Source organism: Streptosporangium nondiastaticum (assembly GCF_003011965.1).
Taxonomy (GTDB): Bacteria; Actinomycetota; Actinomycetes; order Streptomycetales; family Streptomycetaceae; genus Streptomyces; species Streptomyces nondiastaticus.
Genome location: NZ_PXWG01000037.1, coordinates 1 through 54,721 on the forward strand (window position 1 = coordinate 1; position 54,721 = coordinate 54,721).

The following is a 54,721-nucleotide window of genomic DNA, read 5'->3' on the forward strand; positions in this document are numbered from 1 at the left end:
CGCCGCACGGCCCGGCAGCACCCCACGGCGCCCCCGCACACCCGGACGCCTCCGGATCCCCCGCCGCACCGGCCCCGTACGGCACGGCCGGAGCCCACGGCGCTGCACCCGCCACCGGCACCCCCGCGCCGCAGGACGCCCGGACCCCGTACGGCACTGCCTCGCCCCACGGCCCCTGGACCCCATACGCCACCGCCGCGCCCGCCACCGGGCCGGCAACGGCGCCCGGCCATCCCGCCGGTCACGCCGGTCACGCCCCGAGCGCCGACGGCGGCCACCTGCCGCTCCCCGGCGCGGCCGACGCGCTCCCCGGGGCCGCGGGGATGCGCAGGGGCGTGCCGCCCGGCAACCTCCGTGCCCGGCTCACCTCCTTCGTCGGGCGCGAGGACGACATCGCGTCCATCGGCGCCGACCTGCGCGCGCAGCGCCTGGTCACCCTCCTCGGCCCGGGCGGGGCGGGGAAGACGCGGCTGTCGCAGGAGGCCGCCGAGGCCGCCGCCGCGGTCGGGGGCGGCTGGCCGGACGGGGTGTGGTTCGCCGAGCTCGCGCCCGTCGACGACCCCGCCACCGTGCCCGAGGCCGTGCTGACCGCGCTCGGCGGCCGAGAGACCGTGGTGCGGACGACCGCCGACGGGCTGCGGGCCGCGGGCGACGCCACCGCGGCCGACCCGCTGGCGCGGCTCGCCGAGCACTGCGCGGCGCGCCGCATGCTGCTCGTCCTCGACAACTGCGAGCACCTGATCGACGCCGCCGCCCGCGTCGCCGAGACGCTCCTCGCCCACTGCCCGGGCGTCACGGTCCTCGCCACCAGCCGCGAGCCGCTGGGCGTGCCCGGCGAGGCGGTGCGCCCCGTGGAGCCGCTGCCCGACACCGTGGCCCTGCGGCTGCTCGCCGACCGCGGCGCCGCGGCCCGCCCGGGCTTCCGCGTCGAGGACGACCCGGAGGCCTGCGCCGAGATCTGCCGCCGGCTGGACGGGCTCCCGCTGGCGATCGAGCTCGCGGCCGCCCGGCTGCGGATGCTCAGCCCGCGCACCCTCGCCGACCGCCTGGACGACCGCTTCCGGCTGCTGACGTCCGGCAGCCGCACCGTGCTGCCGCGTCAGCAGACCCTCCGCGCGGTCGTCGACTGGTCCTGGGACCTGCTGGACGGCCCCGAACGGGCCGTCCTGCGCCGCCTGTCCGTCTTCTCCGGCGGCTGCGACCTGGCCGCCGCGGAGGAGGTCTGCTCGGACGGCCCGGACACCGCCCCGGGGCCGGACGCCGCCCCGGCCCGCGACGTCGCCGCGCTCCTCGGCTCGCTCGTCGACAAGTCGCTGGTGGTGGCCGCGCCCGCGGCCGGCGGCGAGATGCGCTACCGGCTGCTGGAGACCGTCGGGGAGTACGCCGCCGAGCGCCTGGACGAGGCGGGCGAGCGCGCCGCCACCGAACACCGCCACCTCGTGTCGTACCGCGAACTGGCCCGCACCGCCGACCCTTTCCTGCGCGGCCCCGCCCAGGGCAAGTGGCTGGAGCGCCTGGAGCTGGAGCACGACAACCTGCGCACCGCCCTGCGTCGCGCCGTCGCCGCGCAGGACGAGCAGGAGGCGCTGTGCCTGGTCCTGTCCCTGGGCTGGTTCTGGCAGCTCAGGGAGCACCGCGCGGACGCCTCGCACTGGGCGGAGCTGGTGGGCGCGATGGGCCCCGACCCGTTCGCCGAGCCGGGCGAGCCGGTCCCCCCGCTGTACGTGACGTGCACCGAGCAGCCGCCGCCGATGACGCCCGAGGTGCTGGCGGAGGCGCGGCGCGGGGTCCACCTGACGCGGCTGATCAGCATCACGGACATGGCCGAGGTCCACGCGCCCGAGACGCAGCGCAGGCTGCGCGCCATCGCCGCGGCCTACGCCGACGGGCAGCCGCAGACCTGCCGCGGGCCGGGCTTCATCGTCTTCTTCGCCATCCTCATGACGGGCGAATTCGACGCGCTCTACCGGACCATGAACGGGATGGTCGCGCGCTGCCGCGAGCTGGGGTACGAGTGGGAGCTGGCCCACGCGCTGCAGCTGCGCTCCAAGATATTCAACGACCATCCCGGCGGGCTGGACCAGGCCACCGTGGATGCGGAGGAGAGCATACGGATCTTCCGGCGGCTCGGGGACTCCTGGGGCGTGGCGGAGGGCCTGACGGGCCTGGGCGAGGTGCACGAGCGGCGCGGGCAGTACGGCCTGGCGGCGGAGGACTACCGGGAGGCCGTCGAGCAGGTCCGTGAGCTCGGCTCGACCGGGCAGCTGCCGGCGCTGCGCGCCCGGATCGCCGGGGCGCTGGTCGAGGCGGGGACGGTCGGCGACGAGGAGGGCGAGCAGATGCTCCGCGACGCCATCGCGGAGGCGGAGCAGGGCAACACGGACGCCGCGATCTTCGGCCGGCTGCAGCTCGGCGTGCGGGTCGCCCGCACCGGGCGCACGGCCGAGGCCCGGGAGATCTTCGAGGAGCTGATGCGCGACTTCGGCATCCGCTCGGTGGTGATGTTCGAGAGCCTGATGTGCGGTCAGATGGCGTGGCTGGACACCCTGGAGGGCCGCCCCGCGGACGCCCTGCCCAAGCTGCGCAAGGCCCTGTCGATGGCCGGCGACCCGCTGTCGACGCTGGCGGTGCCGCAGCTGCCGATGACGCACCTGCTCTTCGCCGCCTTCGCCCGCGCCGGGCTGGCCGCCGAGGAGCACGCGGAGCCGGCGGCCCGCGAGGAGCACGCGCTGCGCGCGGTCCGGCTGCTGGGCGCCGGCGAGGCCCTGCGCCCCTCCGACTTCCCGATAACGTCGGTGGAGCGCGACGTGTACGAGCGCACGGAGGCGTGGGTGCGGGGTGTGCTCGACGACGACGCGTACGAGCGGGCCTACGCCGAGGGCGGCGGCCTCTCCTTGAAGGAGGCCGCCGCCCTCGCATGACGCGCACGACGCGAACACCGCAGGACCGGCTCAGGTCTTCTTGCGGAACTTCGAGACGGCCAGGGGCGCGGTCACGAGGGTGATGGCGACGGCCCAGGCCAGCGTCATCCACACCGAGTGGGCGACGGGCCCGCCGCGCATCAGGTTCCGTGCGGCGTCGGCGAGGTTGGACAGCGGGTTGTACTTGGTGAAGCCCTCCAGCCAGCCGGGCATCTTCGCGGTCGGCGCGAAGATCGAGCTGCCGAACTGCAGGGGCATCAGGACGAGCATGGCAATGCCCTGGACGGCCTGCGGCGTCTTCAGGGACAGGCCCAGCAGGATGAAGACCCACATCAGCGAGGCGCCGAACGCCACGGACAGGGCGACCGCGGCCAGCAGGTGCAGCGGGGTGGTCGTGATGGACAGGCCGAGGGCGAAGCCCATGCCGAGCAGGATGGCGGTGGCGACGAGCATCCGGCCGATCTCGACCACGATCTTCGCGATGAGGACGGAGGACCGGGCTATCGGCATGGTGCGGAAGCGGTCCATCACCCCCTTCTTGAAGTCGTCGTTGACGCCGGTGCCGACGGCCATGGCGATGTTCATGCCCTGCATGGCCATCAGGCCGGGCACCAGGTAGTTGAGGTAGTCCTGCTCGTTGCCCTTGCCGGCCATCGAGCCGCCGAAGACGTACGTGAAGAGCAGGATGAAGATGATCGGCATGATCACGGCGTCGAACATCGACTCCGGATCGGCCTTGATCTGCAGCAGGTTGCGGCGCGCGAGGGCGCCGATGTGCCGCAGGTTGGCCCGCAGGCCGATGCGTCCCTCGCGGGCGGGCGCCGCAGCGGGCGCGCTGAGCGTAGCCGCGCTCATGCGGCGACCTCCTGGAGTGCGTCGGTGTCGGCGGCGTCCTGCTGCGGAGCGGACGCCTTCTGGCCGGTGACGGCGAGGAAGACCTCGTCGAGGCTCGGCAGGTGGGTGGAGATGTCGGAGATCGCGAAGCCGCGCGAGCCCAGCAGGGCGACGACGGCCGTCAGCTGCTCGTCGCTGATGATCGGGACGTTGACGACGCCCTCGGCCTCGTCGGCGACGGCGCCGCCGATCCCGTCGAGCTGGGCCTGCGCCAGCGCGCCGGCCATGCGGTGCAGCTCGGTGCGGTCCGCCGGGCGGATCTGCAGGGTGCGGCCGCCGACCTTCGCCTTCAGCTCGTCCACCCCGCCGCCGGCGATGACCTGGCCGCGGTCGATGACCGTCAGCTCGTGGGCGAGCTGTTCGGCCTCCTCCATGTACTGCGTGGTCAGGAGGACGGTGGCGCCCTCGGCGACCATCCGCTGGACCTCCTCCCACACCTCGTTGCGGGTGCGGGGGTCGAGGCCGGTGGTGGGCTCGTCCAGATAGAGCACCGCCGGCCGGCCGATCATGGAGGCGGCCAGGTCCAGCCGGCGGCGCATGCCGCCGGAGTACTGCCCGGCGGGCCGCTTGGCGGCCTCGGTCAGCGAGAAGCGCTCCAGCATCTCCTCGCCGCGGCGGCGGGCGTCCTTGCGGGACAGGTCCAGCAGCCGGCCGATCATGTACAGGTTCTCGAAGCCGGACAGCTTCTCGTCCACCGAGGCGTACTGGCCGGTCAGGCCGATCACCCGGCGCAGCTGCCGGGGCTGGGCCAGCACGTCGTACCCCGCGACGCGGGCGGTGCCCGCGTCCGGCCGGAGCAGCGTGGACAGGCAGCGCACGAGCGTGGTCTTGCCGGCGCCGTTGGGGCCGAGGACGCCGAGGACGGTGCCCTCGCGTACGTCCAGGTCGACTCCGTTGAGCGCCTTCGTGGCGCCGAAGTGCTTGACGAGGCCACGGACCTCGACGGCGTTCCCGCCGCTGCCCGCCCCCCGAGTGGTGTCGTTTCGCGTCATGCCCACCACAGTGCCAGCGCCCACTGACAAGCCGCCTACAGCTCACCGACAGCGGGCTGTCGGTGAGCTGTAGGCGGCGGGCGGCGGGGCCGCGAGAGCCTTCCGCCGCACGGCGAGGGCGACGTGACGGCCCCGCCCCGCGAAGGGGACGGGGCCCCACGTCTAGTGGAACGCGTGCTCCGGGGCCGGGTACGCGCCGTCCACGACGTCCTCCGCGAAGGCGCGGGCCGCACCGCCGAGGACCTCGCGCAGCTGGGCGTACTGCTTCACGAAGCGCGGCACGCGGCCCGGGGTCATGCCGGCCATGTCCGTCCACACCAGCACCTGCGCGTCGCACTCCGAGCCCGCGCCGATGCCGACGGTCGGGATGTGCAGCGTGCGCGTGACCTCGGCGGCCAGTTCGGCCGGGACGAGCTCCAGGACGACGGAGAAGGCGCCCGCGTCCTGCACGGCCTTGGCGTCGCGCAGCAGCTGCGCCGCGGCCTCCTCGCCGCGGCCCTGCACGGGGTAGCCGCCGAAGGCGTTGACGGACTGGGGGGTGAGGCCGATGTGGGCCATCACGGGGATGCCGGCGTCGACCAGCAGCTTGATCGCCTCGGCGGACCGCTCGCCGCCCTCCAGCTTGACCGCCTGCGCACCGGTCTCCTTGATCAGCCGGGTGGCGCTGCGCAGCGCCTGGACCGGCCCTTCCTGGTAGGAGCCGAAGGGCAGGTCGGCGACGATGAGGGCGCGCTTGGTGCCGCGTACGACCGCGGCGGAGAGGACGGCTATCTCGTCCATGGTGACGGGCACCGTGGACTCGTAGCCGAGGTGGCAGTTGCCCATGGAGTCGCCGACGAGGAGGACGGGGATGCCGGCCTCGTCGAAGACGGAGGCGGTCATCGCGTCGTAGGCGGTGAGCATGGGCCACTTCTCGCCGCGCGCCTTGGCGGCGGCGATGTCGCGGACGGTGATGCGCCGGGAGCTCGTGCCCCCGTACAGCGCCTTGGGATCGCGGCTGCTGTCGGAGGCGTTCTGGGCAGGCGTCGTCGTCATGGCGGTGTGCTCCTGTGATGTGTCGTCTCGAGGCGCCCTGACGGCGTCCCCGGATCATCTCCATGCTGACACGCCGCCTGCGGGCGGGAAAGGGCGGGGAAGGACAACGCGGGGCCGGGCAGGGGCCGAGGAGGGAGCCGCGGAGCCGAGGCGGGTCGCACACGCGTTCGCCGGACCCTAGTACCGCACCCGGGTAAAGGTTTTCCAATACGAGACGGGCCCGTATCGAAAAAAGATCTAGGCTGGTCGGCATGGCAACCGATCCCTCAGGCGCCCCGGGCGCCGCCCCGTCCCGGAGAGTCCCCGAGGCGGTGCACCGCAGACGCTGGGCGATCCTCGCCGTCCTGCTGCTCAGCCTGCTCATCGTGGTGCTGGACAACTCGATCCTGAATGTGGCGATGAAGACGATCGCCACTCCCGCCCCCACGGGCCTCGGTGCCACCCAGAGCGAGCTCGAGTGGGCCATAAACTCCTACACCCTCGTCTTCGCCGGGATCCTGTTCACGGCGGGCGTGCTGGGCGACCGGCTCGGCCGCAAGAAGGTCCTGCTCTTCGGCATGGCCGTCTTCGGCATCGGGTCCGTGCTCTCGGCGCTCTCCGGCTCGCCCCACGAGCTGATCGCCTTCCGCGCGGTCATGGGCTTCGGCGGCGCGTTCGTCATGCCCGCCACGCTCGCGATCATCGTGAACGTCTTCGAGCGCGAGGAGCAGCCCAAGGCCATCGGCATCTGGGCGGGCGCCGTCGGCCTGGCCGTCGCGATAGGCCCGATCACGGGCGGGATCCTGCTCGACCACTTCTGGTGGGGCTCGGTCTTCCTCGTGAACGTGCCCATCGTGATCACCGCCGTGATCGCGATGTCCCTGCTCGTCCCCGACTCCAGGGACCCGAAGCCGGGCCGCCTGGACCCGCTCGGCGTGGTGCTCTCCGTCGCGGGCCTGGTCCTGCTGGTCTACGGCATCATCAAGGGCGGCCAGCTCGCCGACTTCACCGATCCCGAGGTCTACGGCACGGCGTGCGGAGGCCTGCTGATCCTGGCGCTCTTCGTCCTGCACGAGCGGCGCTCCGGGCACCCCGCGCTCGACGTGCGCTGGTTCCGCAAGCCGGCGTTCTCCGCCGCGGTCTCCTCCATCGCGCTGGTCTTCTTCGCCCTCATGGGCGTCACGTTCTTCACCGTCTTCTACACGCAGAGCGTGCGGGGCTTCACGCCGCTGCAGAGCGGGCTGCTGATGCTGCCGCTGGCGGCGGCCCACATGTTCTTCGCCGTGCGCGTCCGCCGCGTGGTCGCGAAGTTCGGCGTGCGCGCCGTCTGCACGAGCGGCATGGTGATGGTCGCCGCGACCATGGCCGGTTTCCTGCTGCTCGACCGGGACACCCCGGTGTGGGTGCTGGAGGTGCTGCTGTTCTTCCAGGGCGCCTCGATGGCGCACATCATGCCGCCCGCCACCGTCTCGATCATGCAGTCGCTGCCGCGCGACAAGGCCGGCTCGGGCTCGGCCGTGAACAACACCTTCCGGCAGCTCGGCGGGGCGCTCGGCATCGCCGTGCTCGGCTCCGTGCTGTCCACGACGTACCGCGACGGGATCTCCGCCCGGCTCGACGCCCTGCCCGGCCTGACGGACGAGGCCCGGCACGCGGCGGGCGAGTCCATCGAGGCCACGCTGAACGCCGCGGCCCGGCTCGGCCCGCAGGGCAAGGAGCTCATCGGCCCGGCCAACGACGCGTTCGTCCACGCCATGCACGTCACCGTCCTCTGCGCCAGCTCGTCGGCGCTGCTCGGCGCGGTCGTGGTCGCGCTGTTCCTGCCCAAGCGGGGGGCGGTGCGCCCGGCGGCGGGGGCGGCCCGGCCGGACGGGCAGAAGGAGCAGGCGGGAGCGGGAGCATGACGGAGACCGCCGCGGCCACCGCGGTAACGGCCCCGGGGCCGGCGGACGGGCCCGGGGCGGTCGAACGGCGCGGGCGGCCCCGCAACGCCGCCGTCGGCACCGCCGTCATCGAGACCGTCCTGCGCCTCCTCGAAGAGGGCGTCCCCCTCGGCGAGCTGTCGATGGAGCGCATCGCGCGCGAGGCCGGCGTCGGCAAGGCCACGGTCTACCGCCGCTGGGCCGGCAAGGAGGCGCTGATGCTCGACGTCATGCGCTCCCTGGAGCACGACGCCCCCGAGCTCGCCGGGGAGTCCGTGCGCGACGACCTCGTGACGCTGCTGGAGACGCTGCGCCGGCGCGGGCTGGCCAAGCGCTCCTCCGCCGTCCTGCGCACGGTCCTCGCCCAGATCAAGGCCCACCCCGAGCTCTGGCGGGAGTACCACGAGAAGGTCGTCAGGGTCCGCCGCGAGGCGGTCCACGCCGTCCTGCGGCGCGGCGCGGCCACCGGCGAGCTCCGCGCCGACCTGGACGTCGAGCTGATGGGCGACCTCATTGTCAGCCCCATGCTGTCGCGGGCCATGTTCCACGACCGGGCGGAGCTGCCGGAGGATCTTCCCGGGAGGATCGTCGACGCGGCACTGGAGGGGATCCGCCCGCGCTGAGCGCCCGTCGCGTCATGCCGTGCCCGCCGCCCCGCCCTCCGCCGCGCCCGCACCTGCGAATATGCCCGTTCTGTCACAGCACGCCCTGTGGATCTCCGGGCCGGAACCCCGTTCCGCCGGCGCGTCGTCCTCCCTTGTGACACCCCCTCCAGGGGTGCCCGGCAAGAAGCGGAAGCGGCGCATGCCACGCCCATCGGGTGATCACCTAAGGTCTGGTGGGCGGGGCCGCAGCGGATGAAGAGTTGAGGACGACGGATGGCGCAGGCGTACATGCAGGAGACGGGCCGAGACGGGACCGGTCCGGAGCGGACCGGATCCGGGGCCCGGCGCCTCATGGACCAGTGGCGGGACCGCAACGTCTGGCGGCGCGGCATCGTCCTCGCCGTCCTCGCCGCCCTGCTGGGGCTGCTGATGCTCCTGCACACGCAGCTCCCCAACAAGATCGGCAACCTCGGCAGCCTGACCGAGACCTTCCTGCCCTGGCTCGGCCTGGCGATCCCGGTCCTGTTCGTCCTCGCGCTCGTGCGCCGCTCGGCGACCGCGCTCGTCGCGCTGCTGCTCCCGGTCGTCACGTGGGTGAACCTCTTCGGCGGCCTCCTGAGCGACAAGACCGGCAAGGGCGGCAACTTCACGGTCGCCACGCACAACGTGAACGCCGAGAACCCCGACCCCGCCTCGACCGCCCGGGCCGTCGCCGCCTCCGGCGCCGACGTGGTGGCCCTGGAGGAGCTCACCAACACCTCGCGCTACGAGAAGGCGCTGGCGGGCACGTACAAGTACCACTCCGTGCAGGGCACGGTCGGCATATGGAGCAAGTACCCGCTGGAGCTGGTGCAGCCCGTCGACATCCGGCTCGGCTGGGTGCGGGCCCTGCGCGCCACCGTCCGCACGCCCCAGGGGCCCGTGGCCGTGTACGTCGCACACCTGCCGTCGGTGCGCGTGAAGTTCAACGCCGGCTTCACCGCCGGGCAGCGCGACCGCAGCGCCGAGGCGCTCGGCCGGGCCATCGCCCAGGAGCCGGAGAAGCGCGTCGTCCTCCTCGGTGACCTCAACGGCACCATGAACGACCGCTCCCTCGCCCCCGTCACCTCGCAGCTGCGGTCCGCGCAGGGCGCCGCGGGCGACGGCTTCGGCTTCAGCTGGCCGGCGAGCTTCCCGATGGCCCGGATCGACCAGATCATGGTGCGCGGGATGGACCCCGTCTCGGCGTGGACGCTGCCGGCGACGAAGAGCGACCACCTTCCGGTGGCCGCCCGGGTCAAGATCTGAGCCTGCCTCAAGAAGGTTCCCGGAAGGTTCCCGGCCGGGGAGCGGCTACCTCGTGAGCCACTCCCTGGCCAGCAGCATGACCTCCTGGCGGCTGCGGCCCCCGTGGTCGGCGGCCATGAAGCGGGTGCCGATCCGGGAGGAGAAGGTGAGCAGGGCGCGGACCTCGACCTCGTCCTCGTCGGCGCAGAACGAGCGGTACAGCGAGCGCAGGTAGTCCATGCGCCGGTTGTCCACGCGCCGGAGCCGCTCGGCGACGGCCTCGTCGCGCCGGGCCCACTCGCGGACCGCGAGCTCGGCCGTCACGCTGGTCACGGCCCCGTCGGAGGCGGCGGCGACGATCGCGAACAGCCGCGCCAGCCTGGCCCTGGCGTCTCCCCCGCCGTCCTCGGCCTGCTCGATCACCGCCTCCGTGACCTCGCGCTCCCACGTGTCGAGCATCTCCGCGAGCAGCGCGTCCCGGTTGCGGAAGTAGCCGTAGAAGCCGCCTTTGCTGACGCCGAGGGCCTGGGCGAGCAGCTCGATCCGGACGGCTTCGGGCCCGCCCGCCGCGAGCGCCCGCAGCCCCTCTTCGATCCACTTCTCGCGGGGCGTGCGAATGGCGCCCATGACTGTGTCTCCCCTCACGCGAACCCTGTCTATACGCCACCGTATAGACAGGTCTACCGTTGTTCTATACGGCATCGTATAGATGGGGGCTGCACCATGAGGCTGCCGAACACCGCACACACCACCCGCCCCTGGCGGATCCACGAGATCGCCTACGACTTCCGCGTGGAGGACGTCTGGGCGCTCCCGACACCGGGCGGTCCGGACGACCTCGCACACCTGGTGAAGCAGGTCGCCGGCGCGACGGGACACTACGTCGACTCCCCCGTGGGGCGCGCGCTCTTCGCGCTCCGCTGGAAGCTCGGAGCGCTGTTCGGCTGGGACGAGCCCGGCACCGGCGTGGGCGAGCGGCAGGCGGGACTGCGCGACCGGCTGCCCGCCGACCTCCGCGAAGGCCCGCGAGGACCCGACTTCCGCAAGTTCACCTCCGTCTACCAGACGCACGACGAGTGGGCGGCCGAGATGTCCAACGGGACCTGCCGGGGGGTGATGCACCTCGGATGGGTCCCGGACGGGTCCGGGGGCTACCACGCCCGGATGGCGGTCCTGGTGAAACCGAACGGCCTGTTCGGCGCCGCGTACATGGCGGGCATCAAGCTCTTCCGGTACACGGGGGTGTACCCGGCGCTGCTCCGGCAGATCGGACGCGAGTGGGAGGCGAGCGCCCACGAGAGGGCCGCGGACCGCGCCCGATGAAGCCGCGCGGGCGGGGCCGCGGAAGCAGGCCGGGGGCGGGGCCGAAGGGCGGGGCCGAAGGGGCTGACGGGGCGATCCCGTAGGCTGGAGAGCTTGCCCCGCACCCCCGTTCGAAAGGCCTCCTCATGCCCCTGGCGCTGCTGGCGCTCGCCGTCTCGGCCTTCGGCATAGGGACGACCGAGTTCGTGATGATGGGCCTCCTGCCCAACGTCGCCGACGACCTGGGGACCTCCGTCCCCACCGCCGGCTACCTCGTCTCCGCCTACGCCCTGGGCGTCGTCTTCGGCGCCCCGCTGCTCACCGCGCTCGGCTCGCGCATCCCCCGCAAGCGGATGCTGATCCTGCTCATGGGCGTCTTCACGCTCGGCAACCTGGCCTCGGCGCTCGCCCCCACCTTCGGGACGCTCGTCGCGGGCCGGGTCCTGGCCGGGCTGCCGCACGGCGCGTTCTTCGGCGTGGGGTCCGTCGTCGCCGCCCGCCTCGCGGGCGAGGGGCGGCAGGCGCGGGCCGTCGCCATGATGTTCCTCGGCCTCACCGTCGCCAACATCGTCGGCGTCCCGGCGGCGACGCTGCTGGGCCAGCACCTGGGGTGGCGCGCGACCTTCCTCGTCGTGACCGGCATCGGCCTCGCCGCCATGGCCGCCCTGGCCCGGCTCATCCCCGACCTGCCGCACGAGCAGGGCGCGGGCCTGGGCCGCGAGCTGCGCGCGCTCGGCGGCCGCCAGGTGCTGCTCGGCCTGCTGACCACCGTCTTCGGCTTCGCCGGCGTCTTCGCCGTCTACAGCTACCTGTCGGCGATGGCCGTCGAGGTCACGGGCTTCTCCGAGACCTCCGTGACGTTCGTGCTGGCCCTGTTCGGCACAGGCATGACCCTGGGCGTCCTCGCCGCAGGCCCCCTCACCGACCGCGCCCTGCGCCCCACCCTCTACGGGGCGCTGGCCGGGCTCGCGGCGGTCCTGGTCCTCTTCGACTTCACGGTGCACGTGAAGTGGGCCGCACTGGCGACCGTGGTCCTGATCGGCGCCGCCGGCTCCATGACCAGCACCCCCCTCCAGATGCTGATCATGAACAAGGCCAAGTCCGCCCCCACCCTCGCCGCCGCCTCCAACCACTCCGCGTTCAACCTCGCCAACGCGGGCGGCGCGTGGCTCGGCGGCATCGCCATCTCCGCCGGCTGGGGCTGGACCTCCCCCACCCTCGTCGGCGCGGCCCTCGCCGCGTCCGGCCTGCTGTGCGCGGTGGTGTCCGGCGCGCTGGACCGCGACGGCGCGGAGCCGTCGAAGATCGTCGCCGGCGCCGAGCCGAACCGGGCCCCGGCCCCGGACCGGGTGGGGTAGGCACCCCGGACCGCACTCTGCCGTCGGCGAATCTGCCGGGGGCAGAGAAAGCTGTCACGGCGGCGCGGGCGGCCGGAGAGTGGTGGGACCGGAGCTCATCCGCTCCGGCCGCCCGCCAAGGAGGCCCGATGTCCCCACTCGCTCTCGAACCCCGCGCCGCCGACGGCGACCCCACCCCCACCCGCTTCGACGACCACCTCGCCTCGCTGCTCCTCTCGCAGCGCATCGTCGTCCTCGGCACGGAGGTCAACGAGGTCTCCGCCAACCGCGTCTGCGCGCAGCTGCTCCTCCTCTCCGCCGAGGACCCCCGCACCGACATCGCCCTCTACATCAACAGCCCGGGCGGCTCCGTCACCGCCGGGCTCGCGATCTACGACACGATGCGGCTCATCCCCAACGACGTCTCCACCCTCGCCATGGGATTCGCCGCCAGCATGGGCCAGTTCCTCCTCACCGTCGGCACGGCCGGCAAGCGCTACGCCCTCCCCAACGCGCGGATCATGATGCACCAGCCGTCCGCCGGCATCGGCGGCACCGCCGCCGACATCGCCATCCAGGCCGAGAACCTCGAATTCACGAAGAAGACCGTCGAGCGCCTCCTCTCCGAGCACACCGGCCAGACCCACGAGACCATCTCCCGCGACAGCGACCGCGACCGGTGGTTCACCGCCCAGCAGGCCCTGGAGTACGGCATGGTCGACCGCGTCGTCACGTCCCTCGACGACGTCCGCCCGGCCGGCACGAAGCGACGCATCGGACTCTGAGGACCTGAGGACCTGACACCATGAGCCAGTACACGATTCCCACCGTGGTCGAGCGCACCCCCAACGGAGAGCGCGCCTACGACGTCTTCAGCCGGCTGCTTTCCGAGCGCATCATCTTCCTCGGCACGGAAATCGACGACGGCGTCGCCAACGTCGTCATCGCCCAGCTCCTCCACCTCGAATCGTCCAGCCCGGACACCGAGATCGCCCTCTACATCAACTCGCCGGGCGGATCCTTCACTTCCCTCATGGCGATCTACGACACGATGACGTTCGTCCGCGCCCCCATCTCCACCTTCTGCGTCGGCCAAGCCGCCTCCACCGCGGCCGTGCTCCTCGCCGGAGGCGACCCCGGGCGGCGCTTCGTCCTCGAACACGCCCGGATCCTGCTCGGGCAGCCGGCGAGCCGCGGTCAGCAGGGCACCGTCTCCGACCTCGCGCTCCAGGCCAAGGAGATGCTCCGGATCCGCTCGGAAGTGGAAGAGGTCCTCTCCCGGCACACCGGCCGCGACGTCGCGTCCCTCCGCGCGGACACGGACCGCGACAAGATCTTCACCGCGCACGAGGCCGTCGCGTACGGGCTCGCCGACCAGGTCCTGACCCGGCGGATGCTGTCGGCCGCCGCCTGATGAAGAAGGCGGCCGCGCCACGGGGGTGTGCGGCCGCCTTTCCTTTGCCTTGTCAGGCCGCCAGGCGCACTTCGCCCTGCCGGGCGGGCTGCGCGTGCGCGGGCCGTACGGGGCCGTACGTACGGCTCGCCAGCCGGATGAGCTCCTGGTGCACGAGAACGAGGAGCTCGGCCAGGCTCAGGCCGAGCGCCTGCGCGGCGGCCGCGAGCACCTCGGACGACGCCTCCTTGCGCCCGCGCTCCACCTCGGAGAGGTACGGCATGGAGATCCGCCCGGCCTCGGCCACGTCCTTGAGCGTCCGCTTCTGCGCCAGCCGCTCGCGACGGAGCACGTCTCCGACGACGTCCCGCCAGAGGGGCTCCCTGGAGAGGGGCTCCCCGGCGGGGCGCTGGCGCAGGGGGATCACGTGGGCGGTGGCCGCGGCCGCATCAGCAGCGGCCGGCTTTGGCGCTTGGGTGGTCACCACTTCAGCCTAGAACGACGGCAAGGGTCGGGGGGTGTTGAGCGGTTCTGCCGCCCGCGAAATCGGGGTGGGTTGAGGTCAAGACAGGCTGGCAGCAGGGGGAGGGTGGGGGGCTTGCGGTTGTCGGGTGTCCGGCGCCCGGTGGGTTGTCGGCCGCCGTACTCGTGCCGTCACGGATGGCACGTGCGTGAGGAGACCTTGCGCATGCGCTGTGGCTGAGGGGGAGCGGGCTGCTGCCGCGATGTGGTTTCTCCCGTCGTGGGCGTTCCACTAGGCGCGCCGTAGTTCGTGGTTGCGCGGCCGGGTGGCAGGCGGAGTGCGGCTGGGGTCAGTGAGGTGCGGACGGCCGCGTGGGGCTGGCGAGGTGGGCGGCCGACGCTCTCAGCCCACTTGTATGCCGCTCACGGCCGCAGGGCCGGGTGACTTCCGGCCCGGGAAGGCCACCGAGGCCCGTGAGGCGCGAACTGCCCGGTGAGGCTGTGAGGCGCCCAGACTGCTCCCCGGCGCACTCCTACGCCGCGCAGCCCCGCCCCACCGGTGAACTTCCGCGCCGAGAGGGCATCAACCCCCACCATCCGCATCCGGCCGCGCAGCCACGACGGTGGCGCGCCTAGCGAAGCGCCCACGACCGGCCCAGCCACATCGCGGCAGCAGCCCGCTCCCCATCAGCCCAGGCTGATGGGGAGGTCTCCTCACGCGCGTGCATCCGTGACGGCGCGAGTACGGCGGCCAGCCGCCCACCGGGCGACGGACACCCGACGGAGCCGCACCCCCCACCCCTCCCCCCTGCTGCCAGCCTGTTCTGACCTGCAGTCAACCCACGGATGTAAAGGCAACGAAGTAGGCCCAGGCGTCGGCCGGAACGGCCAGTCGGGGGCCCTGCGGGCGCTTCGAGTCCCTTATGTGGACGATGTGTGGGAGGGCGGCCACTTCGACGCAGTCTCCTGCCGCCCCGCCGCTGTAGCTGGACTTACTCCAGCAGAGAGCGACTTCGACGCACTCGCCCGCCGCACCACCGCTGTAACTCGACTTGAGCCATATGACTTCGGCGCTCATAGTTCCTCTGCCAACTCCTTGATGAATCGTGCGGTTTCCTCGGGGCTCAGAGCATGGCGAGCGATCATTGTGTGCCGCTGGATGAGGGCAGCCACCTTCTCCGGGTTCGAGTGCATCGAACTGGTCGTCTGGCCCTCCTCGTAGGCGAAATGCTCGTGCTCAGGCGTCTCGACCATTACGAACGGCCCGTCGAGCCCCGGATGCGACGCGTTGAAGGTCACTGCCTGGATGACGATGTTTCGCCGCTCGCCCATCTCCAGCAAGTGCACGAGCTGCCTCTTGTGAGCCTGGGGGGAGCCGAGCGTATTGCGCAGCGCAGGCTCCCCGATGAGGAAGGTGAACGCTTTGCTCTGGGTGGCGAGGATCGTTTGTCGATCCAGCCGGGCCTTAACTCGCTCCTCGATCGTCTCGTCGTCCACCGGCGGCCAATGCGTGCTGAACAGCGTGCGCATGGTCTCCTCCGTCTGGAGCAGACCCGGAATGAGCAGAGGCTGGTAGGAGTGAAGGGCGACCGCCGCGGCCTCGTGGCGCACGAAGTCCCGGGCGTAGGGGGCCGTCCGATCCGGCTGCAGGTAGTCCTGCGTCGCGATCAGCTTCCCCCGCGCTCCGCACATCTCGTCCGCCACCCGGAGCAGTTGCGGCGTCGGCTTCCGACGGCCCTGCTCCATCGACTTGACCGTCTCCTCCCCGTACCCCGCCTCGCGCCCCAGTTCCTCGCGGGTGACGCCCGCCTCCGTCCTCCACAGCTTGACCTGGTTTCCGCAGAGCCGCCATGCCATCGGCGGCTGAGAGAGCACACTGTCGTTCACGGTTCCCGCCCCTTCCCGTACCTCGTCCGTATCAACGGACGCTACGGCGGACAAGGCCGGTACAAGCCGGGTTCGAACCCGCATCCCACGTGTGAGTGAACGATCGCTACGGTGGGGGGCCATGGCCGCCCACCGCCGTCTCCCCGTCCCCGTCCCCGGCGTCCGTGCCCGCGTGACGTTGAACATCGGCGGCTGCGGACCGTACGCGCACATCGTCGCGGACTTCGAGCCGCCGGGGCCCGGCGGCGGGGTGCTGGAGCTGATCAGCATCGTGCCGAAGCGGCGGCTGCCCAAGGCGATGCTTCCCGCGTTGCGGGAGGGGCTGTTGGAGGGGCTCGGCGGGGTGTCGGCGGCCGTGCTCGTCACGGACGGGAGCTTCGACGAGGTGAGCTCCTGGGACCTGGGGTACCGCATGGCCGGGCGGGAAGCGGGCCGGGCCGCGCTCATCGGGGCGGGTCTGCTGCCGCCCGAGGAGGCCGGGACGCTGCGGTGGACGACGTGGCCGGGGCAGCCTCGGCCGAAGCGTCGTCCGCGCCCATACGGGTGAGAACCCCCGTAACCCTCCCTTCCTCTCCCGCCCTTGCGGGAGTCTCAACGCATGGACGCCGTACGGGTCGCACTGCTGAGGGAAGTGCTCGCCGGAACCGAGTGGTTGCAGGACACGCGCCGGTTCGCCGGGGCGTTGCGGGCCTCGGTGGCGCGGCGGCACGGCGGGTTGCTGCTCGTGGGGACGGAGGGGTACGAGCCCTGGCACCTCGCGGCGCATCTGGATGACGAGGCGGCCTGGTCGGGGCTGCCGGAGCTGTCGCCGACGCTCGTGCGGCACCGGGTCCCGCCGGGCGTCCCGGCGCACCTGTCGGTCGGCCTGGGCAGGCTGGAGGCGGCGCGGCGGGGCGAAACCCTCCTCGTGGTGACCGCGGACGAACCGGGGGACGGCCTGCTGGAGCGGGTGCACGACGCGCGGCGGGGCGGGGCGACCGTGCTGTCGCTGGACGGGGCGCCCGCGGAGGCGGGGGCGGAGTTGCGCGCGCTCGCGCACGACCAGCTCGCCGTGCCGCCGCCCGCGCCGTGTTCGACGAGGACGGAGCTGGATCTGGACACCGTGCAGCACCTGGTCAGCGCGGCCGCCGGGGAGAACGGGCTGCCCGCGCCGCGCGGCGGGCGGCGGCGGTTCCGGGACCGGCTGGCGCGGCTGGCCGATCAGCTGACGGCGCCGCCCCCGCCCCGCTGGTAAGCCGTGAGCCGTAGGGGGAGGCCCCGGGTCGGAAAAGCGTTTGCTGCCGATCTTCCGCTTATGGACCATGGTCTTCCGTGACTGCGCAAGACCCCCCTCCCTCCTCTCCCTCTTCCTCCTCCCGGCGGCTCCGCGCCCTGCTGCCCGATCTGACGCCGTGGCACGCCTCCCGCGACTTCCGCCGCATGTGGGTGGCGGGTCTCGTCACCGTCTTCGGCACGTTCCTGACGTTCATCGCCGTGCCGCTGCAGCTCAAGGAGCTGACCGGGTCGGCTCTGGCCGTCGGCGCGGTCGGGGTGGTCGAGCTGGTCCCGCTGGTCGTCTTCGGGCTGTACGGCGGTGCGCTCGCCGACGCCCTCGACCGGCGCAAGCTGATCCTGTGGACGGAGGCCGGTCTCGGCGTCCTCTCCGCGCTCCTGCTGCTGAACACGCTCCTGCCGCACCCGATGATCTGGCCGCTGTACGTCGTGGCGGCGCTGGTCAGCGCGCTGAGCGGGCTGCAGCGGCCGGCGCTGCAGGCGATCGTGCCGCGCGTCGTCGCACACGACCAGCTGCCGGCAGCAATCGCGCTGAACTCGATGCGCTGGCAGGTCGGCGCGATCGCCGGCCCGTCCCTCGCGGGTGTGCTGATCGCGTTCGCGGGCCTGCAGTGGGCGTACGCGCTGGACGTCGTCTCGTACGCGGTCTCCGCCGCGCTGCTCTTCGGGCTGGCCCCCTCCCCCGCCTCTCATGCCGCCGACAAGCCGTCGCTGCGCGGCATCCTGGAGGGCGCGCAGTACGCGTGGAACCGCAAGGAGCTGCTCGGCACGTACGTGATCGACATGGCGGCGATGCTGTTCGCCTTCCCCACGGCGATCTTCCCGTTCCTGGCCGACGACCTGGGCGCGCCATGGGCTCTCGGCCTGATGTACGCGGCGGGCGCGGTGGGATCTCTCGTCGTGAGCCTGACCAGCGGCTGGGCGTCGCGGGTGCACCGGCACGGCCGGATGGTCGTCTACGCGGCGCTGGGCTGGGGCGCGGCGATGGCCGTCGCGGGCCTGCTGGGCAACGTGTGGCTGGTGCTGCTGTTCCTGGCGGTGGCGGGCGGCTGCGACATGGTGAGCGGCCTGTTCCGCTCGGCGATCTGGGACCAGACGATCCCGGACGAGCTGCGGGGGCGGCTGGCCGGGATCGAGATGCTCTCGTACTCGATCGGGCCGCAGCTGGGCCAGGTCCGGGCGGGCGGCATGGCGTCCCTGACGAACGTGCGGGCCTCGGTGTGGGCCGGCGGGCTGGCGTGCGTGGCGTCGGTGGGGCTGCTGGCCGCGTCGCTGCCGAAGCTGATGTCGTACGACCAGCGGACGGACGAGCACGCGGCGCGGATGCGCCGGCTTAAGGCCGCGGACGCGGTGGCTGAGGCGGCTTAGGCACCGCCGGACACGCCCGTGGGGGTTGCGCGCCGTCGCGGCGGGATTTTCTTGCCTGCGGCAAGAAAGGCAGTGGGGTCGAAAGGCCTCGCCTTTCACTCCCGCCGCGACGGCGCTCAGCCCCCACCGGGGAACCCGGCGGTGCCGAACCTCCCTCAGCCCGCCTTCGGGCCCTCACCGTCGCCGGCATCGGCGTCGTCGTTCCAGCGCGGATCCGTCCGCCATTCCTCGTTCCGCTCACGCGCCGTCTCCATCGCGTGCGAGGCCTCCTCACGCGTGCCGTACGGGCCGAGCCGGTCCGCGGCGCGGCACTCCGGGCCCTCTTCGACCCGGCTGTGCTTCAGGCAGTAGTACCACTCGCCCGGCTTGCCCTCGGGACGCTTCTTGAACAGGGCCATCGGGATCTCCCTCACATCCGTTGTCTCGCCCACATGCTCCCCTACGGGCCCTGGCTACACTCGCTGACATGTCTGGCCAGTCGCTTCTCACGCCGGGGACCCTGTCCCCCACCCGCCCCGTTCCCGCCTCCATCGCGCGGCCCGAGTACGTCGGGAAGGCGGCGCCCACCCCGTACTCCGGCCCGGAGATCCAGGACGCGGAGACGATCGAGCGGATGCGCGTCGCGGGCCGCATCGCCGCGCAGGCGATGGAGGAGGCGGCCAAGCTGATCGCCCCGGGCGTGACGACGGACGAGCTGGACCGCGTCGCGCACGAGTACATGTGCGACCACGGCGCGTACCCGTCCACGCTGGGCTACCGCGGTTACCCGAAGTCGCTGTGCGCGTCGATCAACGAGGTCATCTGCCACGGCATCCCGGACTCGACCGTCCTGCGCGACGGCGACATCGTGAACCTGGACGTGACGGCGTTCATCGGCGGCGTGCACGGCGACAACAACGCCACCTACCTGTGCGGTGACGTGGACGAGGAGTCGCGTCTGCTCGTCGAGCGGACGCGCGAGGCCCTCAACCGCGCGATCAAGGCGGTCAAGCCGGGCCGCCGTATCAACATCATCGGCCGGGTCATCGAGTCGTACGCCAAGCGCTTCGGCTACGGCGTCGTCCGCGACTTCACGGGCCACGGCATCAATTCGTCCTTCCACTCCGGCCTGATCGTCCCGCACTACGACAGCCCGCACCACGACACCCTGATCCAGCCCGGCATGACGTTCACGATCGAGCCGATGCTGACGCTCGGGACGTACGAGTACGACATGTGGGAGGACGGCTGGACGGTCGTCACCAAGGACCGGAAGCGGACGGCGCAGTTCGAACACACGCTGGTGGTGACGGACACGGGCGCGGAGATCCTCACCCTTCCGTAGGCGCTGCGGGGCGGGCGTCCGGGCGCTAACGTTTTTACCGACGGGACGTCGGGAAACCATTGACTTAGGTAAACCTAAGTAGCAGGATGGCTTTCCGTCGCCATGCCCGTCCCCTCGGTCACCCGGAGGTCCGCCTTGGACGCGCCCGCCAGCACCGCCGCCAGCACGCCGTTCTCCACGCTCATCCGCACCGCCTCGCACGAACAGCACACGGAGGCGGAGAACTCCACGTTCATGAGCGACATGCTCGGCGGCCGGCTCGGCGTCGACGCCTACCGCCGCTACACCGAGCAGCTCTGGTTCGTCTACCGCGCCCTGGAATCCACCGCCGAGTCCCTCGCGGACGACCCCGTGGCGGGCCCGTTCCTCCGCCCCGAGCTGGCCCGCACCGCGGAGCTGGAGCGCGATCTGACCCACCTCGGCGGCCCGGACTGGCGCAGCGGCCTCACGCCGCTGCCCGCCACGGCGCAGTACGCGGCCCGGATCGAGGAGTGCGCGCGCGAGTGGCCCGCGGGCTACGTCGCCCACCACTACACGCGCTATCTCGGCGATCTCTCCGGCGGCCAGATCATCCGCGGCACGGCGGAGAAGACGTGGGGCTTCGCCCGCAAGGGCGACGGCGTCCGCTTCTACGTCTTCGAGGCCATAGGCAACCCCGCCGCCTTCAAGCGCGAGTACCGCGAGCTGCTGGACGCCCTGCCTGTGGACGACCTGGAGAAGCAGCGCGTGGTGGACGAGTGCAAGCGCGCTTTCGCGCTGAACACGGCGGTGTTCCAGGATCTGGGGCGGGAGTTCCCGCTGAGCGCGTGAACGCCCGGGCGGCTAGCAGGACTTCTGGTAGGCCACGTCCGAGAACAGGTTCTTCCAGTCCTCCCGGGGGACGCTCGACGGGGCGGTCCGGCACAGGTCCGCGTAGAGCCGATCGGTGTCGGGGTGCAGCAGGAACGTCAGCGCGCCCGCGACGGGGTCGGTCTCGGACGTGACCGCGATGAGGGGCAGCCGCTCCGGGAAGAGGAGGACGCGGCTCGCCGGCGGCAGCGTGGCGAAGTAGGGCGTGCGCCACTCCCCGCCGGGCCCGATGTCCCAGATCCGGTACGGGTCCTTGCCCGTCAGGATCCGGCTGCGGTCCGGGCCCTTGATGATGTCGGCGCGCTTCTGGACCTGGTCCAGAGGCATGGTGCGGATCTTCCGCGGATGGCGGAGGTCCTTCACGTCCCAGAACTCAAGGCTGTTGTTCCGGTCGACGGCCGCGAGCACTTCGTCGCCGACCTCCTGGTAGCCGCTCGCGCCGAGCGGCAGCTCGCCACCGCGCCGCGGCCGGTCGGGGTCGGACAGGTCCCACAACGCCACCTTCCGGCCCGGCTCCTCCGCCAGCATGAGGCTCCGGGAGCGGAAGGCGCCGAACCCGAGCTTCCCCCACACCTTGAAACCCGTCACCACCCCTGCCCTCCGGGGGCGGCCGGGGTCGGAGACGTCCCAGAGCTGCACCTTCCCCTGCTCCTCCTGGGTCTCGACGAGCCGGTCGGTCAGGAACCGGATACTTGACGTCCAGTCCCTCGTGCTGCCCTCGAACGCGGACCGCCGCACCGGCGTGCGCGGCTTGCTCACGTCCCACAGCTCGATGCGGTGGTCGAACGCCCGCCCGAGGGCCAGCAGCCGCCCGTCGGGGCTGAAGCCGACGTTCACGTCCGGTGCGGTGAGGACGATGTCGCCGCCCGGGACCGGGTCGCCGGGACCGCTCATGTCCAGCAGGCGGAAGACGTGTTCGTTGGTGCTCGCCGTCCACTTGTGGGCCACGAGGACCAGCGTGCCGGGCAGGAAGTTCATGACCTCCCAGGGCCGGGGGACGGTGTACCTCAGCCGCGGCGCCCCCCACCGGCTGACGTCCCACACCCGGTGCGTCGCCTCCGGCGAGCCCTTCCTCCGCTCCACGGTGACCATGAGGGAGCCGTCGTGGCTGATCGGGCTGGTCCCGGTGTCGGGGTCGGGAAGGGCGCCGACGGCCGCCGGTGCGGGCGGCCGCTGCGGCCACAGCCGTACCGTGCCGTCCTCCCCTCCCGCGGCGAGGTACGCCCCTCCGGGATCCCAGGCGACGTCCTGGGCGGGCGCGCTCACGGGCAGGGCGGGGTCCTCCGCGAGGCCGTCGAAGAGCGCGGCGTCCTTGTCCCCGACGCGTCGCATGAGCAAGTTGCTGCTCGGCTCGGTGTCGCTGCTCCGCTTGCCCGCCCACACCAGGGCGGCGCCGTCCGCGCTGAAGCCGAGGGCGGGCACGTCGTCGAACTTCCAGAACGCGAAGGACTTGGCCGGGGCGAGGGACTTCAGCCGCTCCCCTCCCTCGACCGTCCATCCGGCGAGATCGCTCTTCCGGCTCGCGCCGGCAAGCACGTCGCGCCGCGGATGGAACGCGACCCGCGTCGCCGTGCCGGTCGTCGCCGTGTCCTTCAGGACCGGCCGGGCGGGATCCCGTACGTCCCACAGGCCGATCGCGCCCGTCCCGCCGACCCCGTCCTGCCCGCCCAGGGTGCCGCTGCTCACGGCCAGCAGCCGTCCGTCGTGGTGGAACGCGACGGACACCACGTCCTGTTCGGCGACCGTCCGGTCGGTGCGCAGCTCCGGGCGGGCGGGGTCGGCGAGGTCCCAGAGCAGGAGGCGGCCCTTCTCCAGGCCCGCGGCCAGCGTCCTGCCGTCCGGGCTGAAGACGAGCGAGGACGCCGCCCCGCCGGGTGCTCCGCGCGCGGCGAGGCGGCGCGGGCTCTGCGGGTCGGAGGTGTCCCAGACCGCGAACCCCCCGGCCGTCTGCGCGACCAGCAGCCGCGTACGGGGGTGGAAGGCGACGGCCGCCGCGGAGCCGAGGTCCAGGGCCGCGGCCTTGCGCGGGGCCGTCGGGCGGCTCACGTCCCACAGCTGCACGCGGCCGCCGCGCTGGCTCGTCACCAGCACCTTGCCGTCCCCGCTGTAGGCCACGTGGAGCACGGGGTCGCCCGACCCCTTGAGGTCCACGGGCACCCGGGACACCTGCGCCGCGTAGAGACTGGAACGGCTCTCCGGGGTGCTGGCCAGACGGTAGGCCGCGAGGCTGAGCCGGTAGGCCGTCAAGGGGTCGCGCTCGCGCAGCTCACCCGCCTTGGCCGCCAGTTGCTTGGAGAGCAGCACCGACTCCCGGTCCTCCGCCCGCTGCTGCGCGCCCCGCGCCAGGACGGCGAGGGTGGACGCGAGGACCGCGAGGACGACGACGATCGCGAGCCCCGCACGCCGGAGGCGCTTCCGGCGCCGCTCGGCGCCCCCGCTCGCCGCCAGGAAGTCCTGTTCCACCGGGCGCATGGGCGAGGGCCCGTGCCCGTCGGCGGCGGTCAGGGAGCGGGCCGCGGCCAGGTGCTTGCCCGCGTACAAGCCGCTGGGCGGGCGGCCGGCCTCCGCCCAGGCGTCGGCGGCGTCGCCCAGCCTGCGCCGCACCAGCAGCCCGTCGAGGTCCTCGTTGATCCAGTCGCGGAGCCGGGGCCACGCGTGGAGCATCGAGTCGTGGCACAGCTGGGCTTCGCCGTCATCGCCGACGATGACCAGGCGGGCATCGGTGAGGCGCTGCAGCAGCGCCGCGTGGTCCCCGAGTTCTTCGGCGCCGACGCGGCGCCGTACGGCCCTGCCGTCGCCGTCCACCAGCCGCACCATGCGCAGCAGGAGTTCCCGTAACGCCCGCCGGCCGTCGTCGTCGAGGGAGTCGTGGATGCGTTCGGCGGCGTTGCCCACGGAGGCGCGGACGCCGCCGGTGGCCTGGTAGCCGGCGAAGGTCAGCCGGTTGCCGTCGCGGCGGGCCCAGGTCTCCTGCAGCGCGTGGGCGAGGAACGGCAGGGCGATGGCCCCGCGCGGGCCGGCGTCCTCGTCCTTGAGCTCCCGCAGCAGGTGGTCGGCCAGGCCGTCCTCGAAGGCCAGCCCGGCGTGCGCGGCGGGCTTCTCGACGGCCGCGCGCAGTTCGTCGCCGGCCATCGGGGGCACGGTGAACTGGCCGTTGCGCACGAGGCGGGCGAGCCTGGGGTCGCGCAGGCAGTGGCCGAAGTAGTCGGCGCGCAGGCCGAGGACGATGCGGGGGCGGGCCGGGCTCTTCGCGCCCGTCAGGGCCCGGACGAACAGCTCGCGCTCCTCCGTGTCCTCGCAGTGCGTGAAGATCTCTTCGAGCTGGTCGACGATCAGGACGCGGGGCGGTCTCCTGCCGTCCACCGGATCGCCGAACCGCCCCGCGCCCAGCTCCCGTTCGACCTCGCCGAAGGGCCGACCCGTGGCGTCCGCCCAGGCTGCCGTGAGCGTGCGGAAGGGCCGGGCGCCGGGCGCGGGCACGAGCAGCACGGAGCCGTGCACCTCACCGTCCAGCTCCGCGCCGAGGCCGGCCCGCAGCAGCGAGGACTTGCCGACGCCGGAAGGGCCCACGAGGACGACGGGGCCGCACGGTCCGGTGGCCGTCACCCGGTCCACCAGGTCCAGGGTGAGCTTCTCGCGGCCGAAGAAGACGTCGTGCTGCTCGGGCAGGAAGGGGCGCATGCCGGGGTACGGGCACTCGCCCTCGGACGGCGGCTCCGCCCCGGGCGGGGCCGCGGGCGCGTAGCGGGAGTTGGGGGCGACGACCAGGTCACCGATCCGGCCCTCGCTGCCGGAGTGCGGCCGGGCGGGCGCGCTCTGGAGGCGGCGGTCGAGGTGGCGGTAGAGGTCGGCGAGCGTGAACCACTTCGGGCCGCCCGCGTCCCCCTCCCGCAGCAGGCGCAGGAGTTCGCCCGTGAACAGCGTGTACTCCTCGCCCTCCGGGGCGAAGGCCGCGGCGTAGTGCGTCGCGGAGGCGAGGAGGAAGCTGCCGTCCGGGCGGGCCGAGACGTACGGGTCGCGGCGCGGCCCCCGCTGGACGGCCTCCGCGAGCCCCGAGAAGCAGCAGTCCAGGATCACCACGGGGCGGGCGGAGGAGTCGCCCAGCAGGTTCCTGATCTCGGCGTACGGGATGGCGTCGGCGGTGTCCTGCACGGAGTCGGTGGCCGCGGTGGCGAGGTAGAGCTGCTCGGCCGGGCCGAGCAGACCATGACCGACGAAGCAGAACAGGACGACGCCGCCCTCCGCCCGGTCGGTGACCTCCCGCACGGCGGACAGGACGGCCGACGGCGCGAGCGGGTCGGGGATCAGGGTGACGCGGTCGCCCCGGTCGTCCGCCATGCCGCCGGCCGTGCGGAGCGCTTCGGCGAGGGCGGTGGCGGAGCGGACGGCGCTCGGCAGGCCGGCGAGCCCCGCGCCGTCGGGGTGCCGGCCCGTACCGACCACAAGGGCGTGGCAGTCGGGGCCTGTCAGGCCCCCTCCGGCCCCCTCGTCCACGGACGTCAGGACCCGTCCGCCGGCGGCAGCTCGCCTCGCTGGAGGGCCTCGGCCAGGCGCCGGGCCAGCTCGCCGCTGTCCCGGGCGTTCAGATCGCGCACGTTCTCGGTGGAGACAGTGACCTGCGCGCCGTCGGGCAAGGTGATGGTGACCGTCTGATTGCCGCGGCGGCTCTGCAGCCAGGCGACGATCGCGGCCGACAGGGCGGCGGTCGCCCCGCCGGGCGCGAGGAGGAGCGTGAGGAGCTCGGACGCCGCGCCCATCGTGCCGGGCGCGGGCTCGGGGGCGGGCTCCTGCCTGAGGTGGGCCCGCAGCTCCGGATGGCGCTGCAGCCACCGGCGGAGGTCGTTCACCGCGCCGGGGCCGGGGCCGGCGCCTGTGCCCGTCCCGTTGCCCGGGCTGCTGACCGTCAGCGTTGCCTTCACTGCGCCCTCACTGCCCCTTTCACGCCTCACGTGACTGCCGAGAGCCATGACGCTACACCGCAACGCCGCGCCGCATAACGGAAGTTCGGTCACGGTTGCCCATCACACGCGGCGGCGCCCCCCGCCGGGGCCAGTGAAGGCAGGGGACGCCGGTCCGTGAGGCGCGGGGCTCAGCCCTGCGCCGTGGTGCGGCCGCGGCGGCGCGTGGCGAACACGGCACCGCTGCCGGCGAGCACGAGGGCGCCTGCGGCGCCGAGGAGGGGGCCGGTGGGGGTGTTGGCACCGGTGCTGGCGAGTGAGGTGGTGTCACCGGTTCCGGTTCCACCACCGGTGGTTGCGGCGCCGCCGGTGGTCGCGGCGCCGCCGGTGGTGTTGGCAGTGCTGGTGTTGGTGGCAGTGGTGCCGCTTCCGGAGCTGCCGGTGGTGCCGGTGCCGCTGCTGGTACCGGTACCTGAGTCCGACCCCGTAGGAGCCTGGTCCGTCGGAAGCTTCGCGTTCTTATCGACGGCGACCCTGACCGTCACCGGGTCGAGGGCTTCACCCGTCTCGTAGTTCATGAAGACCTTCGCCCCCTCTGCAGTGAGCGTGGCCGGGACGCCCCAGAGGGAGACAATGCCGTCCTTGGCCTTGAGCGCGTCCGCAGTGAGCTGCAGCTTGGCAAGTGGCATGGCCGTGGTGACGTTCGTCTTTCCGGTCTCCAGGTCCTTGGCGCTGACGTCCGCGCTGAGCGTGCCGCTCTTGCCGGACACCCGCGCCGTCACCTTGAAGTTGCTGAACTTCAGGTCCATCTGCCCCTTGTGGCCCGTGAAGCGCACCGAACCGGCGAACGTGGCGTCGAGCGTGCCCGCCGTGGCGTTGTACGAGCCCTTGCCCTGGACGAAGCGGAAGTTATCACCGGACTTCTGGGTGCCATCCGCGACCTCGGTCTTGCCCGCGGTGGCCGGCTTGGCGAGGTAGTCACGGAACTTCTTCTTCACACCCCAGTCGAGGTTGCCGTCGAAGATGGCCGCCCCGGCGTTGTTCTCCGCCTTCGAGTCCTCGCCGGACTTCGTACCCTCGCCGGTCTTCGTACCCTCGCCGGACTTGGAACCTTCGCCCGTCTGCGTGCCCCCGTCCGTCTGCGTGCCCTCGTCCTTCTTCGAGGGCTCTTCGGCGGATTCCTTCACCGAGAGTGTGGCCGGGTCGAGATCCTCACCCTCGTCGTAGTACGGAGTTCCCTCGTAGGTGAAGACCTCCGCGCCCTTCGCCGTGAGCTTCGCCGGTATCTTCGCGTAGGTCTTCACACCGTCCGCGCCGTCCACGGGCTTGACACCCGACAGGTCGAGCGCGGCGATCGGCACGTCGTCCTGCTTCTTCCCGTCGCCCGTCGTGACGTCCGCGGTGATGTTGCCCTTCTTGCCACCGCTCTTCGCGTCGGTGACGACCTTCAGGTCGGCGAGTGTGATGTCGAGGTCGAAGCCCGCGCTGCCACGCCTGGGGTGACCGAGGAAGTGCACGCTGCCCTTGAAGGTGGTGGCTATGGACTGCGAGGAGGGGTCCTGCTTGCCCTCACCCCCGGTGAACGTGAAGACGCCGTTCTTCTCCGCCTGCTTCGCGCCGTCGGCGACCTTGGTCTCACCATGGACGAGCGGCTTCGTGAGGTACTTCCGGAAGGATGCTTTCACACCCCACTCCAGCGTGCCCTCCTTGAGCGCCGTCTTCGGCGCCTCGCCGGCCTTTCCGGGCACATCCGCCGCGAACGCGGGCACGGCCAGCGCCGTGGCGCCCAGCACAGTCGCCGTGGCGAGCGCGGCAAGCGCCCGGCGGGAGGTGACGGTCATCGTCGGTGGTCTCCTTAGCTAGAGCAAGAGCAAGCGAAGAAACGGCGCGCCGCGGTCGGCGCGGAGCCGTGGCCGGCTCAGCCGGTGGTCCGGTGTCGGCGGCGTCGTAGGGCGACGAGGGCGGCCGCGGCCACCACGGCGACGCCCACGGCACCCGCGACTACCGGAAGCACCGGGAAGGACGAGTCGGATGAGGTGTCGGTTGCACTTTTTGTGGCCACCTTACGGCCGGAATCCGCCTTTTGACCCGCCGTCGGGTCACCCTCGGCAGGCGCCGAAGCCTTACCGAGGTCCGGCAGTGGCGGAAGCTTCGCTTCCGCGCTCAGGGGGACGGCGAGGGAGACGGGGTCCATGGCCTCTCCCTTGCGGTACATGCCGGCGAACGCCTCCGCCCCTTCCGCCGTGAGCTCGGCCGGGGCTTCGGTGACCGCGGCGAGGCCGTCCTTCTCCTTGAGGCCGGAGGTGTCGAAGGTGACGAGCGGAACGTTCCGCCGCGGCTCGCCGCCGCCGCTCGCGACGTCCGCCGCCAGCGTTCCCCTGCCGTCCTTCGCCGTCACCTTGACCCCGCTCAGGGTCAGGTCGAGGTGGTTGCCGGTGAAGCGGACCGTGCCGGTGAACGCGGCGTCAAGGGTGCGGGCCGCCTCGTCGTACGTCCCCTTGCCCGCCGGGAAGCGGAAGAGCGCGCCGCCGTCCTGGGCGCCGTCGGTCAGCTTCCAGGAGCCCTGGGCGATGGATCCGGTGACGTATTCGCGGAAGGTGCGGCGCACGCCCCAGTCGACGGCGGCGCCGGTGAACTCGCCCTTGGGGGCGTCCTTCTTCTCCGGTTCCGACGCGCCGGAGGACGGCGCTCCGGAAGCCGGTGCGCCGGAGGCCGGGGCGCCGCTCGCCCCGGCCAGGACGTCCGCCGACAGCGCAACCGGATCCAGCGCCGTACCGGCCGTGTAGTAGCCCGCGAAGGCCTTCGCACCGTCGGCCGTGAGCGTCGCGGGGACGTTGGCGAGGGAGACGGACGCCCCCGCGCCGCGCATGTTCACGCCCTTCAGGTCGAGCGCGGCCAGCGGCACCTGCGAGGCGCGGGTGACCTCGCCCGTGCCCTTGGCCTTGCTGACCACGTCGGCGTAGAGCGTGCCGCTCGCGCCCGCGATGCGGACGGCGGGGCGGCTGAGGGCGAGGTCGAGTTCGTACGAGCCGTCGGGCTTCTTGTGGCCCGTGAAGTGCACGCCGCCGGAGAAGCCGGCCTCGAAGGCTCCGCTGCCGGCGTCGTAGCTGCCCTTGGCGGAGTGAAAGCGGAACCGGCTCTCGCCGACCGTGGCGGCACCGCCCTGCAGGTCCCAGCGGCCTTGGGCGATGGGGCCGGTGACGTAGCTCTGGAAAGAGGACTTCACGCCCCAGTCCAGGCGGCCGCCGGAGACCGTCCGCGCCGGGCCGGAGTCCCCGTCGGCACGGGCGACCGCCCCCGGCACCAGCCCCGCCAGCACCGCCGCCAGCAGGGCGACGGCGAAGGCACGGGCAGGTCTGAGCGGCGGCGGCAGCATCGAGAGGCCCCTTTCGGGCGGGACAGCAGACATCGCTGGACGTCACACTCTAGCGACTTAGGTAAGGCTAACCTAAGCTACGTCCCATCAGGTCGGAAACCCCCGGCCGGAGCGAAAGGCAGACAGAACCGTGCTTCAACGGCAGTCGGCGGGCGCCGCGATATCTACCCCACGCCGTAACGGCATATGCGCCGCACTGCTCACTTGGCTCACTTTGCTCGCCCTGGCCCTCACCGGCTGCGGCTCCTCGGACGGTTCGGGCAGCTCAGGGGCGTCCACGGCAGGCGCCAAGGCTCCGGCGGCCGACCGCATCGAGCCACTGCCCGGCGCGCCCAAGGCCCAACTGCCCACCACCGTACGGTCGGCGGACGGCCACGACGTCACCGTCAGCAGCACGGACCGGATCGTTCCGCTCACGGGCGCGCTGTCCGAGATCGTCTTCAGCCTCGGCCTCGGCGACCGGGTCGTCGCCCGCGACATCACCGCCACCTTCGAACAGGCGGCGAAGCTCCCCGTGGTGACCCGCGCCCACGACGTCTCGGCCGAGAGCGTGCTCTCGCTCAAGCCCACGCTCGTACTGGCCGAGACCACGACCGGGCCCGCGGAGGCCGTCGAGCAGATCCGCGCCGCCGGGATCCCCCTCGTCGTCCTCGACCCGGCCCGCAAACTCGCCGACGTCGCACCCCGCATCGGCAAGGTGGCCGCCGCCCTCGGCGTCGGCGCGGCCGGGGACGAGCTCAACCGCCGTACGCAGCAGCGGCTGGAGAAGGCCGCGGCAGCCGTCCCGCACGACGGCGCCAAGAGGCCCCGCGTCGCCTTCCTCTACCTGCGCGGCACGGCCTCCGTCTACCTCCTCGGCGGTGCCGGGTCCGGCGCGGACTCGCTCATCGAGGCCGCGGGCGGGGTGGACGCGGGCAAGGAGTCCGGGCTGAGGAAGGACTTCACGCCCCTCACAAGTGAGGCCCTCGCCAAGGCCGCGCCCGACGTCATCCTCGTCATGAGCAAGGGCCTCGCCTCCGTCGGCGGTGTGGACGGCCTGGTGAAGATCCCCGGCGTCGGGCAGACGCCGGCCGGTCTGGACCGCCGCGTCGCCTCCGTGGACGACGGCGTCCTGCTGAACTTCGGCCCCCGCACGGACGCGGTCCTCGCCTCCCTCGTCGAGCAGATCCACCGCGGGAAGTGACGTGAGCCTCCTGCGCGCCGGCACCACCGCCTCCTCCGCACCCGTAGCCGGACCGCCGCCGCCCGCCCGGCGCCGCCGCCGCACCACCACCCTCCTCACCGCCGGCCTGGCCGCCGCCCTGCTGCTGGCGTGCCTGCTCTCCGCCGGGCTCGGCGCGTACGAGATCCCGCTCGGCGACGTCCTGGGCTCGCTGCTGCACCGGGCGGGGCTCGGCGGGGCCGAGCTGGACCGGGTCCCCGAGAGCGTGCTGTGGAACGTACGGCTGCCCCGCGTCGCCCTGGCCCTGCTCGTGGGGGCGTCGCTCGGCTGCGCGGGCGCGCTGATGCAGGGCGTGTTCGGCAATCCGCTCGCCGAACCCGGCGTCATCGGCATCTCGATGGGCTCGGCGGTCGGGGCCGTCGCCGCGATCGCGCTGGGGATGGACTTCCTCGGCAACTGGACCGTCACCGCCTGCGCGTTCGCCGCCGGGCTCGTGACCGTCCTGCTCGTCTACACGCTCTCGCGCGCGGGCGGCCGTACGGAAGTGGTGACGCTCATCCTCACCGGCATCGCGGTGAACGCTTTCGGCGGCGCGCTCGTCGGGCTCGGCGTCTTCCTCGCCGACAACGCCCAGGTCACCCAGATCACCTTCTGGCAGCTCGGTTCGCTCGCGCAGGCGACCTGGCCGAAGGTGCTCGCCGTCCTGCCGTGCGCCCTCGTGGGACTGGCCGTCGCGCCGCTGTACGGACGGAAGCTGGACCTCCTCGCGCTCGGCGAGCGGCCCGCGCGCCATCTGGGCGTGGACGTGGAGCGGTTGCGGCTGGTGATGGTCCTGGTGGTGGCGCTGCTGACGGCGGCGGCGGTGGCCGTGGCGGGGGTCATCACGTTCGTGGGGCTGCTGGTGCCGCACCTCCTGCGAATGGCCGCGGGCCCCGGTCACCGGTTCCTGGTGCCGGGCAGTGCGCTGGGCGGGGCGCTGGTCCTCGTCGCGGCGGACCTCGCGGCCCGCACGGCCGCCCAGCCGGCGGAACTGCCGCTGGGCGTCCTGACGGCCCTCTTCGGCAGCCCGTTCTTCTTCTGGCTGCTCAGGCGGACGCGGCGGAAGCAGGGAGGCTGGGCGTGAAGCCGCACGGGCTTCGGCCGGGGGTCCGGGGGTTGTCCCCCGGGAAAGCACAGCTGGTTGCTCAGGCGGACACGGCGGAAGCAGGGAGGCTGGGCGTGATCCGGTCCCTCTTCCGCAGCCGTCACCACCGTCTCCCCTCCCCCTCCCCCCTCGCCACCGTCCTCGCCGAAGCCCGCTCCCTCTCCGTGCGGCTCGGCGGCCGTGCCGTCCTCGACGGCGTGGACCTGGGCGTCGCCGCGGGCGAGGTCCTCGCCCTCGTGGGCCCCAACGGCGCCGGCAAGTCCACGCTCCTGGCCGCGCTCGCGCACGACCTGCCCGCCGCGGCCGGCGAGGTGCGGATCGACGGCGAGCCGGCCGCCGCCTGGTCGGCCGCCGAACTCGCCCTGCGCCGGGCCGTGCTGCCGCAGTCGGCCGAGCTGTCGTTCCCGTTCCCGGTGGAGGAGGTCGTGCGGATGGGCCGCGCGCCCTGGGCCGGGACGCCCGCCGAGGGCGAGGACGACGCGGCCGTGCGGGAGGCGATGGCCGCCGCGGAGGTGACCGGATTCGCCTCCCGCCCGTTCGCCGCGCTCTCGGGCGGCGAACGGGCGAGGGTCGCGCTGGCGCGCGTCCTCGCGCAGCGCACCCCGCTCCTGCTGCTGGACGAGCCGACCGCCGCGCTGGACCTGCGCCATCAGGAGCTGGTGCTGCGGATCTGCCGCGAGCGGGCGGCCGCGGGGGCGGCCGTCGTGGTCGTGCTGCACGATCTCGGGCTCGCGGGCGCCTACGCGGACCGGATCGCGGTGCTGCACGGAGGGCGGATCGCGGCGGAGGGCCCGCCGGCCCGCGTGCTCGAAGCGGAGTTGCTCACTCGTGTCTATTTGCAGCCGGTGGAGGTAATTGATCATCCGCGTACCGGTGAACCTTTGGTGATCCCGTGGCGAGCGGGACGAGATTTTGCCTCGTGAGAGCAGAATCACGCACCGTTCCGGGAACAGGGTAGGCAAGCCTCAGATAAGTTAGGGCGGCCTTATTCGGCCAGCTTCTTTTCGGCCATGCCGTATATGGCGTGTACGTCATGTACGCCCTTTCCGTCCTCTCCGAGCACGCCTGGAGCCCCTATGCGCGCCTTCCGCTCCTCCGCCATAGCCGCCGTCGCCGCGGCCGCGGCCCTGACCGCCGTGGCCGGCTGCGCCGAGAAGTCGGACAGCAAGGACTCGGACGCGATCAAGGTCACCGCCTCCGACGACAAGTGCGAGGTCTCGAAGACCTCGTTCCCCGCCGGGCATGTAAAGATCAACATCGAGAACGCGGGCTCGAAGGTCACCGAGGTCTACGTGTACGCCGCGGGCGACCGGATCGTGACGGAGCGGGAGAACATAGGCCCGAAGACCAAGGCCGAGATCACCGCGACGATCAAGAAGTCGGGCGACTACGAAATCGCCTGCAAGCCCGGCATGAAGGGCGACGGCATCCGCCAGAAGATCACGGTGACCGGCAGCGACAAGGCGGAGAAGGCGAACCCGGAGCTGGACAAGGCGGTCGCCGAGTACCGCAAGTACGTGCAGCAGCAGGCCGACGAGACGATCCCCGTGGCGCAGAAGTTCGCGGACGCGGTCAAGGCCGGCGACCTCGACGAGGCGAAGAAGCAGTACGCACTCTCCCGCACCGGCTGGGAGCGCACCGAGCCCGTCGCGGAGTCCTTCGGTGACATCGACCCGAAGGTCGACGTCCGCGAGGACGGCCTGGAGAAGGACCAGAAGTGGACCGGCTGGCACAAGCTGGAGAAGTCGCTCTGGGACGAGAAGAAGATCGACGAGGACGACAAGAAGCTGGCCGACCAGCTGATGACGGACCTCAAGGACTGGCAGAAGCGCGTCGGCACCGCCGAGATCACCCCGACCAGCATGGCCAACGGCGCCAAGGAGCTGCTCGACGAGGTGTACCGGAACAAGATCACCGGTGAGGAGGAGCGCTACAGCCACACCGACCTCGTCGACTTCGAGGCCAACGTCGAGGGCGCCGAGAAGGCGTACGGGCTGTTGAAGCCGGTCGCCTCGAAGAACGACGCGGCGCTGGTCAGCGAGCTGGACAAGCAGTTCGCCGCGGTGAAGAAGGCGCTGGACGACTACCGCGAGGGCGACGGCTTCAAGTCGTACGACGGCGTGGGCAAGGACGACCGCAAGAAGCTCTCCGACGTCGTCAACGCCCTCTCCGAGCCGCTGTCCAAGCTCGCCGCCGCCGTCGCGAAGTAACGGGGAACCTCCGATGACTGACAAGACCGACGAGACCGGCAGCAACACCGCCACCGCCGGCACCACGGACTCCCCCGCGACCGCGACCGCGCCCGCCAAGCCCTCCCGCCGTTCCGTCCTCGGCTGGGGCGGCGCCGGCCTCGCGCTCGGCGCCGCCGTCGCGGGCGGCACCGCCACCGCGCTGCGCCTCGGCGAGGACGCCGCCCCGGCCGCCTCGGCCGGCGACGCGGTGCCCTTCCTCGGCGAGCACCAGGCCGGCATCGCCACCCCGGTCCAGGACCGGCTGCACTTCGCCGCCTTCGACGTGACGACGACCGACCGCGCCGCCCTGGTGAAGATGCTCCAGGAGTGGACGGCCGCCGCCGCGCGGATGACCGCGGGCCACGAGGTCGGCGAGGGCGCCGTCCAGGACAACGACGAGCTGCCGCCGGACGACACCGGCGAGGCCCTCGGCCTCAAGCCGTCCCGGCTGACCCTCACCTTCGGCGTCGGCCCGGGCCTGTTCGAGAAGGACGGCAAGGACCGCTTCGGCATCAAGGACCGCCGTCCCAAGGCCCTGATCGACCTGCCGGCGTTCCCCGGCGACAACCTCGACGCGGCCCGCAGCGGCGGCGACCTGTGCGTCCAGGCCTGCGCCGACGACCCGCAGGTCGCGGTGCACGCGATCCGCAACCTGGCCCGCATCGGCATGGGCAAGGTCGCGATCCGCTGGTCGCAGCTCGGCTTCGGCAAGACGTCCTCGACGACGCCGGACGCCCAGACGCCGCGCAACATGATGGGCTTCAAGGACGGCACCCGGAACATCGCGGGCACCGACACCGAGCGCCTCGGCAAGCACGTGTGGGTCGGCGAGAAGGAGGGCCCGGACTGGATGGTCGGCGGCTCGTACCTGGTCGCGCGCCGCATCCGGATGCACATCGAGACCTGGGACCGCACCTCGCTCGCCGAGCAGGAGGACGTCTTCGGCCGCGACAAGTCCGAGGGCGCTCCCGTCGGCAAGCAGCGCGAGCACGACGAGCCGCTGCTGAAGGCCATGAAGCCCGACGCGCACGTGCGCCTCGCCCACCCCGACAGCAACAACGGGGTGACGATCCTGCGCCGCGGCTACTCCTTCACGGACGGCACCGACGGGCTGGGCCGGCTGGACGCCGGGCTGTTCTTCATCGCCTACCAGAAGGACGTCCGCGACGGCTTCGTGCCGCTGCAGACGAACCTGGCGCGCAACGACGCCCTCAACGAGTACATCCAGCACGTGGGTTCGGCGATCTTCGCCGTGCCGCCGGGCGTCCGCGACAAGGGCGACTGGTGGGGCAAGGCCCTGTTCGCGTGACCCGACTGTCCTTCCCGAACGGAGGTGCCGCATGTTCGGCAACTACCTGATCGGCCTGCGCGAGGGCCTGGAGGCCAGCCTGGTCGTGTGCATCCTCGTCGCCTACCTGGTCAAGACCAAGCGCCGGGACGCCCTGCGCCCGGTGTGGGCCGGCATCGCCGCGGCCGTGCTGCTGAGCATGGGCTTCGGCGCGCTGCTCCAGTACGGCTCGCAGACCATGACCTTCGAGGCCCAGGAGATGCTCGGCGGCTCGCTGTCGATCATCGCCGTCGGGCTCGTGACGTGGATGGTCTTCTGGATGCGGCGCACCGCGCGGCACCTGAAGAAGGAACTGCACGGCAAGCTGGACGCCGCGCTGGCGATGGGCACGACCGCGCTCGTCGTCACCGCCTTCCTGGCCGTGGGCCGCGAGGGCCTGGAGACCGCGCTGTTCATCTGGACGGCCGTGCAGGCCACCGACGACGGCGTCCGGCCGCTGGTCGGCGCGCTGCTCGGGCTGCTGACCGCCGTGGTGCTGGGCTGGCTGTTCTACCGCGGCGCGCTGAAGATCAACCTGGCGAAGTTCTTCACGTGGACCGGCGCCATGCTGATCGTGGTCGCGGCGGGCGTGCTCGCCTACGGCTTCCACGACCTGCAGGAGGCCGGCGTCCTGCCGGGCCTGGGCGACAAGGCCTTCGACATCAGCGAGCAGATCCCGGTCGACAGCTGGTACGGCACCCTGCTCAAGGGCGTCTTCAACTTCCAGCCGGACCCGACCTGGCTGCAGGTGGCGGTGTGGGCGCTGTATCTGGTCCCCACCCTCCTGGTGTTCTTCGCCCCCGGTAGGGTGGCGCCGAACCGAGCAGCCACCAAGGAGTCGAAGCCCGATGAGACGACGGCGGGCGGGCAGACCGCGCACGACGCGGACGGCAGTGACGGCGGCGGCGCTGCTGCTGACGGCGACCGGGTGCATGACGGTGCACGGCGAACGGGAGATCGTCCCGTCGGTGGGCAAGGCTGAGGCCGCCAAGGTCCTCAAAGCCTTCACCGACGGCTACAACGAGGGCTACCGCAAGCTCGACCCGGGCGTCATCGCCCGGGTCGAGACCGGTGCCCTGGCCGAGATAGGCAAGTCCGACCTGGCGGCGCAGAGCGCGCAGACGCCCGGCGGCAACCCGGACTACCCCTCCCTGGTCCTGGACGACGCCCGGTTCACCGTCCCGAAGCAGGCCGGCTGGCCGAAGTTCTTCCTCGCCGACACACGCAGCAACCGCGACGGCAACCGCTGGCTCGTGGTCTTCACGCGGTACGGGGTGAAGGAGCCGTGGAAGGCCGCCTACCTGTCGATCGTGAACCCGGGCAGGGTCCCGGAGTTCGTGACGGACAAGGACGGTCTCGCGGAGGCCGTCCCCGCGGCCAAGGGCAAGGACCACGGCCTGATGGCCGACCCCGGCAAGGTGAGCGCCGCCTACACCGACTTCCTGCGCACCGGCGAGGGCAGGTCCTTCGCGCCCGGGCCGCGCACGACAGGGCTGCGGGAAGAGCGCGACAAGGTGCGCCGCACGACCACGTTCTGGACGGAGTTCATCGACACCCCCGAGCAGGCGCCCGCCTTCCCCGCCCCGGCCCTGCGGATCAAGGGGGGCGGCGCGCTGGTGTTCTTCACCGCGCACCACCGGGAGAAGCGGACCATGGCCGAGGGACTGCGGCCCGCGGTCACCGACCCGCGGACGAAGGCGCTGCTGAAGGGCGACCTCAAGCGCTCGGTGACCTACACGCGCGTCTCGGAGGCGGCGGTCGAGGTGCCTGCGCGCGACGCGGACGGCGGGCGGATCGACTTCCTCAACCGGATCGACACGATGACGGCGGCGCAGGGCGAGTAGCCTCGCGGCCGGCGCACCGAGGCGGAAGCGGTCGTTTCGAGGCGGAAGCGGTCGTGCGCGGCGCCGGGCGGGCGGCGCCGGCGGCTCAGGCGGCTCAGCGGCCGATGGGCCAGGCCGCCTCGTGGTCGGGACGGTCCCCCGCGTACTGGGCGCAGGCGTCCGTGAGGGTCTCCAGGAGCGTCAGCGGATCCGGCAGGGGCCGCTCGGGGCCCTGCAGCCAGGCGACACCGGCGTCCTCCGGCAGGCGCGAGGGGGGCAGCAGCACATAGCTCCCGCGGCAGTGCCAGCGCAGGCCCGGATGCTCGTCCATCGTCTCGGGATGGCAGTCGAGCTCGCAGGGCCACCACTCGTCCTCGTCGTCCGGCGTGCCGCGGGTGGCGGTGAAGAAGAGCATGCGGTCGGGGGCGACGGTGGCCACGGGGCCCGTCTCGACGCCGGCCTTCTGCAGCCGCTCCAGGGCCTGCCGGCCGGCCTCCACGGGCACGTCGAGGACGTCGTGGGCGATGCCGGTGGCGGTGACGAAGTTGGCCTCGGGCTGGCCGCGCAGCCATGCCGTGACCTTCTCGGCGTCGGTGGTGGCGAGGGTCTGCCAGGCGAAGGAGACGGGGTGGCGGCCCGGGGTGGGACAGCCGATGCGCTCGCAGGAACAGCCGTACCCGGACGGGTGGGCGGCCGGGGCCAGCGGGAAGCCTGCGGCCGCCGCGGCCAGGAGCAGTTCCTCGCGGGCGGCGCCGTCCGCCGCACCCGTGCCCGTACCGCCACCCGCTCCGCTCCTGGGGCGGCGCAGCCACTGGGAGAACCTGCTCTTGCGTTCCATCTATCCCCTCACTTCGACCGCGGTCTCCGGTCAATGCTGCCACCATCCTGCGCCTGGTGTGACCGTCGGACGTATCCAGGGGGTGTGAGACCGGCCGCTCGCGCGGGCGGGGCCGCCCGTCTCCCCGCCGCCGCGGGCGGCTCCCCCGGACGAGTGACGGGCCGGGGCGCGGGCTAGGACGGCCGCGGGGTCATGCCGCGCAGGGCCAGGTCGACGACGGTGTCGGCATAGGCGTGGGTGAGCGGCAGGGTGCGGGTCTGCCAGCGGTGGAAGAGCGGGCCGACCAGCAGTTCGAGGGCGATGCGGAGGTCGATGTCCGGGTCGACCTGACCCGCTTCCTGGGCGGCGCGCAGCCGCCGGACGTACGCCTGGAGCTGGGGTTCGAGGACCTTCTCGGTGAGGGCGCGGCCGAGCTCGGGGTCGTTGGCGGTCTCGGCGGTCAGGGCGCGGGTGGGGGCGTCGAGGCGCGCGTCGTTGAGGTCGTCGACGGTGGCGCGCAGCACGGTCTTCAGGTCGGCCACGATGTCGCCGGTGTCGGGGAGCTCGATGGACGCGGGGTCGATGCCCTCGGGGACGCAGGCCTCGAAGAGGACCGCGGCCTTGGAGGGCCACCAGCGGTAGATGGTCTGCTTGCCGACGCCGGCGCGGGCGGCGATGGCCTCGATGGTGAGCTTCGCGAAGCCGGACTCGCCGACGAGCTCCAGGGCGGCGTCGAGGATCGCGCGGCGGGACCGCTCGCTGCGGCGGGAGGCGTCGGGGACCTTGGGCGGCGGGGTGGAGGGGTCGGTCATGGCGGCATCCTAGCGACGCATGAAGCGAGACGTATCGTCTTGACAAGACGCTGCGTCTCGCCGAACATTGAGGTCATTGCGAGACGGACCGTCTCGCCAAGTGAAGGGAGAACCCCATGAGCCGAAGCGGTGCGGGCAGCATGCTCGGAGTCGGCGGCACCCGCAGCAACCTCTCCCGCAGCGCCCTGCGCGGCGGCGGCCGGGGCGGGCGCGCGGGCGGCGGCGCCGACGCGGCCGCCCAGAAGCGGGAACTGCTGCGGAAGTTGCGGGAAGGGCGAAGCGGAACCACCGGCGCGTGAGTGAGCCAGCGGTAAACCACCCTTACGGTTCATGCGCCAAAGCCCTTGCAGCGTGGACGATTTGGGCACGCACGACGATCCCGTGCGTGCCCAACACCACCGTGAGGAGCACTCCTTGCGTAGTACAGCTCCACGCGCAGCCACTCCGCGGCGCTATCTGATGTGCCCCCCGGCCCACTTCAGGGTCACCTACTCCATCAACCCCTGGATGGATCCGGGCAAGCCGGTCGACCTCCCCCTCGCCCTCGCGCAGTGGGAGGACCTCAGGGACCGCTACCTGGCCCTCGGGCACACCGTCGAGGAACTCGAACCCCGGCGCGAGCTGCCCGACATGGTCTTCGCCGCCAACGGCGCGACCGTCGTCGACGGCCGGGTGCTCGGCGCGCGCTTCGCCCACCCCGAGCGGGCCGAGGAAGCCGCGGTCCACGCGGCCTGGTTCCGCGCGCAGGGCTACACCGACGTGCTCGAACCCGAGCACATCAACGAGGGCGAGGGCGACTTCGCCGTCACCGCCTCCTGGCTGCTCGCCGGACGCGGCTTCCGCAGCAGCCCCCTCTCCCACCCCGAAGCCCAGGAGTTCTTCGGCCGCCCCGTCATCGGCCTCGACCTCGTCGACCCCCGCTACTACCACCTCGACACCGCGCTGTGCGTCCTCGACGACACCACCGACGGCGAGATCATGTACTACCCCGGCGCGTTCTCGGCGGGCAGCCGGGAAGTGCTGAGACGGCTCTTCCCCGACGCCCTCGTCGCGACCGAGGAGGACGCGGCGGCACTGGGCCTCAACGCCGTCTCCGACGGCCGGCACGTGCTGCTGCCGCAGGCCGCGGTCGGCCTCTTCGAACCCCTGCGGGCCCGCGGCTACGAACCGATCGGCATGGACCTCGGCGAACTCCTCAAGGGCGGCGGCAGCGTGAAGTGCTGCACGCAGGAGCTACGCGGCTAGCGCCGTAGCTCCCGCGTCGCGGTTCCGCGCCCCGAAAGGGGCGCGGGGCGGTGTCGATCTGCGGCTCCGCCGCGTGGGCGCGATCAGCCACGTACGGCCCGCGGCCGAACGACCGCGTCGCGGTTCCGCGCCCCGAAAGGGGCGCGGGGAACTGCGCGATCAGCCACATACGGCCCGCGGCCGGCGCAAGACCGTCACACCCCGGCCGGAGGCCACTCGTCGCCCCAGTCCGCGTCCCGCGCCACCTTGTACGCGTCGCCATGCCGCTTCGTCACCGTCTCACGGGTCAGGCCGTCCTCGGCCGTGCACAGTTCGAGGAGGACCTGGCCCTTACGGAGCTGCGGCTTGCGGACGATGCGCGCGGGCACAGGCGCGGGCACGGCCCCGGAAGCCTCCGGCAGGGAACCCCGCACGGCGGCCACGTACGCGAACTTCTCGTCCTCGTACGCCAGCGACCCGCCCTTGACCTGCCGGTGCAGCGACGAGCGGCTCACCCGGGCCGAGAAGTGACACCAGTCCTTGCCCGGCTCTATGGGGCACGCCCCGCTGTGCGGGCAGGGCGCGACGACGCGGAAGCCGGCGGCGATCAGCCGGTCGCGCGCCTCGATGATCCGCAGGTAGCCGTCCGGCGTGCCCGGCTCGACGATCACGACCGCCTGCGCGGCGCGGGCGGCCTCGGCCACGACCGCGGCCCGGCCGGCGTCGGTCAGCTCCTTCAGGACGTACGAGACGGTGACGAGGTCCGTGCCGTCCGGCACCCGCAGGCCGTCGCCGATGATCCCCCGCTCCCAGCGGGCCGCGCGCAGGGCCGGGTCGGAGGCCGTCCGGGCGAGCTCGGCGCCGAGGGCGAGGGCGGGGGCGGCCCAGTCCAGGACGGTCGTCTCCCGCTGCTCGCCCTCCCAGGCGGACGCCACGGCCCACGTCGCCGCGCCCGTGCCGCCGCCCACGTCGACGTGCGAGGCGGGGACGAAGGCGGGCAGCCGGTCGCGGAACGCCTCCAGCGCGGAGCGGACGGCCTCGTACGTCGCCGGCATGCGGTAGGCGGCGTACGCGGCCACGTCGGAGCGGTCGCGGAGCACGGGGGCGTCGGTGGGGGTCCGCCCCCGGTAGCTGGCGATCAGCCGGTCGACGGCCTGCGCGGCCTGGCGGGGCGGCAGACCGTCGAGGAGCCCGGCGAGCGCGGAGCGCAGTTCCTCGCCGGACCGGGGGAAATGGGGGGCGTGCATTTGATGGAGTCTATGCGGGCGCGGGGTCGCCTCCGGCGCGGCCACGACGAACGGCGGATCAGGCACCGCCCGGCCGCGCCGTGGTGGCGGCTCGCCATCGCGGCGGATGTGGTCGAGGCCGGGGCGGAAGCCCCGGCAGACCGGCCGCACGGTGAGGACCGGGCTCGCCCGCGCCGCGGCTGCGTCGAGGGCAACGGCTCGGAAGATTCCTCCGCCGCGACGGCGAAAGACCACCACGTACGTGACCGGCGGTGCCGCACCGGGCGGCGGTGAGGCCGGTGCGGCCACGGCGGCAGTCGGAGCGCGGACCGCGCACCGTCCCCCGCCCCCGCCGGGAGGCTACCGTCGTTGCCAGGGCCGGCACAGGCCCAGGAAGCACGCCGCCGAGGCGACCGCGCACACCAGCTGGACCGTCGCCATCGGCACCGCCGTGCCCTCCCCCGCGATGCCCACGAGCGGGGAGACCAGCGCGCCCAGCAGGAACGTGGACGTGCCGAGCAGGGCGGACGCGGAGCCCGCGGCGTCGCGGGAGCGCATCAGGGCCTGGGCGTTGGTGTTGGGCATGGCGAGGCCCATCGCCGACATCAGGACGAACAGGCCGGCCGCGACCGGGGCGAGGCCCGCCTTGCCGAAGACGCCGGAGGCCATCAGCAGCAGGGCCGCGGCGGCCAGGGCGATCACCGCGAGGCCCACGGCGAGGGCCTTGTCGAGGCTCACCCGGCCGACGAGCAGCTTGCCGTTGATCTGGCCGACGAGCACGAGGCCGATGGAGTTGAGGCCGAAGAGGAGGCTGAAGGTCTGCGGGGAGGCCCCGTAGATGTCCTGGACGACGAACGGCGACGCCGAGATGTAGGCGAAGAGCGCGGCGAAGGCGAAGCCGCCCGCGAGCATGTAGCCGGTGAAGACCCGGTCCCCGAGGAGGGCGCCCATGGCGCGCAGGGCGGCGCCGAGGCCGCCGGCCTGGCGCTTCTCCGGCGAGAGGGTCTCGTGGAGGAAGCGCCAGACGGCGAGGGTGAGCAGCACGCCGACGGCGGTGAGGACGACGAAGACGCCGCGCCAGTCGGTCAGGCGCAGGATCTGGCCGCCGATGAGGGGTGCGACGACGGGGGCCACGCCGGAGATCAGCATGAGGGTGGAGAAGAAGCGGGCCATGGCCACGCCGTCGTAGAGGTCGCGCACGACGGCCCGGGCGATGACGATGCCGGCGGCGCCGGCGAGGCCCTGGACGAGGCGGCAGCCGATGAGCAGCCCGGCGGTGGGGGCGAGGGCGCAGGCGGCGGTGGCGAGGATGTAGACGACCATGCCGGCGAGGAGGGGGCGGCGGCGCCCCCACTTGTCGCTCATGGGGCCGACGACGAGCTGGCCGAGCGCCATGCCCATGAGGCAGGCGGTGAGGGTGAGCTGGACGGTGGCGGCGGGGCTGTGGAGCGCGCCGGTGACCTCCGGGAGGGCCGGGAGGTACATGTCCATGGAGAGCGGTGGCAGCGCGGTCAGGCCGCCGAGGACGAGGGTGACGATCAGGCCCGTGGCGCGGGCCCCGGATATGCCGGGGCCCGCGGGGTCCCGTTCGGCGGGCCGGGCGTGCTGCTGCTCGGCCGTGTCCTGGCCGGGATCCGTCATGCGTGGCGCTCCATGGTTGTCGTCCGTTCAACCATGGTGTCATGATCGCGGCCAATACTTGGGGCTTACATGTTATTCAGGGGGCCGGTGTGACGGGATGCACTGGCTACGGGATGCGCCGGCCACGGAATGACCTTGCCTCCGGGGCCCGTCACGCCCCTTGGAGCCCCGGAGCGCCCGCCTCCGAGGCGAACGACGCGGCGGTCGTGATGGGCGCGCCCGGCGTCGTGACCTTGGCGATCGTGCGGAAGTCGCCCCGCACCCGCTGCGGGTCGAGCGTCACCACCACGTAGCCGCGCCGCCCGTCGTAGTACTTCAGGTGCGGGTTGGCGGCGAGCGTCGTCTCCCAGTCCGGGAGCCGCTCGTCGCCGTCGAAGCCGCTGGAGACGGAGGTGCCGAGGAGCTCCACGCCGAGCGTGGCCGAATCCGGGTCGTCGAAGTCCTTCTTCACGTCGTACGCGAAGTGGACGTGGTCGTCGCCGGTGAGGATCACCAGGTTCTGCACGCCGGCCCGCTCGACGCCCGCCAGGACGCGGTCGCGGGAGGCGGAGTAGCCGTCCCAGGTGTCCATGCTGACCCGGGCGTCGTCGTCCGGCGTCTCCTTGTGCTGAGAGAAGGCCACCTGCTGGGCGACGACGTTCCAGGTGGCGGTGGAGGCGCGGAAACCGTCGAGGAGCCAGCGCTCCTGGGCGTCGCCGGTGATCGTGCGGGCCGGGTCCCGCGTCTCGGGCCCGGGAGTGTGCCAGCCGTCCCCGTAGGCCTGGTCGGAGCGGTACTGGCGGGTGTCGAGGATGTCGAACTGGGCGAGCCGCCCGTAGGAGAAGCGGCGGTACAGGTTCAGGTCCGGTCCGGAGGGCCGCTGCGGTCTTCGCAGCGGCATGTTCTCCCAGTAGGCGCGGTAGGCGGCGGCGCGGCGGGCGCGGAACTGGTCGACGGGGTCGTTGTCCTGGGAGATGTCGCCCGCGTAGTTGTTCGCGACCTCGTGGTCGTCCCAGGTGACGTACCAGGGGTGGGCGGCGTGCGCGGCCTGGAGCTCGGGGTCGGACTTGTAGAGGGCGTAGCGCTGCCGGTAGTCCTCCAGGGTGAGCGTCCAGTGGTCGTAGAAGGACGGGAGCGGGTCCGCCAGCCTGCGGGCGCCGCCCTGGGCGTTGATCGCGTTCTCGTAGATGTAGTCGCCGACGAAGAACACCGCGTCGAGGTCCTCGCGGGCGAGGTGGCCGAGGGCCGTGTAGTAGCCCTCGTCGAACTGCTGGCAGGAGAGCAGGCCGAAGCGGGCGGTGGCGACGGCCGCGTCGGGCCGGGGCGCGGTGCGGGTGCGGCCCACGGGGCTGATCCAGCGGTCGGCGCGGAAGCGGTACCAGTACACGCGGTCGGGTTCGAGGCCGCGCAGGTCCAGGTGGACGGTGTGGCTGTCGGCGGCGGGTGCGTCCGCGGTGCCGCTCTGCACGACGCGGCGGAAGGTGTCGTCCTCGGAGAGCTCCCACTGGACGGCGATGCTTCCGTCGGCGGGCAGCCCGTTGCCCGGCTCGTGGGGCGCGGGGGCGAGCCGGGTCCACAGCACCACGGAGTCCGGCAGGGGGTCGCCGGAGGCCACTCCGAGGGTGAACGGGTTTTCGGAGAGGGGGGTCATGTGTTCAGACTGCGCGCGGGTGGGGCGGCTGTGAAGGGGTGCGGCGCGGGCGGGAGTCGGCGAGCGTGCCCGGAACTGAGCCCCGTCAGGATCGCCGCAACCCCGCGGCCTCCCGCGCCAGTTCGGTCACCCGCCCCCAGTCGCGGCGCGCGAGGACGTCCCCCGGGAGCATCCACGAGCCGCCCACGCAGCCGACGTTCGGCAGGGCGAGGTACGCGGGGGCCGTGGCCGGGCCGATGCCGCCCGTGGGGCAGAAGCGGGCCTCGGGCAGCGGCGCGGCCAGGGAAGCGAGGTACGGGGCGCCGCCCGCCGCCTGCGCGGGGAAGAACTTCATCTCGCGCACCCCGCGCTCCAGCAGGGCCATGACCTCCGACACCGTCGAGACCCCGGGCAGGAACGGCACCCCCGCCCCCCGCAGCGCCGCGAGCAGCGGGTCCGTCCAGCCGGGGCTCACCAGGAAGCGGGCGCCCGCGCGGACGGCCGCGGCGGCCCGGGCCGGGGAGAGGACCGTGCCCGCGCCCACGGCGGCCTCCGGCACCTCCGCGGCGACGGCCCGGATCGCGTCCAGGGCCACGTCCGTCCGCAGCGTCACCTCGATCGCCGGAAGCCCGCCCGCGACGAGCGCGCGGGCGAGGGGCACGGCGTCGGCCGCGTCGGAGAGGACGGCGACGGGGAGGACGGGGGCGAGGCCGAGGACGGAGGGGAAGCCGAGGACGGAGGCGGTCACGGCGCCATCCTGTTCCCCCGCCACGGCTAACGCAACGGGCGTTGCGTCATGCGCAACGGGATGTGACAGCCCCTACAGCTCCGTCACGATCACATCCAGCGCCCAGGGCTTCCCGCCCTTCGCCGGAGCGCTCCCCTCCACGGCGTACCCGAGGTCGCCCAGCGCCTCCGCGAGCTCCGCTGGCCCGCCGGGCTCCGCGCCCGCCGTCAGCAGGTCCCGGACCAGACGCCCCTTCGTGGCCTTGTTGAAGTGGCTGACGACGGACCGCTTCTCCACGCCGTCCACGACCTTCGACTGCAGCACCCGGACCGTCGCCGTCCGCTCCGCGAGCGCGCCCTTCGGCTTCCACGCGGCCGCGTACGCCGCCGACCTGAGGTCGAGGACCATCCCGTCGCCCGCCTCCTGCGGCAGGTGGTCGTCCATGATCCCGCGCCAGTACGCGCCCAGCGCGCCCAGGCCCGGCAGCTTCACGCCCATCGAGCAGCGGTACGAGGGGATCGCGTCGCCGACGCGGACCGCGCCCCACAGCCCGGAGAAGACCAGCAGGGACCGCTCGGCCCGCTCCCGCGCCGCGGCGTCCAGCGAGGCCAGGCCCAGCGCGTCGTACAGCACGCCCGTGTAGACCTCGCCCGCCGGGCGGGTGCCCGCGGTCCGCAGCGCCGCGTTCTTGGCGATCTCGCCCCGCAGCCCCGGGGTCAGGCCGAGCACCTCCGCCGCCTTGTCCTCGTCGCCCGCGCACAGCTCCACGAGCTCCGTCAGCACGGCCTCCCGCGCCCCGGTCAGCCCCGGCAGCGACAGCGCACCGACCTCCAGTGCGGCCCCGGCGCCGGTTCCGACGGCGGCGGCCTTCCCCTCGGACGGCGGCAACAGCACGAGCACGGTGTCTTCTCCCATCGGTACGGACCCCGACGAGCCTAATTCCTCCCGTTCCCCGCGCCGCACCCGTCACCCTCCCCTCACCCGCCCGGCGCCGCCGCGCCGCTCGCCGTGCCCCGCGCCCGCGCCGGAAATACGCTCGTCCCATGCCCCGCCGCAAGATGCGCGTGACCGACGCGGACGACAGCCCCCTGCGGGCCGCACTGCGCAGGCTGCGCGAGGTCACCGGCGTCACCGAGGACTTCCCGGCGGCCGCCCTCGCGGAGGCCCGGGAGGCCGCACGGCAGCCCCGCCTCCCGGCGCACGACGCCACGGACCTGCCGCTCTTCACCATCGACCCGCCGGGCGCGAAGGACCTCGACCAGGCCATGTACCTGGAGCGGCGCGCGGGCGGCGGCTACCGCGTCCACTACGCGATCGCCGACGTCGCCGCGTTCGTCCGCCCCGGGCAGGCCCTCGACGCCGAGACGCACCGCCGCGTCATGACCCTCTACTACCCCGACGGGCGCGTCCCCCTGCACCCCGACGTCCTCGGCGAGGGCGCCGCCAGCCTCCTCCCCGACCACGACCGGCCCTCCCTGCTGTGGCGCTTCGACCTCGACGCGGACGGCCGGGTGACGGACACGGACGTACGGCGCGCCCTCGTCCGCAGCCGGGCCCGGCTCGACTACGCGGGCGTCCAGCACGCGATCGACACCCGCATCGCCGAGGAACCGCTGGCCCTGCTGCGCGAGATCGGGCCGCTCCGGGAGGAACTGGAGCGCGCCCGGGGCGGGATCTCCCTCAACGTGCCCGAGCAGGAGATCGTGCGCCGCGACGGCCACTACGCGCTCGCCTACCGCACTCCCCTGCCCGTGGAAGGCTGGAACGCCCAGGTGTCCCTGATGACCGGCATGGCCGCGGCCGGCCTCATGCTGCGCTCGGGCACCGGCGTCCTGCGCACGCTGCCCGCCGCGTCCGGGCACGCGGTCGACCGGCTGCGGCGCGTGGCCGGCGCCCTCGGCGTCGCCTGGCCGGAAGGCACGCCGTACGGGGCGGTGATCCGCGCGCTCGACCCGTCCCGCCCCCGGCACGCGGCCTTCCTGCAGGAGTGCACGGCGCTGCTGCGGGGCGCCGGCTACACCGTCTTCGACCGCGAACGCCCGGCGGAGCGCCCGCTGCCGGCCGACCCGGGCCACGCCGCCCTCGCCGCCCCGTACACGCACTGCACGGCTCCCCTGCGCCGCCTCGTCGACCGCTACGCCGGCGAGCTGTGCCTCGCCGCCGCCCGCGGCGCCGGACCGCCCGAGTGGGTGCGGGCCGCCCTCGACGCCCTGCCCGGCGAGATGGAGACGGGGGCGCGGCGCGCGGGCCAGGTGGAGCGGGAGTGCGTGGACCTGGTCGAGGCGGCGCTGCTGCGCGACCGGATCGGCCAGGTCTTCGACGCGTACGTGGTGGACGTCCAGGAGGACCGGCCGACCACCGGCACCGTCCACCTCGACGAGCCGGCCGTGATCGGCCGCGTCGAGGCGGGCGGGGACGGGCCGCCGCTGGCGCCGGGGCACCGGATGCGGGTGCGGGTGGCCGAGGCGGAGCCGGGCCGCGACAAGGTGCGGTTCGTGCCGGCCTAGCGGGGCCCGGAGGCCCGGGGACCTAGCGGGCGGGCTCGGCGGCCATGAGCCCCCGTATCGCCTCGACGGCGGCGTGCGCCTCGTCGGCGTGGAAGCGGACCGTACGGACCTCGCGGGGCCGCCGGAAGAGCCGGGTGACGGTGACGGGCCCGGTGAGCTCGACGGTGACGGAGGTCTGGGCGGCGACGGTCACCTCAAGAGTGCCGTCCGGAGTGACGCTCCCGGGAAAGTGCAGGTCACGGCGGACGGCCCCGATGAGCGCCGCCGGGATCCGCAGGTCCAGCGTGGCGCCCTGGCGGATCCGCAGTCCCTCCGGCCCGGCCGTGTGCGGCCGGACGACGCTGCCGGCGTGGAAGCCGAGGACGAGCAGCACCGTGTAGACGTCGAGGGCCAGGACCACCCAGTGGAGGACCGGGTACGCGGCGGTGAAGAACGACATCCCCACCGTCTCCACGACGCACACGAACAGGAAGGCGTACATCGTGGACGCCTGGGCCCGGGCGTACGGCAGGGCCCGGACGCCGTCGCCCACGCCGTCGCGGCGCCGGGCCAGCCACAGCCCGAGCCCGGCCCAGACGCGGGCCTCGTGCACGGCCAACGCTCTCGCGAGCCTCATGCGATCACCATCATGGAACCAGTAGAGACACCGGCTCCGCGGCACGGTCAAGGGCCGGACCGACGGCGGAGACGAAGACCGGGGTTCGAGCGGGGGGCGGAGACGGGCGGCGATCGTGGCAGCCCCCGCCAGGTAGCATGGTCGGCACGGCGGACGAGCCGGCCGGGCGGCCGCGTGGGATCTTCGGATCTCCCGAGGAACGTCCGGGCTCCACACGGCAGGGTGGTGGGTAACGCCCACCCGGGGTGACCCGCGGGACAGTGCCACAGAAAACAGACCGCCGGGGGCCGCAAGGCTTCCGGTAAGGGTGAAACGGTGGTGTAAGAGACCACCAGCGCCTGAGGTGACTCAGGCGGCTAGGTAAACCCCACCCGGAGCAAGGTCAAGAGGGGCCGCTTCACAGCGGCCCTGCGCGGACGATCGAGGGCTGCCCGCCCGAGTCCGCGGGTAGACCGCACGAGCCTGCCGGCAACGGCAGGCCTAGATGGATGGCCGCTACCCCGGGCCCCGCAAGGGACCCGGGTGACAGAACCCGGCGTATATGGCCGACTCGTCCGCCGCCTGTCTTGCACGAGCCCTTCCGGCCCGCCGATGCGCGGGCCTGGAAGGGCTCTCGTGCGTCCCGGGTCAGAGCCAGCCGTTCTGCCGCGCCGCCCGGACCGCCTCCATGCGGTTACGGGTCTGGGTCTTGCCGATGGCCGCGGAGAGGTAGTTGCGGACCGTCGCCGGGGACAGGTGGACCTTGGCCGCGATGTCGGCGACCGTCGCGCCGTCGACCGCCGCCGCCAGGACGTCGCGTTCGCGCTGGGTCAGGGGGTTGGGGCCGGCGCTCAGGGCGGCGGCCGCGAGGGCCGGGTCGATGACGCGCTCGCCGGCGAGGACGCGGCGGATCGCGGCGGCCAGGTCCTCGACCGGGCCGTCCTTGACGAGGAAGCCGGCCGCGCCGGCCTCCATCGCGCGGCGCAGGTAGCCGGGGCGGCCGAAGGTGGTGAGTATGAGGACCTGGCAGCCGGGCATGCGGGCGCGCAGGTCCGCGGCGGCGTCGAGGCCGCTGCGGCCGGGCAGTTCGATGTCGAGAAGCGCGACGTCCGGCTGCGTCTCCAGGGCCTTGGGGACGATCTCGTCGCCGTCGCCGACCTGGGCGACGATCTCGATGTCCTCCTCCAGCCCGAGCAGCAGCGCGAGCGCGCCGCGCATCATTCCCTGGTCCTCGGCGAGGAGCAGCTTGATCATGAGCGGTGGTCCTCCTCGGACTCCGAGTCCACGGGCAGTTCGGCCACGAGCCGGAAGCCCTTGCGCCCGTCCGGGCCGGCGGTCAGGTGGCCGCCCGCGGCGGCCAGCCGCTCGGTCAGGCCCTTGAGGCCGTTCCCCGGCGAGCCGGCGGTTGCCGTGTCCGAGCCTACGCCGCTGCCGTTGTCGGTGATCTCCAGGCGTACCTGGTCGGTCTCGCCGCGCACCTCGACCGTGCAGCGGCCGGCGCCGCTGTGCCGGACGACGTTCGTGACGCCCTCCCGTACGACCCAGCCCAGCAGGGCCGCGCTCTGCGGCGGCAGCGGGGGCCCGGACTGGCGGATGTCCGCGGTGATCCCGGAGGCTTCCAGGAGGGAGCGGGCGCGGTCGAGTTCGGTGTTGAGGGTGGACTCGCGGTAGCCGGTGACGGCCTCGCGGATCTCGGTGAGGGCCTGCCGGCCCACGGCCTCGATGTCGGCCGCCTGCCCTATCGCGGCGTCCAGGTCGCGCGGGGCGAGCCGGCGCACCGCCTCCGCCTTGACGACGATGACGGACATGGTGTGGCCGAGCAGGTCGTGCAGGTCGCGCGAGAACCGCAGCCGTTCGCGTTCCACGGCGCTGCGGGCCAGTTCCTCGCGGGTGGCGCGCAGTTGGGTCACGGCCTCGAAGAGGCTGAGGATCGCGGCGGTGACGAAGCCGGAGAGCAGGGTGCCGTAGGCGACGGTCAGGGTCTCCGAAGGGCCGCCCCGTATGCCGGCGATCCACCCGGCCGAGCCGGCGAAGGTGACGACGACGACGGCCAGCCGGCGCCCGCTCTCGGTCAGTCCGCGCCGCAGCACGACTCCGGCGGCCAGCGACAGGAGCGGGAAGCACAGCAGCCAGTCGCCGCCGTAGCCGAGGGTCAGCGCGTACGTGACGACGGCCAGTCCGGCGAGCGCGACGTACGGGACGCGGGTCGCCCGCTGCCGCTTGTCCAGGCCGGTGAACACCGCGAGGGCGTACAGGCCGGCGAAGACCACCACGCCCGCCCCGCCGAGCCAGGGCAGCGGCAGCTCGCCCTTGATGAGGTCCTGGACGTCCCCGGTGAGCATGAACAACCAGGGCAGGAAGGCGAACTTCCCCGGCGGTTTGTGCCGCTCGGCCCTGTCCCTGCGGCCGGCCTTGCGCTCGGTCTTGCTGTCGGTCATGGCTCAGACTCTACGAAGTACCCCGCTGACCTGGGCAGATGCAAGTGTGGGCGGCCACCCGTGACATTTGTCCCGGGCCCGGCTATACATGGGGTCCATCGGATCGGCTAGAACGCGTTCTAGGAAGGTTCCCGATGCCCATCGACGCACGCCAGGCCGTCGCCGCCGCGCCCCGCCGCACCTCGCTGACCTGGGATCACAAGGACGTCCTGCTCTACCACCTCGGCATCGGCGCCGGCACCCCGGCCACCGACCCGGACGAGCTCCGCTACACCCTCGAAAGCCGCCTGCACGTCCTGCCGAGCTTCGTCACCGTCGCCGGCGGCGGCATGGCCCAGGCCGGCGGCCTCGCCTCGCCCGGCATCGACATCGACCTCGCCGCCGTGCTCCACGGCGGGCAGTCCGTCGAGCTCCACCGGCCCCTCCCCGCCACCGGCTCCGTCTCCCACACCTCCCGCGTCACCGCCGTCCACGACAAGGGCAAGGCCGCCGTCATCGTGCTGCGCGCGGAAGCGGCCGACGCCGAAGGGCCGCTGTGGACGAGCGAGAGCGAGATCTTCGTCAAGGGCGAGGGCGGCTTCGGCGGCGAACGCGGCAGCTCCACCCGCCTGGAACCGCCCGCCCGCACCCCCGACCACACCGTGGAGCGCCCCGTCCGCGAGGACCAGGCCCTCCTCTACCGCCTCAACGGCGACTGGAACCCCCTGCACGCCGACCCCGAGTTCGCCGAGCGCGCGGGCTTCGACCGGCCCATCCTGCACGGCCTCTGCTCGTACGGCATCGCCCTCAAGGCCGTCGTCGACACCGCGCTCGCCGGGGACGTCACCCGCGTCCGCGCCTACCGCACCCGCTTCGCCGGCGTCGCCTACCCCGGCGAGACGCTGCGCGTGCGGATGTGGCGCGACACCCCGGCGCCCGGCCGGATCCAGGTGACCGTGACCGCCGTGGAGCGCGACGACGCTCCCGTGCTCGCGGACACCGTCGTCACGGCCGTCACGGACGGGTGACCGACGGGCCCTTCCAGCACGGCCGAGCCCTTCCAGCACGGCCAAGTCCTTCCAGCTCGGCCGAGCCCTTCGCGCACGGCCGAGCCCTTCACGCACCCACGCCCTCACGCCATACGCCTCACCGCCATACGCCCTCACGCCCTCACGCCGGAGGAGTCCGTCATGCGCGCAGCCGTACAGCACGAGACAGGACGGCCCGAACTCGACGTCCGCGACGACGTGGAGGCGGTGGGCTTCGGCCCCGGCAAGGTCCGGCTGCGCATGCGGGCCACCGGGCTCTGCCACTCCGACCTCTCCGCCATGAACGGGGTGCTGCCCCAGCCCGTCCCCTTCGTCCCCGGCCACGAGGGCGCCGGCGACGTCGTGGAGGCCGGGGAAGGCGTCACCGGGCTGCGGGCCGGCGACCGCGTCATGGTCTGCTGGCTGCCGTCCTGCGGCGGCTGTCCCGCCTGCAAGCGCGGCCAGACCCAGCTGTGCCTGGCCGGCTTCATGGCGGCCGGCACACCGAACTTCCGCCTGGGCGGCTCCGGTCCGGGGGCCGGATCAGGCTCCGGATCAGGCTCCGGATCCGACCTCTTCGGCTTCGCCGGCACCGGCACCTTCGCCGAGGAGGCCGTCGTGAGCGCGGGCTGCGCCGTGCCCATCCCGGACGACCTGCCCTACGACATCGCCGCCCTCATCGGCTGCGGCGTCACCACCGGCCTCGGCGCCGCCCTCAACACCGCGGACGTCGCCGCCGGTTCCTCCGTCGCCGTCATCGGCTGCGGCGGCGTCGGGATCTGCGCGGTCCAGGGCGCGCGGGCCGCGGGCGCCGCGCAGATCGTCGCCGTCGACCCGGTCGCCGGCCGGCGCGAGGCCGCGCTGCGCTTCGGCGCCACCGAGGCCGTACCGCCCGAGGCGCTCGCCGACGCCCGCGCCCGCGTCACCGGCGGCGAGGGCTTCGACTACGCCTTCGAGGTCGTCGGCACCTCCGCCACCGCCCGCGCCGCCTACGACGCCACGCGGCGCGGCGGCACGCTCTGCGTCGTCGGGGCGGGCGCCATGGACGACCTCTTCCAGGTCAACATGTTCGAGCTGTTCTTCGACGAGAAGCGGATCCTGCCCTCCCTGTACGGCGGCGGCGACGTCCGGCGCTCCTACGAACGGGCCATCAGCCTGTGGCGGGCCGGCCGCATCGACCTCGCGGGCCTCATCACGCACCGGGTCCCGCTGTCCGGCGTCAACGACGCGCTGGAACAGATGCGGACGGGCGAGGCGCTCCGTACGTGCATAGAGATCTGAGGGGGTGACGGACATGGTGTCCCTGCACGGCAGGACCGCGATCGTCACCGGCGCCGGGCGCGGCCTCGGCCGCGCCGAAGCCCTCGAACTGGCCCGGCTCGGCGCCCACGTCGTCGTCAACGACTACGGGCAGCCCGGCCCGGACGGCTCCGGCGAGGCGTCCGCCGGGCCCGCCGAGGCCGTCGCCGCCGAGATCCGGGCGGCGGGCGGCTCGGCCACCGCCCACGCCGGCGACGTCGCCGACTTCGGGCAGGCCCGCGAGCTCGTGCGGCTCGCCGTCGAGGCCGGCGGCGGCTCGCTCGACATCCTCGTCAACAACGCGGGCATCCTGCGCGACCGGATGCTCTTCTCCATGGCCGAGGACGAGTGGGACGCCGTGATCCGCGTCCACCTCAAGGGCCACTTCAACACCCTGCGCTTCGCCGCCGCGCACTGGCGGGAGCGGGCGAAGACGTCCGGGCGGCCGGTCTACGGACGGGTCGTCAACACGTCCTCCGAGGCGTTCCTCATCGGCTCGCCCGGTCAGCCGAACTACGCGGCGGCCAAGGGCGGCATCGTCGGCCTCACCACGTCGACGGCGGAGGCCCTGCGCAAGTACGGGGTGACGGCGAACGCCATCTGCCCGCGGGCCCGCACCCGGATGACGGAGCAGGTCTTCGCCGGCGTCGGCGCGCCGGAGGCCGGCGGGCCCGACCCGCTGGACCCCGGGCACGTCGCGCCGCTCGTCGGCTACCTCGCCGCACCGTCCGCGGCCGGGGTGACCGGGCAGGTGTTCCTCGTGCACGGCGGGATGGTCGCCGTGATGGAGCGGCCGAAGGTCGCGGCGCGGTTCGGCACGGCGAAGGACGTGTTCACCGCCGAGGAGCTGGACGGCCTCCTCACCCCGCACTTCGCGGGCCGCCCGCCGGGCGAGACGTTCGCCGCGCCGGAGGTGTGGCGGCTGGGGCCCGGCTGACCGGGCACGGGGACCCGGCCCCGTCCACGGCCCCGGAAACGCCTCGGGCGCCGGAGGTCTCCGCTGAGCGGGACCACCCGGCGCCCGGGGGCTGACCGGAGCCGTGGACGGCTGCGGTCAGTGGCCTTCCGGCTTACGGCGGTGCTTGCCGTGGGCGGGTGCGCTGTTGTCGTCGGGGGAAGCGGGACCGCGGTGCCTGCCGGAGCCGGCGGCTGCGGCCTGGGCGGACGCCTCAAGGGGGCGCGCCTCGGTCGTGTCGGTTCGGGCGTCGGGCATGGGGAAAGTCACTCCGTCGGATGGGGATGCGTGCTGTGCGCGTAGGGGGCTGCCACGGCAGTGGCGCACGGTGTCGGTGGACGCCGACACGCCCTCCGCGCAAGGCCGTTCGGCTCACGAAACGGTGTCCGCCCGGTACAGCCACGCAACCCCCGCCCGGATTCTAACGGGACCTTGATCGCCGAGGCCACCCGGCCGGGCGGCGAGTCGGCTCCCCTTCGATGTGCCTTCGGGCGCCTCGCGGCGCGCCGCTCAGGTCCGGGGCTCCCGGCCCAGCGGGGCCTGCTGCAGGGGCACGGGCCTGGACGCGGCCGCCGACCACGCCCCTGGCATGGCCGCTCCGGAGAGGCCGGAGGCGGTGGGGTCCACGGCGGTCCAGACCGAGGCGGGCGACTCGGCACGCGCCGTGTCCCCGGCCGGCGGCATGGACACGGGCCCCTGCGGAGCCGCCTGCGGCACGCCGGGTGACAGCCCCTCATGCGGCCGCTCCAGCAGGGGGACGGCCTCCGGCCGGGGCACCTCGTGCAGGAGCGGTGCCGACTGCGGCGCCGCGTGCTCGTGGTGCGCGGGGCGGCCCACCTGCGACGGCGCATCCATCCGCGGCACGTCACGCATCGACGCAACCTGCGGCTCGGGACACGGCGCGGGAGGCACCGGCCGGGGCACCTCATGCAGGAGCGGTGCCGACTGCGGCGGCAGTGGCGGCGACGCGGGCCGCGGAGCTTCGCGCGGCAACGGCGCGGCGGTGGGCGCCTCGGACCGGGTCAGCAGCGGTGACACCGGCGGCCGGGCCTCGTGCGGCAACGGCGACCGCGGCGGGGCTGCCACGGCCGGCTC

Annotated in this window: 49 protein-coding genes and 1 other RNA gene; 26 read left to right on the plus strand and 24 right to left on the minus strand. The window is 73.2% G+C overall.

All coding sequences use genetic code 11. From position 1 onward, the window contains the following. On the plus strand, positions 1–2,921 hold a 2,921-nt coding region (locus B7P34_RS16120; protein WP_223267912.1), incomplete at its 5' end, for an ATP-binding protein. Positions 2,922–2,951: 30 nt separating this feature from the next. Here B7P34_RS16120 and B7P34_RS16125 read toward each other — a convergent pair. From B7P34_RS16125 to panB, 3 genes are all read right to left on the minus strand, one after another. Further along, positions 2,952–3,776, minus strand: coding sequence for an ABC transporter permease (locus tag B7P34_RS16125; protein WP_106677113.1), 825 nt, complete (start codon positions 3,774–3,776; stop codon positions 2,952–2,954). Then, positions 3,773–4,807 carry an ATP-binding cassette domain-containing protein gene (locus tag B7P34_RS16130; RefSeq protein ID WP_106677189.1) on the minus strand — a complete coding sequence of 345 codons (1,035 nt, stop codon included), beginning with the start codon at positions 4,805–4,807 and terminating at the stop codon, positions 3,773–3,775. Before B7P34_RS16130 ends, B7P34_RS16125 begins: the two co-directional genes overlap by 4 nt. Positions 4,808–4,969: 162 nt before the next feature. Next, positions 4,970–5,842: a 3-methyl-2-oxobutanoate hydroxymethyltransferase gene (gene panB / locus B7P34_RS16135; RefSeq protein WP_106677115.1), complete on the minus strand. Its 873-nt coding sequence runs from the start codon at positions 5,840–5,842 to the stop codon at positions 4,970–4,972. 251 nt (positions 5,843–6,093) lie between these two features. On the opposite strand from panB, the gene B7P34_RS16140 reads away from it, so the two are divergent. The 3 genes from B7P34_RS16140 (at position 6,094) to B7P34_RS16150 (ending at position 9,635) form a co-directional block, all read left to right on the plus strand. Continuing rightward, positions 6,094–7,725 carry an MFS transporter gene (locus B7P34_RS16140; RefSeq protein WP_106677117.1) on the plus strand — a complete coding sequence of 544 codons (1,632 nt, stop codon included), beginning with the start codon at positions 6,094–6,096 and terminating at the stop codon, positions 7,723–7,725. Beyond that, entirely contained in the window at positions 7,722–8,366 is a 645-nt protein-coding gene (locus tag B7P34_RS16145; protein ID WP_106677120.1) for a TetR/AcrR family transcriptional regulator, read from the plus strand. Before B7P34_RS16140 ends, B7P34_RS16145 begins: the two co-directional genes overlap by 4 nt. 333 nt (positions 8,367–8,699) lie before the next feature. After that, the gene (locus tag B7P34_RS16150; protein WP_388626287.1) at positions 8,700–9,635 is read left to right on the plus strand and encodes an endonuclease/exonuclease/phosphatase family protein; all 936 of its coding nucleotides are present in this window, start codon (positions 8,700–8,702) and stop codon (positions 9,633–9,635) included. Between the two features lie 45 nt (positions 9,636–9,680). On the opposite strand, the gene B7P34_RS16155 is transcribed toward B7P34_RS16150, so the two are convergent. Continuing rightward, complete coding sequence (locus B7P34_RS16155; RefSeq protein WP_106677123.1) at positions 9,681–10,241, minus strand: TetR/AcrR family transcriptional regulator; 561 nt, start codon at positions 10,239–10,241, stop codon at positions 9,681–9,683. A 96-nt stretch (positions 10,242–10,337) separates the two neighbouring features. Here B7P34_RS16155 and B7P34_RS16160 point away from each other — a divergent pair, with 96 nt between their 5' ends. The 4 genes from B7P34_RS16160 (at position 10,338) to B7P34_RS16175 (ending at position 13,667) form a co-directional block, all read left to right on the plus strand. Then, positions 10,338–10,937: a DUF2867 domain-containing protein gene (locus tag B7P34_RS16160; RefSeq protein WP_106677125.1), complete on the plus strand. Its 600-nt coding sequence runs from the start codon at positions 10,338–10,340 to the stop codon at positions 10,935–10,937. A gap of 125 nt (positions 10,938–11,062) precedes the next feature. Then, positions 11,063–12,274: an MFS transporter gene (locus B7P34_RS16165; RefSeq protein ID WP_106677127.1), complete on the plus strand. Its 1,212-nt coding sequence runs from the start codon at positions 11,063–11,065 to the stop codon at positions 12,272–12,274. Between the two features lie 128 nt (positions 12,275–12,402). Then, positions 12,403–13,038, plus strand: coding sequence for a ClpP family protease (locus B7P34_RS16170; RefSeq protein WP_106677129.1), 636 nt, complete (start codon positions 12,403–12,405; stop codon positions 13,036–13,038). 20 nt (positions 13,039–13,058) lie between these two features. After that, positions 13,059–13,667, plus strand: coding sequence for a ClpP family protease (locus B7P34_RS16175; RefSeq protein WP_106677131.1), 609 nt, complete (start codon positions 13,059–13,061; stop codon positions 13,665–13,667). A gap of 52 nt (positions 13,668–13,719) precedes the next feature. On the opposite strand, the gene B7P34_RS16180 is transcribed toward B7P34_RS16175, so the two are convergent. The 3 genes from B7P34_RS16180 to B7P34_RS16190 form a co-directional block, all read right to left on the minus strand. Further along, positions 13,720–14,130 carry a helix-turn-helix domain-containing protein gene (locus tag B7P34_RS16180; RefSeq protein ID WP_353620247.1) on the minus strand — a complete coding sequence of 137 codons (411 nt, stop codon included), beginning with the start codon at positions 14,128–14,130 and terminating at the stop codon, positions 13,720–13,722. An 813-nt stretch (positions 14,131–14,943) separates the two neighbouring features. Continuing rightward, a complete protein-coding gene (locus B7P34_RS16185) occupies positions 14,944–15,186 on the minus strand; it encodes a DUF397 domain-containing protein (protein ID WP_106677135.1) in 243 nt (80 codons plus the stop codon). Beyond that, the gene (locus B7P34_RS16190) at positions 15,183–15,995 is read right to left on the minus strand and encodes a helix-turn-helix domain-containing protein (RefSeq protein WP_223267906.1); all 813 of its coding nucleotides are present in this window, start codon (positions 15,993–15,995) and stop codon (positions 15,183–15,185) included. The genes B7P34_RS16185 and B7P34_RS16190 overlap by 4 nt, the downstream gene beginning before the upstream one ends. 121 nt (positions 15,996–16,116) lie before the next feature. Between B7P34_RS16190 and B7P34_RS16195 the strand changes: the two genes are divergently transcribed. From B7P34_RS16195 to B7P34_RS16205, 3 genes are all read left to right on the plus strand, one after another. Beyond that, on the plus strand, positions 16,117–16,542 hold the full coding sequence (locus B7P34_RS16195) for a hypothetical protein (RefSeq protein WP_106677137.1): 426 nt from the start codon (positions 16,117–16,119) through the stop codon (positions 16,540–16,542). A gap of 51 nt (positions 16,543–16,593) precedes the next feature. After that, entirely contained in the window at positions 16,594–17,229 is a 636-nt protein-coding gene (locus B7P34_RS16200) for a hypothetical protein (protein ID WP_106677139.1), read from the plus strand. 77 nt (positions 17,230–17,306) lie between these two features. Further along, positions 17,307–18,635, plus strand: coding sequence for an MFS transporter (locus B7P34_RS16205; protein ID WP_223267907.1), 1,329 nt, complete (start codon positions 17,307–17,309; stop codon positions 18,633–18,635). 155 nt (positions 18,636–18,790) lie between these two features. Here the strand turns inward: B7P34_RS16205 and B7P34_RS16210 are convergent, their stop codons facing one another. Then, complete coding sequence (locus tag B7P34_RS16210; protein ID WP_106677143.1) at positions 18,791–19,033, minus strand: hypothetical protein; 243 nt, start codon at positions 19,031–19,033, stop codon at positions 18,791–18,793. Positions 19,034–19,101: 68 nt separating this feature from the next. On the opposite strand from B7P34_RS16210, the gene map reads away from it, so the two are divergent. Then, complete coding sequence (map, locus tag B7P34_RS16215) at positions 19,102–19,959, plus strand: type I methionyl aminopeptidase (RefSeq protein ID WP_106677144.1); 858 nt, start codon at positions 19,102–19,104, stop codon at positions 19,957–19,959. 135 nt (positions 19,960–20,094) lie between these two features. Further along, on the plus strand, positions 20,095–20,769 hold the full coding sequence (locus B7P34_RS16220; protein ID WP_106677193.1) for a heme oxygenase (biliverdin-producing): 675 nt from the start codon (positions 20,095–20,097) through the stop codon (positions 20,767–20,769). Between the two features lie 12 nt (positions 20,770–20,781). Here B7P34_RS16220 and B7P34_RS16225 read toward each other — a convergent pair whose 3' ends face one another. The 4 genes from B7P34_RS16225 to B7P34_RS16240 form a co-directional block, all read right to left on the minus strand. Further along, complete coding sequence (locus tag B7P34_RS16225; RefSeq protein WP_189382824.1) at positions 20,782–25,302, minus strand: caspase, EACC1-associated type; 4,521 nt, start codon at positions 25,300–25,302, stop codon at positions 20,782–20,784. Between the two features lie 5 nt (positions 25,303–25,307). Further along, on the minus strand, positions 25,308–25,727 hold the full coding sequence (locus tag B7P34_RS37500; RefSeq protein ID WP_106677146.1) for an effector-associated constant component EACC1: 420 nt from the start codon (positions 25,725–25,727) through the stop codon (positions 25,308–25,310). Positions 25,728–25,897: 170 nt separating this feature from the next. Beyond that, on the minus strand, positions 25,898–27,547 hold the full coding sequence (locus B7P34_RS16235; protein WP_106677148.1) for an HtaA domain-containing protein: 1,650 nt from the start codon (positions 27,545–27,547) through the stop codon (positions 25,898–25,900). Between the two features lie 77 nt (positions 27,548–27,624). Beyond that, on the minus strand, positions 27,625–29,115 hold the full coding sequence (locus B7P34_RS16240) for an HtaA domain-containing protein (RefSeq protein WP_223267908.1): 1,491 nt from the start codon (positions 29,113–29,115) through the stop codon (positions 27,625–27,627). 97 nt (positions 29,116–29,212) lie between these two features. Here B7P34_RS16240 and B7P34_RS16245 point away from each other — a divergent pair, with 97 nt between their 5' ends. The 6 genes from B7P34_RS16245 (at position 29,213) to efeU (ending at position 35,928) form a co-directional block, all read left to right on the plus strand. Continuing rightward, positions 29,213–30,265: a heme/hemin ABC transporter substrate-binding protein gene (locus tag B7P34_RS16245; RefSeq protein WP_223267909.1), complete on the plus strand. Its 1,053-nt coding sequence runs from the start codon at positions 29,213–29,215 to the stop codon at positions 30,263–30,265. Position 30,266: 1 nt separating this feature from the next. Then, the gene (locus B7P34_RS16250; protein ID WP_435693963.1) at positions 30,267–31,367 is read left to right on the plus strand and encodes a FecCD family ABC transporter permease; all 1,101 of its coding nucleotides are present in this window, start codon (positions 30,267–30,269) and stop codon (positions 31,365–31,367) included. Positions 31,368–31,462: 95 nt separating this feature from the next. After that, on the plus strand, positions 31,463–32,311 hold the full coding sequence (locus tag B7P34_RS16255; RefSeq protein WP_223267910.1) for a heme ABC transporter ATP-binding protein: 849 nt from the start codon (positions 31,463–31,465) through the stop codon (positions 32,309–32,311). Between the two features lie 153 nt (positions 32,312–32,464). Further along, a complete protein-coding gene (gene efeO / locus B7P34_RS16260) occupies positions 32,465–33,598 on the plus strand; it encodes an iron uptake system protein EfeO (RefSeq protein WP_106677153.1) in 1,134 nt (377 codons plus the stop codon). A gap of 13 nt (positions 33,599–33,611) precedes the next feature. Then, positions 33,612–34,928 (plus strand): iron uptake transporter deferrochelatase/peroxidase subunit, encoded by a 1,317-nt coding sequence (efeB, locus tag B7P34_RS16265; RefSeq protein WP_106677155.1) that lies wholly within the window; start codon positions 33,612–33,614, stop codon positions 34,926–34,928. Positions 34,929–34,959: 31 nt separating this feature from the next. Continuing rightward, the gene (gene efeU / locus B7P34_RS16270) at positions 34,960–35,928 is read left to right on the plus strand and encodes an iron uptake transporter permease EfeU (protein ID WP_106677156.1); all 969 of its coding nucleotides are present in this window, start codon (positions 34,960–34,962) and stop codon (positions 35,926–35,928) included. Between the two features lie 956 nt (positions 35,929–36,884). On the opposite strand, the gene B7P34_RS16280 is transcribed toward efeU, so the two are convergent. Both B7P34_RS16280 and B7P34_RS16285 read right to left on the minus strand, forming a co-directional pair. Then, the gene (locus B7P34_RS16280; protein ID WP_106677158.1) at positions 36,885–37,607 is read right to left on the minus strand and encodes a bifunctional DNA primase/polymerase; all 723 of its coding nucleotides are present in this window, start codon (positions 37,605–37,607) and stop codon (positions 36,885–36,887) included. 173 nt (positions 37,608–37,780) lie between these two features. After that, complete coding sequence (locus tag B7P34_RS16285; RefSeq protein ID WP_106677160.1) at positions 37,781–38,398, minus strand: TetR/AcrR family transcriptional regulator; 618 nt, start codon at positions 38,396–38,398, stop codon at positions 37,781–37,783. Positions 38,399–38,514: 116 nt separating this feature from the next. Between B7P34_RS16285 and B7P34_RS16290 the strand changes: the two genes are divergently transcribed. Both B7P34_RS16290 and ddaH read left to right on the plus strand, forming a co-directional pair. Then, entirely contained in the window at positions 38,515–38,697 is a 183-nt protein-coding gene (locus B7P34_RS16290; protein WP_106677162.1) for a DUF6243 family protein, read from the plus strand. A gap of 115 nt (positions 38,698–38,812) precedes the next feature. Continuing rightward, a complete protein-coding gene (gene ddaH / locus B7P34_RS16295; RefSeq protein WP_353620248.1) occupies positions 38,813–39,643 on the plus strand; it encodes a dimethylargininase in 831 nt (276 codons plus the stop codon). A gap of 194 nt (positions 39,644–39,837) precedes the next feature. Here the strand turns inward: ddaH and B7P34_RS16300 are convergent, their stop codons facing one another. From B7P34_RS16300 to yaaA, 5 genes are all read right to left on the minus strand, one after another. Then, positions 39,838–40,869 (minus strand): small ribosomal subunit Rsm22 family protein, encoded by a 1,032-nt coding sequence (locus tag B7P34_RS16300; RefSeq protein ID WP_106677166.1) that lies wholly within the window; start codon positions 40,867–40,869, stop codon positions 39,838–39,840. A 339-nt stretch (positions 40,870–41,208) separates the two neighbouring features. Further along, positions 41,209–42,489 carry a multidrug effflux MFS transporter gene (locus tag B7P34_RS16305; protein WP_106677168.1) on the minus strand — a complete coding sequence of 427 codons (1,281 nt, stop codon included), beginning with the start codon at positions 42,487–42,489 and terminating at the stop codon, positions 41,209–41,211. A gap of 151 nt (positions 42,490–42,640) precedes the next feature. After that, positions 42,641–44,119: an alkaline phosphatase D family protein gene (locus B7P34_RS16310; RefSeq protein ID WP_106677170.1), complete on the minus strand. Its 1,479-nt coding sequence runs from the start codon at positions 44,117–44,119 to the stop codon at positions 42,641–42,643. An 85-nt stretch (positions 44,120–44,204) separates the two neighbouring features. Next, the gene (gene eda / locus B7P34_RS16315) at positions 44,205–44,846 is read right to left on the minus strand and encodes a bifunctional 4-hydroxy-2-oxoglutarate aldolase/2-dehydro-3-deoxy-phosphogluconate aldolase (RefSeq protein ID WP_106677172.1); all 642 of its coding nucleotides are present in this window, start codon (positions 44,844–44,846) and stop codon (positions 44,205–44,207) included. Between the two features lie 72 nt (positions 44,847–44,918). Beyond that, complete coding sequence (yaaA, locus tag B7P34_RS16320) at positions 44,919–45,740, minus strand: peroxide stress protein YaaA (protein WP_435693964.1); 822 nt, start codon at positions 45,738–45,740, stop codon at positions 44,919–44,921. A 128-nt stretch (positions 45,741–45,868) separates the two neighbouring features. On the opposite strand from yaaA, the gene B7P34_RS16325 reads away from it, so the two are divergent. Next, positions 45,869–47,332 carry an RNB domain-containing ribonuclease gene (locus B7P34_RS16325; RefSeq protein WP_106677174.1) on the plus strand — a complete coding sequence of 488 codons (1,464 nt, stop codon included), beginning with the start codon at positions 45,869–45,871 and terminating at the stop codon, positions 47,330–47,332. A 22-nt stretch (positions 47,333–47,354) separates the two neighbouring features. On the opposite strand, the gene B7P34_RS16330 is transcribed toward B7P34_RS16325, so the two are convergent. Continuing rightward, on the minus strand, positions 47,355–47,948 hold the full coding sequence (locus B7P34_RS16330) for a hypothetical protein (RefSeq protein WP_146166833.1): 594 nt from the start codon (positions 47,946–47,948) through the stop codon (positions 47,355–47,357). 154 nt (positions 47,949–48,102) lie between these two features. Here B7P34_RS16330 and rnpB point away from each other — a divergent pair. Then, positions 48,103–48,505, plus strand: an RNA gene (rnpB, locus tag B7P34_RS16335) — RNase P RNA component class A. Positions 48,506–48,575: 70 nt separating this feature from the next. Here the strand turns inward: rnpB and B7P34_RS16340 are convergent. Further along, complete coding sequence (locus tag B7P34_RS16340) at positions 48,576–49,181, minus strand: response regulator transcription factor (RefSeq protein ID WP_030364513.1); 606 nt, start codon at positions 49,179–49,181, stop codon at positions 48,576–48,578. Continuing rightward, entirely contained in the window at positions 49,178–50,365 is a 1,188-nt protein-coding gene (locus B7P34_RS16345; protein ID WP_106677178.1) for a sensor histidine kinase, read from the minus strand. The genes B7P34_RS16340 and B7P34_RS16345 overlap by 4 nt, the downstream gene beginning before the upstream one ends. 134 nt (positions 50,366–50,499) lie before the next feature. Here B7P34_RS16345 and B7P34_RS16350 point away from each other — a divergent pair, with 134 nt between their 5' ends. The 3 genes from B7P34_RS16350 (at position 50,500) to B7P34_RS16360 (ending at position 53,608) form a co-directional block, all read left to right on the plus strand. Then, on the plus strand, positions 50,500–51,372 hold the full coding sequence (locus tag B7P34_RS16350; RefSeq protein WP_106677180.1) for a MaoC/PaaZ C-terminal domain-containing protein: 873 nt from the start codon (positions 50,500–50,502) through the stop codon (positions 51,370–51,372). Between the two features lie 162 nt (positions 51,373–51,534). Then, positions 51,535–52,653, plus strand: coding sequence for a zinc-binding dehydrogenase (locus tag B7P34_RS16355; RefSeq protein ID WP_106677182.1), 1,119 nt, complete (start codon positions 51,535–51,537; stop codon positions 52,651–52,653). 13 nt (positions 52,654–52,666) lie between these two features. Then, positions 52,667–53,608 (plus strand): 3-oxoacyl-ACP reductase, encoded by a 942-nt coding sequence (locus B7P34_RS16360; RefSeq protein WP_106677202.1) that lies wholly within the window; start codon positions 52,667–52,669, stop codon positions 53,606–53,608. 117 nt (positions 53,609–53,725) lie between these two features. Here B7P34_RS16360 and B7P34_RS37505 read toward each other — a convergent pair whose 3' ends face one another. Then, the gene (locus B7P34_RS37505; protein WP_189382826.1) at positions 53,726–53,884 is read right to left on the minus strand and encodes a hypothetical protein; all 159 of its coding nucleotides are present in this window, start codon (positions 53,882–53,884) and stop codon (positions 53,726–53,728) included. A 252-nt stretch (positions 53,885–54,136) separates the two neighbouring features. Next, a complete protein-coding gene (locus tag B7P34_RS16365; protein ID WP_106677185.1) occupies positions 54,137–54,499 on the minus strand; it encodes a hypothetical protein in 363 nt (120 codons plus the stop codon). Between the last annotated feature and the right edge of the window lie 222 nt (positions 54,500–54,721).

Bases quoted from the DNA above. Each gene is read 5' to 3' on its own strand.
- B7P34_RS16235 (WP_106677148.1), bottom strand. From the start codon at position 27,547: ATGACCGTCACCTCCCGCCGGGCGCTTGCCGCGCTCGCCACGGCGACT.
- B7P34_RS16300 (WP_106677166.1), bottom strand. From the start codon at position 40,869: ATGCACGCCCCCCATTTCCCCCGGTCCGGCGAGGAACTGCGCTCCGCG.
- B7P34_RS16325 (WP_106677174.1), top strand. From the start codon at position 45,869: ATGCCCCGCCGCAAGATGCGCGTGACCGACGCGGACGACAGCCCCCTG.
- B7P34_RS16175 (WP_106677131.1), top strand. From the start codon at position 13,059: ATGAGCCAGTACACGATTCCCACCGTGGTCGAGCGCACCCCCAACGGA.
- B7P34_RS16345 (WP_106677178.1), bottom strand. From the start codon at position 50,365: ATGACCGACAGCAAGACCGAGCGCAAGGCCGGCCGCAGGGACAGGGCC.
- B7P34_RS16285 (WP_106677160.1), bottom strand. From the start codon at position 38,398: ATGACCGACCCCTCCACCCCGCCGCCCAAGGTCCCCGACGCCTCCCGC.
- efeB (WP_106677155.1), top strand. From the start codon at position 33,612: ATGACTGACAAGACCGACGAGACCGGCAGCAACACCGCCACCGCCGGC.
- B7P34_RS16350 (WP_106677180.1), top strand. From the start codon at position 50,500: ATGCCCATCGACGCACGCCAGGCCGTCGCCGCCGCGCCCCGCCGCACC.
- B7P34_RS16290 (WP_106677162.1), top strand. From the start codon at position 38,515: ATGAGCCGAAGCGGTGCGGGCAGCATGCTCGGAGTCGGCGGCACCCGC.
- B7P34_RS16145 (WP_106677120.1), top strand. From the start codon at position 7,722: ATGACGGAGACCGCCGCGGCCACCGCGGTAACGGCCCCGGGGCCGGCG.
- efeU (WP_106677156.1), top strand. From the start codon at position 34,960: ATGTTCGGCAACTACCTGATCGGCCTGCGCGAGGGCCTGGAGGCCAGC.
- B7P34_RS16155 (WP_106677123.1), bottom strand. From the start codon at position 10,241: ATGGGCGCCATTCGCACGCCCCGCGAGAAGTGGATCGAAGAGGGGCTG.
- B7P34_RS16150 (WP_388626287.1), top strand. From the start codon at position 8,700: ATGGACCAGTGGCGGGACCGCAACGTCTGGCGGCGCGGCATCGTCCTC.
- B7P34_RS16240 (WP_223267908.1), bottom strand. From the start codon at position 29,115: ATGTCTGCTGTCCCGCCCGAAAGGGGCCTCTCGATGCTGCCGCCGCCG.
- B7P34_RS16310 (WP_106677170.1), bottom strand. From the start codon at position 44,119: ATGACCCCCCTCTCCGAAAACCCGTTCACCCTCGGAGTGGCCTCCGGC.
- B7P34_RS37505 (WP_189382826.1), bottom strand. From the start codon at position 53,884: ATGCCCGACGCCCGAACCGACACGACCGAGGCGCGCCCCCTTGAGGCG.
- B7P34_RS16280 (WP_106677158.1), bottom strand. From the start codon at position 37,607: ATGGAACGCAAGAGCAGGTTCTCCCAGTGGCTGCGCCGCCCCAGGAGC.
- B7P34_RS16130 (WP_106677189.1), bottom strand. From the start codon at position 4,807: ATGACGCGAAACGACACCACTCGGGGGGCGGGCAGCGGCGGGAACGCC.
- map (WP_106677144.1), top strand. From the start codon at position 19,102: ATGTCTGGCCAGTCGCTTCTCACGCCGGGGACCCTGTCCCCCACCCGC.
- B7P34_RS16210 (WP_106677143.1), bottom strand. From the start codon at position 19,033: ATGGCCCTGTTCAAGAAGCGTCCCGAGGGCAAGCCGGGCGAGTGGTAC.
- B7P34_RS16195 (WP_106677137.1), top strand. From the start codon at position 16,117: ATGGCCGCCCACCGCCGTCTCCCCGTCCCCGTCCCCGGCGTCCGTGCC.
- B7P34_RS16165 (WP_106677127.1), top strand. From the start codon at position 11,063: ATGCCCCTGGCGCTGCTGGCGCTCGCCGTCTCGGCCTTCGGCATAGGG.
- B7P34_RS16125 (WP_106677113.1), bottom strand. From the start codon at position 3,776: ATGAGCGCGGCTACGCTCAGCGCGCCCGCTGCGGCGCCCGCCCGCGAG.
- B7P34_RS16360 (WP_106677202.1), top strand. From the start codon at position 52,667: ATGGTGTCCCTGCACGGCAGGACCGCGATCGTCACCGGCGCCGGGCGC.
- B7P34_RS16330 (WP_146166833.1), bottom strand. From the start codon at position 47,948: ATGAGGCTCGCGAGAGCGTTGGCCGTGCACGAGGCCCGCGTCTGGGCC.
- B7P34_RS16305 (WP_106677168.1), bottom strand. From the start codon at position 42,489: ATGACGGATCCCGGCCAGGACACGGCCGAGCAGCAGCACGCCCGGCCC.
- B7P34_RS16365 (WP_106677185.1), bottom strand. From the start codon at position 54,499: ATGCGTGACGTGCCGCGGATGGATGCGCCGTCGCAGGTGGGCCGCCCC.
- B7P34_RS16355 (WP_106677182.1), top strand. From the start codon at position 51,535: ATGCGCGCAGCCGTACAGCACGAGACAGGACGGCCCGAACTCGACGTC.
- B7P34_RS16160 (WP_106677125.1), top strand. From the start codon at position 10,338: ATGAGGCTGCCGAACACCGCACACACCACCCGCCCCTGGCGGATCCAC.
- B7P34_RS16340 (WP_030364513.1), bottom strand. From the start codon at position 49,181: ATGATCAAGCTGCTCCTCGCCGAGGACCAGGGAATGATGCGCGGCGCG.
- B7P34_RS16185 (WP_106677135.1), bottom strand. From the start codon at position 15,186: ATGAGCGCCGAAGTCATATGGCTCAAGTCGAGTTACAGCGGTGGTGCG.
- B7P34_RS16200 (WP_106677139.1), top strand. From the start codon at position 16,594: ATGGACGCCGTACGGGTCGCACTGCTGAGGGAAGTGCTCGCCGGAACC.
- efeO (WP_106677153.1), top strand. From the start codon at position 32,465: ATGCGCGCCTTCCGCTCCTCCGCCATAGCCGCCGTCGCCGCGGCCGCG.
- B7P34_RS16170 (WP_106677129.1), top strand. From the start codon at position 12,403: ATGTCCCCACTCGCTCTCGAACCCCGCGCCGCCGACGGCGACCCCACC.
- panB (WP_106677115.1), bottom strand. From the start codon at position 5,842: ATGACGACGACGCCTGCCCAGAACGCCTCCGACAGCAGCCGCGATCCC.
- B7P34_RS16140 (WP_106677117.1), top strand. From the start codon at position 6,094: ATGGCAACCGATCCCTCAGGCGCCCCGGGCGCCGCCCCGTCCCGGAGA.
- yaaA (WP_435693964.1), bottom strand. From the start codon at position 45,740: ATGGGAGAAGACACCGTGCTCGTGCTGTTGCCGCCGTCCGAGGGGAAG.